The organism is Streptomyces sp. NPDC006458, assembly GCF_040612135.1.
Taxonomy (GTDB): domain Bacteria; phylum Actinomycetota; class Actinomycetes; order Streptomycetales; family Streptomycetaceae; genus Streptomyces.
In genome coordinates, this window is the sequence record NZ_JBEXPR010000003.1 from 230,687 (window position 1) to 288,357 (window position 57,671).

Here is a 57,671-nt window from a genome sequence, read left to right on the forward strand (position 1 = left end):
AGCGTCGAAGCGGGCTTCCAACTGGCCAATCTGGCTTTGGCGTACGTGACGTGGCGCTCCACCCGGAGCAGACCGCCGACGGTGACCGTCGAGCACGAAGGCATGAGGGTGGAACTGAACACCGCCGACCCCGAAGAGATCGTCCGGCTTCTCGCCCGACTGCGCCGGGAGGGGTGACGGGGCGGTTGGTCGGCCCACTGCCGGACCCTGAACGGTCCAGGGCGGTACTCATCGGAACCGCTCAGTACCGGCACATGCCTGATCTGCCCGCAGTGGCGAACAACCTCTACGCCCTTCAGCGGATCATCACCGATACCGCACTGTTCGGCCTCCCTTCCGATCACTGCGCCGTCATCCTCGACGCCGTCACGCCGGGAGAAGTGCTCGCCCCGGTCCGACAGGCGGCACGGGACGCCGAGGACACCCTGATCGTGTACTTCGCGGGCCACGGGCACCAGGAGGAGGAAGACTTCCACCTCTACCTCGGGCTGCACGAGTCCCATCCCGACTCGCCCGAGAACTCCCTCGCCTACCCGATGCTGCGCTCGGCCGTGGCCCGCACCCGCGCCCGACGCCGGGTCATCATCCTCGACAGCTGCTTCAGCGGACTGGCCATGGGAGCCATGGCGGGTGCGGACGCCGTCGACCCCGCCGCCGTCCTCGCCGGCCAGGCCGCCGTCGCGGGCGCGTATCTGATGTGCTCCGCCTCCCGCACCGCGCTGGCGCTCGCCGAGCCGGGAGAAACCTACACGGCGTTCACCGGCGAGCTCGTCGACGTGCTCAACTGGGGGGTCGACGACGGCCCCGAGTACATCACCCTCGACGACGCCTTTCGTCACGTGCGCAGCCGGCTCGTGGCCAAGTCCCGCCCCCGGCCGAGGAAACAAGCACTCGACGACATCGGCGGACTTGCGCTGGTACGCAACCAGCGTATGGCGCGCCACCGCCGTGCGGAGCCGCGCCGGTACGAGGAGGACCCCCGGCCGCTGCGGCTGAGTGAGCGCTACGAACTGGGCACGGTGCTCGGCCGCGGCGGTACCGCGGAGGTGTACGTGGCCAGAGACATCCGCCTCGGCCGCGCCGTCGCCGTGAAGGCGCTCCGTTCCGACCTCGCCCGCGATCCGTTCTTCCAGAACCGGTTCCGCCGCGAGGCCCAGTCCGCCGCCGCGCTCAACCACCCGGCGATCGTCGCGATCCACGACACCGGGGAGGACCTCGTCGACGGGGTGTCCGTGCCGTACATCGTGATGGAGTACGTCGACGGCCGGACCCTGCGCGACGTGCTGGACGCGGAACACATGCTGCCGCCCGAACGCGCGCTGAAACTCACCCGTGGCATCCTGCGCGCGTTGGAGCACGCCCATGCCTCCGGCATCGTGCACTGTGACATCAAGCCGAGGAACATCCTGGTGACGCGCGACGACCAGATCAAGGTCATGGACTTCGGCATCGCGCGCGGGGTGACGGATCCGGCCTCGGCCTCGGCACAGGGCGCCACGGTCATCGGTACCGCCCAGTATCTCTCACCGGAGCAGGCTCTCGGTGAGCCCGTCGACGCCCGCTCGGACATCTACTCCACCGGCTGTCTGCTCTACGAACTGCTGACTGCCCGGCCCCCGTTCACAGGAGAGTCGCCTGTGGCGGTCGCCTACCGACGTGTCCAGGAGGAGCCCCAGCCGCCCAGCGCTCACGCTCCCGGACTCCCACCCGAGCTGGACTCCGTCGTCATGAGGGCATTGGCCAGGACCGTCGATCATCGCTACCCGTCGGCTGCGGACATGCGCGATGCCGTCCAGCGCACGCTCGAATCGCTTGCCCGGCGCCGGCAAGGGGGCGATGTCGGCGCGACGGTGAGCCAGGAGCGGGAACAGAGCCGTACGCGCAGGACATCCGCCACCAGGACGTCCAGCCCGGGACGACCTCCCAGTGGGACACGGCGTGCGTCCGCCGCAGGCCGGACCGAGCAGGTCGTCGTGGGCGACCTGTTACTCACGGTCAACTGGGAGGACAACAGCGCTGTCGCGCCGTACCGGCCGGGTGAACACTTCACCCCTCCCGCCAAACGCACCGCCGCTGAGCGCGTGGAGACGGAAGCCGGCGCCAGACCACCCGCCCTCGCGGGGCCTCCGCCGCCCACACTGCCGTTGCTGGGGCGCGACATCGAGCGCGAGCGGCTGGTGCGACTGCTCGCCCGGGGCCGCACGGTGTGGATGACCGCCGGAGCGGGATCCGGCCGGACTACGCTCCTGGACCGCGTGGCCGAGGACTGTGCCGGCCTCGCCCCGGACGGCGTGGTCCGCCTCACCGGCTTCCGCCGCACCGCCGACGATCTGCTGTACGACCTCTACCACGCCGTCCACAACGCCCCTCGCTACCAGCCGAGCCGTAGCGACCTGCTCGCCCGGGTAGCGGAGATCGGTGCGGTCGTCGTCCTCGACGACCTCGGATTCGGCGGTGCCGCGCTCGACGAACTGCTGCGCGCGACCCCGGAGTGCGCCTTCCTGATCGCCGCCTCGCCTGAGGTGCAGCAATCGTCCGGCTTCCACCTCGATGAGTCCGTTCTCAGCGGTCTCGACCGGGGCGACAGCCTGCACCTGCTCCAGGTGGTCGTCGGCCGGGCCCTCGCCGCGGAGGAGGTGAGCTGGGCCGAGGACATCCTGTCCGCGTCCCGGGGCCTGCCGCTGCCCCTCGTCCAGGCCGGCGCCCTGCTGCGCCAAGGCGGCCTGGCCGGTGCCGCCTTCGGCACCTCGGAGGAAGCTGTGTCCGAGGCCGGCCGGTCCTGCGGGCCGACGCCGCTGCTCGTCTCCCGTCTGAGCGACGTGGCGCGGGCGACCCTGCGGCTTGCGCTCCTCCTCGACGGAGAGGTGCCGCACCAGGCCCATCTGCCCGCACTGGTCGGTGAAACCCATGCCGACGCCGCGACGGGCGAGCTGGTGGCCTGCGGGCTCATCTCACCGGTCGGCTCCCGCTACCGGCTCGCGGCCGGCGTCCTGGACCAGCTGGAGGACTCCGGGTACGCCGCCGACGCGCAGGCCGACGCTTCGAACATCGTTCAGCACTACGTCTGGTGGGCACGTCATCCGTCGGTGAGCCCGGACCGCGTGTGCCACGAAGCCGACTCCGTTCTCGCCGCACTCGACCTCGCGATGCGGCTGCCCGGGCATCCCGGCGAAGGCGAGAACAACGCTGCCGTCCAACTGGCCCGCGCGACCGCACCGGCGTTCGCCTCGGGGCTGCACTGGAGCGCCTGGCAGCGGGCCCTGCTGGGAGGCGTCCGCGCCAGCGCGACGGCCGGTGCGGATGCCCTACAGGCCTACTTCCGCCACGAGCTGGTCATCCTGGCCTGCTGCTTCGGCCAGCCCGACCTGGCGCGAACCGAGTGGGACGCCGCCACAGCCCTGCGCCGCACGCCCAGCGACGGCGGCGGCGACGTCGCGGACCACCGTGCTTTTGTCCCGACGACACCGATGCCGACGGAATGACGCCGCGCTGACACCGGGTCCCTACCTCCGGCGGTACAGGCGCGCCGGATCCGGCGGCACTCCCGAGCCGGTGCCCACGCTCCACGGCAGGAGCGTTCCAGCGCTCCCCGGCTTTGACCTCGTGCTCCCTGGGCACGGCAGCCCCTCGCACCTGGAGACCGGCTAAAAAGTGGATCTGCGAGCTCACGTTGGCGTTGTCGGAGGCACACGTCTCGGTGAGATGGTCGCCGGTCGTGTCCGCAGGGTTCACACCATCGAGTGAAGGAGGGTCCGCGTCAGGACAGGGCGAGGACGCAGAACTCGTGGCCCTCCGGGTCGGCCAGGCACGTCCAGGGGACGTCGCCCTGGCCGACGTCGAGGTCGGTGGCGCCGAGGGTCCGCAGCCGGGCCACCTCCGCCGCCTTGTCGTCACCGGGGTAGGGCAGCAGGTCAAGGTGGACGCGGTCCGGCACGGTCTTCACGTCGGGGGTGCGGAGGAATTCGAGATACGGGCCGACGCCCTTTGCGGAGCGCAGCGCGGCATGATCGTCGGTCACCTCGTGCAGGGTCCAGTCCACCGCCTCACCCCAGAACCGGGCCATGGCCCGCGGATCCGCGCAGTCGACCACCACCGCGGCGATCGGCCCGGTGTCCCGGTAGACCTCCCGGGGCTCCAGCACGCAGAACTCGTTGCCCTCCGGGTCGGCGAGGACCGTCCACGGCACGTCGCCCTGGCCCACGTGGGCGGGCGTCGCGCCGAGAGCCTTCAGGCGTGCGACCAACTCCGTCTGATGGGCTGCAGAGGTGGTGGCGAGATCGAGGTGCACACGGTTCTTCGTCGCCGACTTGGGTCGCGGGACGGGAACGACGTCGATGCCGACGGCGACCGGGTCCGGCCAGACGAGGCCGCCGACGGGTCCGACGTAGGTGGTCACGCCGGGGCTGTAGGCACTCCAGCCCAGCGCCTGCGCCCAGAACCGGCCGACTGCCGGGCCGTCAACAGCCTTGATGTTCAAGTGAACAGGTCGCAGTGCCATGCCGGCGATCCTATTCGCCCACTACGCGACGGTGGGGCCCGCACGGTGCGGCGGGCCGAGCCCATCGAACGTACCGAGGCAGGTGCCCCGGGGCGCGGTACCGGTCCTGCGACCTGCCCGTGTCCCCGGGGCGCCCCGGCCCTGTCTCGTCGGCCCGTCCGGCCGCCGCTGGGTCAGACGTTGCGGCGGTACTGGCCTCCGACCTCGAAGAAGGCGTCGGTCACCTGCTGCAGCGAGCAGACCCGGGCGGCGTCCATGAGGACCGCGAAGACGTTGCGGCCTTCCATGGCCGCGGTCTTGAGGGCCTCCAGGGCCGCGTGCGCGGGCTCCAGGTGGGAGGACTGGTAGCCGTGCACGCGGTCCAGCTGGGACTGCTTCTCCTCCTCGGTGGCGCGGGCCAGCTCGATGACGCCCGGCTCCGCGGTGTCGGCGTTCGGGTTGCGGAAGGTGTTGACGCCGATCAGCGGCAGGGTGCCGTCGTGCTTGCGCTGCTCGTACAGCATCGACTCGTCCTGGATCCGGCCGCGCTGGTAGCCGGTCTCCATGGCGCCGAGCACGCCGCCGCGCTCGCTGATCCGCTCGAACTCGGTGAGCACGGCCTGCTCGACCAGGTCGGTGAGCTCGTCGATGATGAACGACCCCTGGAGGGGGTTCTCGTTCATCGCCAGGCCCCACTCCCGGTTGATGATCAGCTGGATGGCCAGGGCGCGGCGGACGGACTCCTCCGTGGGGGTCGTGACCGCCTCGTCGTAGGCGTTGGTGTGCAGGCTGTTGCAGTTGTCGTAGATGGCGATCAGGGCCTGCAGCGTGGTGCGGATGTCGTTGAAGTCCATCTCCTGGGCGTGCAGGGAGCGGCCCGAGGTCTGGACGTGGTACTTGAGCTTCTGGGAGCGCTCGTTGGCGCCGTACTTCTCCTTCATGGCGACGGACCAGATGCGCCGGGCGACGCGGCCGAGGACGGAGTACTCGGGGTCCATGCCGTTGGAGAAGAAGAACGAGAGGTTCGGCGCGAAGTCGTCGATGTCCATGCCGCGTGCCAGGTACGCCTCGACGTAGGTGAAGCCGTTGGCGAGGGTGAAGGCGAGCTGGCTGATGGGGTTCGCGCCGGCCTCGGCGATGTGGTAGCCGGAGATGGACACCGAGTAGAAGTTGCGGACCTGGTTCTGGATGAACCACTCCTGGACGTCGGCCATCATGCGCAGCGAGAACTCGGTGGAGAACAGGCAGGTGTTCTGGCCCTGGTCCTCCTTGAGGATGTCGGCCTGCACGGTGCCGCGCACGTTGGCGAGCGCCTTGGCGCGCAGTCCGGCGGCCTCGTCGGCGGACGGCTCGCGGTCGTTGGCGCTGCGGAAGGCGTCGAGCTGCTGGTCGATCGCGGTGTTGAGGAAGAACGCCAGGATGGTCGGGGCGGGTCCGTTGATGGTCATGGAGACCGAGGTGGTCGGCGCGACGAGGTCGAAGCCGTCGAAGAGGGCCTTCATGTCGTCGAGGGTGGCGACCGAGACGCCGGAGGTGCCGACCTTGCCGTAGATGTCGGGGCGCTCGTCGGGGTCGCGGCCGTAGAGGGTGACGGAGTCGAAGGCGGTGGACAGGCGGGTCGCCGGCTGGCCCTCGGACAGCAGCCTGAAGCGGCGGTTGGTGCGGAACGGGTCGCCCTCGCCGGCGAACATGCGCGCCGGGTCCTCGCCGTCGCGCTTGAACGGGAAGACGCCCGCGGTGAAGGGGAAGTGGCCGGGCAGGTTCTCGCTCCGCCAGAACCGCACCAGTTCGCCGTGGTCGGCGTAGCGGGGCAGGGCGACGCGTGGGATCTTGTTGCCGGAGAGGGACTCGCGCACCAGCTTGGTGCGGATCTCCTTGTCCCGGACCTTCACGACCAGCTCGTCCTTGGCGTACTGCGCGACGACGGCGGGCCAGCCCGCGATCTGCTCGGTGACGTCGTGCGGGAGGGCCCGGCGGGCGCCGTCGAGCAGCGCCCGGACGCCGGTGTCGTCGGAGCCGGCCTCGACGAGTTCGTCGCGGACCGCAGCGAGCCGCTGGACGCGGCGGGCGGCCTCGGCGAGGACGAGGGTCTCGGAGTGGTACTTGCGGACGGTCTCGGTGATCTCGGCGAGATAGCGGACCCGGTCGGAGGGCACGACCTGGCGGATCCCGGAGGAGTGCCGGACGTCGACCGCCGGCAGGCTGCCCTCGGACAACGGCAGGCCCTTCCCGCCGAGCAGGGACCTGAGGTGCTGGTAGAGCGCGGTGACACCGTCGTCGTTGAAGGTGGCCGCCGAGGTGCCGTAGACCGGCATCTGCTCGGGGCGCAGGCCGAACGCCTCGCGGTTGCGGATGAGCTGGCGGGCGACGTCGCGCATGGCGTCGAGGGCGCCGCGCCGCTCGAACTTGTTGATCGCCACCACGTCGGCGAAGTCGAGCATGTCGATCTTCTCGAGCTGGGAGGCGGCGCCGAACTCGGGCGTCATCACGTACAGGCTGGTGTCGACGAACGGCACGATGGCCGCGTCGCCCTGGCCGATGCCGGGGGTCTCGACGACGACCAGGTCGAAGCCGGCGGCCTTCACGACGTCGATCACGTCGGAGAGGTGCTCGGGCAGCTCGCGGCTGCCGCGGGTGGCCAGGCTGCGGAAGAACACCTGGCCGCCGTCGAGGGAGTTCATGCGGATGCGGTCGCCGAGCAGCGCGCCGCCGCCGCGGCGGCGCGTCGGGTCGACGGCGATCACGGCGATGCGGAGCTTGTCCTGCTGGTCGACGCGGAGCCGGCGGACGAGTTCGTCGGTGAGCGAGGACTTGCCGGAGCCGCCGGTGCCGGTGATGCCCAGGACGGGGACCTGCCGCGTCGCGGTGGCGGTGCGCAGCTCGTCGAGGAAGGCGGCGGGCAGCTTGCCCAGCTCGGCGCCGGTGACGGCGCGGGCGATGGCGAACCGGTCGCCGGCGAGGACGGCCGCCGCCTCGGCGGGCTTGGTGTCCCACAGGTCGAAGTCGCAGTCGGCGACCACAGAGTTGACCATGCCTGCGAGGCCCATGCGCTGGCCGTCCTCGGGCGAGAAGATCGTCACCCCGCTCGCCCGCAGCCGGGAGATCTCCTCGGGCACGATGACGCCTCCGCCGCCGCCCACGACGCGGACGTGGTCCGCGCCCTGGGCGCGCAGCGACTCCACCAGGTATTCGAAGTACTCCACGTGTCCGCCCTGGTAGGACGAGACCGCGACGCCGTGCGCGTCCTCTTCGAGCGCCGCGTCGACGACCTCCTTCACCGACCGGTTGTGCCCGAGGTGGATCACCTCGACGCCCTGGGACTGGAAGATCCGCCGCATGATGTTGATCGAGGCGTCATGGCCGTCGAACAGGGCTGACGCGGTGACCAGGCGAACGGGATGCACGGGTCGGTGCAGATCACTCATGGGGCCCTCCGGACCGGACGCTGGAACGTAGCGCTCGCAGAGATACTAGGACGTCCTACTAAATCACAGGCAGGCATCCCTGTGTGACCAGGAGCACGGCGATTTCGTAGGTTGCGGGAGGCCGTCGGGCCGTGCGTTTCCGAGCCGCACGACCGGGGTGGGGCCCGGGCCGGACCCCGGTCTGCTGGCGCCCTGGTGCCTTGGCGCCTTGGCCCCCCTGGTGCCCTGGACCCGCGGTCCGCCGACTCCCGGTCCCTGTCCCACGCCTCCCGGTCCCGGTCTCCCGGTCCCACGCCCCCGATCCGCCGGTCTCCCGGTCCCACGGCCTCCGGCCCCCGGCCCCCCGAGCCCCTGGCCCCGCGTACCCGCACCCGGTCCGGCGGGCGGCCGGGCCGTAGGGCGAGTCCGGGCGGAGGGAGGGCCTGCCGTACGGGCCGGTGCGGCGGAACCGGAGCAGGGCGGCGAAGCGGGCGGACGGGTCCTGGAGGCCGATCCCGCCCACCTCCGTCACCCTGCCAAGCCGACAGCGGAGCGTGCTCGGGTGGACGAGGACGCGCGCGGACGCCGGGCACAGGCGGCGGCATGGGGCACGGGCGGCGGCGCCCGGCCGTATCCGAAGTCAGTCCGCCCCTGCCCGGCTTCACGGTCCCGACCCGACGGCCCCACCGGGCGGGGCCGGGACCTCGAAAACCCTTCGCACCTGCTCACTTCGCCGGGTACGGTCTCGTGCGAACTGCCACTGCGGGGAGCCCGGGAGCTCCCCGTCCGGCCATCCGGGCAGTTCCCCACGCCACGCTGAGAGCAGGTTTCGTCAATGGCATGTCGTATCAGTGAACTCGTGCTCGGTTGCCGCGACCCCGAGGTGCTGGCGCGGTTCTGGTGCGAGGTCCTGGACTTCGTGGTGCTCGGGCGCGAAGAGGACGGCAGCATGGAGATCGGGCCGCGCGAAGGGTTCGGCGGCGCGCAGCCGACGCTCTTCCTCAGCCGCAGGGACGAGCCGGAGCCGGGCAAGCCCCGGCTGCACATCGACGTCAACGCCACCGACCGCGACCAGGACGCCGAGCTCGAACGCCTGCTCAAGCTCGGGGCGCGCCCGGCCGACATCGGCCAGACCGGCGAGGAGTCCTGGCACGTTCTCGCCGACCCCGAGGGCAATGAGTTCTGCCTGCTCAAGACCCGCCTCAACCCGCTCTGACGGTTCGCGGTCCCGGTAAGGCCCGAGGGCCTGTCGTCGAAATCCCCCTGGCCGCTCTCGGGACAGACGGGAATTCGGCGACGGCCCACCCGTTCGAAGGCGGCCGCCTCGGTCGTGAGACGGCCCCACACCCCTGCCGACGGCCGGTGTGGTCGAAACGCCGCCAGCCCCAACTCGGCCAGATGGGCGGTGATATGGCCAGGCCCACACCCCAGGTCCGCGACCCGGGTGCCGCCGTCGGCGGTCACGACCTCGGCGAAGGCACTCAACATCGCGGGGTCCAGGGGTCTGTCACGCAGTTCGCCCCGAAACAGCTGCGCGCGTAGGTGGGGGCGACGGCGTCGTAGGCCTCGCGGGTGGCGCTGAGGGCATCGTGCTCGACCATGCTCGCGACAGTAGCTCCAGGCGCTGGGACCAGTCGAGGCAATCGCGGTCTTCACGCCCGCTCGTTCGCCTCGCTTTCGCCGCCTCCGGTCCTGCTCCGGACCTCCCTGCCCCGCCGACCATGACCTGAGCATGCTCACGTACCCTCGCCGACTGTGAATCTTCCTCGGCCGGCCTCTCTCCGCAGGCGGCGGCTCGCCGCCGTCCTCAAGTACGTCCTGCAGCTCACGAAGGAGGGCAGGTACGAGGAGGCCGAGGCGGAGGCCAGAGCGTGTGAGGCCGGAGCCCGGCGCCTGCGGCGACGCGCGAGTCGTCTCGCGGTGACGTGGCACGCGAAGGCGATGGCCACGACCCTGGCCTGTGCCCACGGGCGCGGGACGGAGGTGCTGGCCGAGATGGAAGCCCTCATACAAGAGTTGAGCGGCAGGACCGGTTCCGGGCGGACCCTCCCGCTGCTGGTCCGGTGCAACCGCACGTCGGTCCTCAACTCGCAGGGGCGGCATGCCGAGGTCGAGGTGGAGGCGCGGGACCTGTTGCGCGAAGTGGCCCGGCTCAAGCATCTGACCTCGGTGTGGAAGCTGGAACTGTGCGTGCTGGACAACCTGGTGGATGCGCTGTGCGGGCTGGGCCGCCACGAGGAGGCCGAGGCGATCGCCCGGGGGAACCTGCCCCGCGCCGAAGGCCCCACGGCCGCCGCGCTGCACTGCGGTCTGGTGCGCAGCCTCAACGGGCAGGGCCGCCACGGCGAGGCCCTCACCGAGGCACGCCGGTTCACCCCGGAGTGGGACCGGGCGCTGAGCGGGAACCTGGACCTGGTGACGGCCACTGCCCTGCTCGGGCTGGGGCACCGGAGCGAGGCGGAGGCGGCGGCCCGCCGGGCTCTGGCCGACTGTGAAGGACATCTGCACCCGGCCCACCCTCGCCTGGGCGAGGTGCGCACTCTCCTGGAGCGCATCAGCGCCGACGTTCCCGGTGGCGGCACCCCACAGTGAGGGAAGGCCGATCCACACCGGGCCCTCGCCCGCCGCTCCGCGCTCTACGGCTCTCCCCACTCGGGGACGCATGACATGCTGTGCGCCGGTACGACGGGGTCGCCCGGGAGCGGGTCGATCCCGCGGACCCGTACGGCCACGATGTCGACGGGGACGAGGGATGATCGCGCCGGCAGTCTCACCAGACGCCAGCTGAAGGGCCTGGGGACGTCCTTGGCGGGCAGTTCCAGTGCGTCGAGGCTGACCCAGCGGTCGTAGGCGGTGGGGTACACGCGAATCGACGTCCCGCAGTCGGGACAGACCGGCGGCTCTACCCATGTCACGTCGTCGGCGTCGAATTCCGGTCTCGGGGCGGCTGTGGCCCCGTCGGCTTCCGCCATGTGGTTGGCGTATTCGTTCCAGCAGGCCTCGCAGAGCCTCGTCATGAAGTCGATGCGCCCACGGCCGCGCACGGTGGGACCGGCCACACCGCAGTGATCACATATGCGCTCATCCCACTCGAATAATCCCCCCATGTACTTGAGTGTGAGCGAATCGGACCTGATTCCAGTAGGTTGCGATCTGGCCTAATTGAACGTTTGACGCAAACCGCCCCATGGGGCGCGAGTGACGTACACGTGCGACTGGTCCAGGAGAACGCGGAGGCCCGCCACCTGACGGTGACGGGCCTCGCAACGGCCGAACTGCTCCACCCCGCGTCAGTGATGCCGCTCTGGACGGTCGCTCTCACACGGGGCGGGGCGCATTACCTGGTCAGCCGCGCACGATGTTCTCGGCCTGGGGGCCCTTCTGGCCCTGGGTCACGTCGAAGGTGACCTGCTCGCCCTCGACCAGCTCCCGGTAGCCGTTGCCGCTGATGTTGGAGTAGTGAGCGAAGACGTCCGGGCCGCCGCCGTCCTGGGCGATGAATCCGAAGCCCTTTTCGGCGTTGAACCACTTCACGGTGCCGCTGGCCATGCTGCTTGTCCTTCGATATCGCCGAGAGGTCCCGGCTGTGTCTGTGGGCAGGGCCGTCCGTCGCCGGAAGGCCCCGGCGTCCGTTCTACCCTGTCGGAGCCCAGTTATCCGACTCATTTTCGTACGGGCCTGAAAACGCCACGAAGTCGGGGGGTGGGAAACGGCCGCATCGGAGGCATACGTCGGCTGCGGCCACCTCCGAAAGGTCGATCTGAGCGGGCGGTCGGTCGGGCCCCGGAGGTGGTCGGATGGGCGTGGACGGCGCGCAGGACCTCGGCGGCGCCACGGACCGCCGCGGTGTGCGAGGCGGGGACGACGCCGAGCGCCGCGGTGTGCGGAGCGGGGGCGGCGCGGTGTGCGGCGCGGGGGCGGCGCGGGCAGCCGGGCGGTGAGCCGGCCGCCTGAGCCGAGACGGGCGGGGCCCTGGTACCGGTACTTCGGCCGACGGGCGTCAGTCGGTGGCGGTGCCGCTGGTCACGGCGGTCCACCGGCCGGAGGCCACCGAGTACACCGTCAGGCCCCGGTTGCGGATGTCGCCGTACTCGTCGAAGGCGACGTGACCCGTGACCCCGTCGAAGGCGAGCCGGGACACGGCCTGCGGCATCTTCGCGCGGGCGTCCCGCGGGAGGGTGCCGCCGTTGGCCTCCACGAGGGACTTCACGGCCTCGATGAGGCTCCAGGTCGCGTCGTAGGCGTACGGCCCGTACCAGCCGGCCTCCTGCGGGTACCCCGCCTCGCGGTACCGCGCGAGGAAGTCCGCCCCGCCCGCCTGGTGTTCGGCGGGCACGCCGATGTTGAGGGCGAGGTCGCCGTCCGCCTCCGGGCCAAACGTGAGGAACTCCTGGTCGAAGATGCCGTCGCCGCCCATCAGGGGGATGTCGACCCCGTCCTGCTTGAGCTGCTTGGAGAGCGCCCCGGCGGTGTCGTAGTAGCCGCCGAACCAGACGGCGTCGGCGCCAGAGGCCCGGACCTTCGCGGCGAGGCCGGGGTAGTCGCTCAGCGAGGGATCGACGTGCTCCGCGCCGACCACCGTCCCGCCGAGCTTCTCGAACTCGGCCGTGAAACCGGAGGTGAGGCTGCTGCCATAGGCGCTCTTGTCGTCGATGACGAACAGCTTGCTCTTCCCGGCCTCGGTGTAGAGGTACCGGGCGGCGTACGGCCCCTGGTCCGCGTCCGTGGCCACGGTGCGGAAGTAGGTGTCGTACTGACGGGACTTGGTGCCGGCGGCCCAGTCGGGGCCCAGGGTCAGCACGGGGTCGGTGTTGCCCGGGGAGACGTTGACCAGGTCCGCCTGGGCCAGGGGTGCCACCAGGGTCCGGGCCACACTGGAGTTCAGCGGTCCGACGACGCCGAGCACCTTCGCGTCGGACACGAAGCCGGCGGCGTTCGGCGCGCCCTTGGTGGGGTCGGCCGCGTCGTCCAGGGCCTTGATCTCGAACTTGACGCCGGGGACGTGCCCCTTCTCGTTCGCGGTCCTGACCGCCAGGTCGGCGGAGTTGCGGATGCCGACGCCCATCGAGGACAGACCGCCGCTGAGCGGCGCGTCCACCCCGATCACCACCGTGACGGCGGGGGCCTTGGCGCCGCCGCCGGACGCTCCGCCGCCGTGGGGTGTCTCGTCCTGATGGGAGAGGGTCCAGGTCAGGACGGAACCGGCCGTGAGCGTGGCCAGCGCCGTGCCAAGGATCACGGAACGCCGGGTGAGGGCGCGCGTCCGTACCGACTTCTGCTCGCCCGTCTCCACCTTGGCCGTGGTCCCCAGCGAGACCAGGTCCTCGGTCGGGGGGACGGGTTCGGGCGCGGGTGTGGGGACCGGCGGCGGGCTGGTCGGCCGGTCCGGGACGGGGCGCCGGGGGTCGGCCGGGGCCGCTCCGGAATCGCGCACCGTGGGTGTCTGCGGTGGCGTGGGCACAGGGGGCACAGGCGGTGTTGCCTGCTCCGTCGCGGCGTCCGGAACCGGCGTCGGTGTCGGTGTCGGTGTCGGTGTCGCTACGGGATCGCGCTCGGACTCCGGCCCCGGCTCCGGCTTGTGTGCTGCGTCCGCGTCGTCCCCGGCGGGGAGGGAACGCAGCACCGAAGCCAGCATCCGGGCGGCCTCGGTGGCGCCCACCCGCTGCTCCGGGTCCTTGGTGAGCAGCGCCTCCAGTACGGGCGCGAGGGGTCCGGCGTGGACCGGTGCCCGGTGCGGGCGGGTGAAGACGGCCACGGCCAGGGCGTGGAGCCCTTCCGCCTCGAACGGCGGCTGCCCCTCGACCGCGTGGTACAGGGTGGCGCCGAGTGCCCACAGGTCGTTGGCGGGGGTCGGGCGCTTGCCCTCCAGCTGCTCCGGGGCCATGTACTGCGGCGTGCCGATGACGATCCCGCTGTGGCTCAACTTGGTCGTGGCGTCCGCGAGGTGTGCGATGCCGAAGTCGGTGAGGACGACCCGGTCCTTGGTCAGGAGCACATTGTCCGGCTTGATGTCGCGGTGGACGATCCGCGCCTCGTGCGCCTCCGCGAGCGCGTCGAGCATGGCGGCGCCGATCTCGGCCACCCGCCGTACGGGCAACCGGCCCTGTCGGCCGATGGTGGCGGCCAGGGACTCGCCGCGGATGAACTCCATGACGATCACGGGGGCGCCGTGGTGCTCCACGACGTCATGGATAGTGATGATCCCGGGGTGGCTGAGAGTGACCGCCGCGCGGGCCTCACCGGTGAAGCGCCTGAGCAGCGTGGCGCGGTCGGCCTCCTCCATCCCCGGCGGGAAGAGGATCTCCTTGATGGCGACCTCGCGCCCGAAGAGCTGCTGGTCCACGCCACGCCAGACGCGGCCCATACCGCCCTGGCCGATGCGTTCGACCAGCTGGTACCGGTGGGCGATGAGTTCGGGGTTCTGCTCCGTCACGCGCATACTCTAGGTCTTGCCGAGCTGTTCAGGTGAGGGAACGGTGGCTTGATCACATCCTCGTGAGTGGGGGCGGAGGCGCGGCTCGGAGCAGGCCCGCGCCGACCCGGCTCGCGCTCCAGATCGTCACCGCCCTCGGTGAAGTGGCCCTGCTGTCGCGGTGGACCGCCAACCGCGCGGCGGGCCCCGAGGATCCGGGCGGGCTGGGCGCTGTCCAGAACGACGCACCGGGCGTCGAAGACGACGGACATGCGGGGCGCGCCGGCGAAGAGGACGGCGGTGTCCAACGGACGGAGGCGGTCGGCCGTCTCCTTGACCGCGTCGAGCGAGGCGTCGCCGCCGCTGACGTAGCCGGTGGGCAGGCCCTCACCGGTGAAGGCGAAGCCCGCCGCCTGGCCGAGGACCGGCTCGACCTGCTCGCGGGCGCCGGGTCGGTGGATCGCGGGGACGCCGGTCAGGGTGAGAGTGCGGCTGCCGGGACGCTCCAGCTCGACGGGCTCCCCGTCGGAACAGACCCCTGGTCTACCCCCGGTCTACCTCCGGTCTCTGCCCGCCGCCCTGCGTGGTGCGGTTGAGCGGGGCGTCGGCGAGCAGGGCCCGGCCGCACCCCACGTAGTGCCGGGCCCGGGGCCCGTTCCCGGGCCGGTGTGGCTATGATCGTCCGCAGCAAGGCCGTAGCGCAGAGGTCGTCGCGCCCACGCATCGAGCTGGAGGACGTCGGTTCGAATCCGACCGGTCTTGCGTCTACTTGATGTCGACGCGGACGCCGGGCACCGGCGCAGGACCGGTGGAGTGGTCATGACCCAGCCGACAACGCCCGTACGCTGCCCCGCGATCGAGCATCCGGACCTGCCGCTCGCCGACCCGGCGGCACTCGGCCCCCTGACGGCCCGCCTCGCCGACGCCCGGCCCGTCACCGAGGACGAGGTCTTCCCGCTCGGCACCCTGCGCGCCGACGGCCGCGTGGACCTGTGCAAGCAGGGCCTCGGCCCCGACGGCGCCGCCCGGCTGCTGCCCGCGGCCACCGTCTCCCCGCACGCCGCCCATCTGCTCCTGGGTACCAACTCCCTCGGCGACGACGGAGTCCGGTCGGTGGCCGCCGCGCTGGTGACGGCCCGTGACACCGGAGCCTCCCACGGGATCCACACCCTCTACCTCGGCTGCAACCGCATCGGCCCGGACGGCGTGAGCGCCCTCGCCGGCGCGCTCACCGACGACACCGCGGTGCGTGCCCTGTGGCTCAAGCGCAACCCCGTGGGAGAAGCCGGTGCCCGCACCCTTGCCGGGCTGCTGCGCCGCAACACCGCCCTGCGCACCCTCGACCTCGTCAACTCCGGCCTCGGCGCCACGGGCGTACGCCTCCTGCTCGACGCCCTCCTCGACCGGGACGCCCCCCTGGAGCGACTCTTCCTCGGCGGCAACGGCCTCGGCCCCGCCGACGCGCCGCTGCTCGCCGCCCTCGTCCGGGACGCCGGTGTCCGCGAGCTGTACCTGACGGCCAACCACCTCGGCGACGAGGGCACCGCCGTCCTGGCCGCCGCGACCGACGCGACCCGGCCCGTCCGCCTCGGCCTCGGCGGCAACGGCATCGGCCCCGCCGGAGCGCGCGCCCTCGCCGGAGCGCTCGACGGAATCGAGACCCTCGACCTCGGCCGGGCCATGTCCGAGCGCAGCCTCGGCGCCCCCGGCAACGCCACCGGCGACGAGGGCGCCCACGCCCTGGCCACGGCGCTGCCGGGCAGCCCGCTGCGCCGCCTCGAACTGCGCCACACCGGCATCACCGGCCGCGGCGCCAAGAGCCTGCTCGCCGCCCTGCCCGACGGGCACCGCCTCGAATACGTCGGTCTCGGCCCCGGCCTGCCCCGCCGCGTCAAACGGTCCTTCGCCGAACGGCTGTGCCCCGCCCGGCCCACCCACCTCGACCTGCGCGCGATAGGCAGCCTGTACCGATGAACCCGCAGCCGGTGTCACCCGCGGCCCTCTCGCCCGCCGACGCCTCCGCCTGGGCCCGCGTCCGTCGCTACGCCGTCCCGCGCCGGATGATCGAGGCCGCCACGCAGGCCCGCCTGGCCGGTGACTGGCGCGCCGCCTGCGCCGCGGCCGCGTTGGACGTCCCCTCCGACCTCGACCCGGAACGCGTCGCCGACCAGTACGGCCCCGAGGTGGCCGCCCAGGTGGCCGACGACCTGCTCCATCTGGCCCCGGACCTGCTGCGCTGGCACCTGCCGCGCGTCCTCGGCGGCCACACCACGGTCACCCCCGCCCGGCGGATCGTCCTCGCCTCCTACGGCACCGCGGGCCCGGTGCTCTCGCTGACGACCTCTCCGATGCTGGAAGGGCCCCAGCGGCTGACCTTGCGCTTCGGACCCGCCGTCCCGCCCGCCGAGGACCAGCTCCACGGTCTCCGGTACACCACCGAGGACTGGACGGCCGCCCGCCGCTTCTGGGACGCCCGCAGCACCGGCGAACTCCGGTACAGCGCGGGCCCGGTGGGCTGCGACCGGCTGCCGTTCCTGCGCCCGGACGGCACCCCGCTGACCCCGGAGGAACTGCCGGCCGAGGACCCGGGCACCGCCGACCCGGCCGCGCACGCCGAATGGGTCGCCGTCCTTCAGTCCCGCGGCGCCCACATCGAGGCGTACGCGGCCGCCGGGCTCGACCTCGACCTCACCACCCCGCCCCGGGGCCCGCGCTCCTACCGGGATCTCGACGTGGCCGAGCTCGTCACGCTCGTCGCCCCCGACCTCACCCGCGTATCCCCCGAGATCCGGCTGCTGGAGCGCGCCGGACGCGGTCCGGTCTTCCGCCTCCCCGTCGACTGGCACGGCCATCTGCGGATCGAACCCGGCCCCGCCGAGGGCGCGCGGGCGCGCGTCACCGGACGGGACCGGGGCCAGGAGGACGGCGTCCCCATGCTGCCCTCGTACGCCTGGCAGCCACTGCCCGACATCGGCCTGCTGCGCGCCGGCCGCAGCCGGCCCGAGGACCTCCACCCGCTGGTGAGCGCCGCCCTGTTCCCGCAGGCCGCACCCGCCGTCGGCCCGCCCGGCCCGGCGACGACACCCGCACCGGTCCGGGTCCGCTGCGGACGCGACTGGCACGAGGTCGTCGCCCGTGACGGCGTACTGGACATCCCGCACACCCGGCAGGAGCAGCAGCGCGAGCTCGCCCTGCGGGCCTTCGGCGGGGCCGTGTCCGGCTGCTTCGCCGTCCGGCACACCTGGGCCACCGGAGAGGGACGGCTGCCCCGCGGCCTCGAAGACCAGCGGCGCGAGCTGTTCCAGCACGTCCAGCACGGGGACACCGCCGCCGTGCTGGACCTGCTCGACGCCGGTACGGACCCGTACGTGCGCGACGGCCGGGGGCGCGGCCTGCTGCACCTTCTGCACCTGCTCGACCACCGGGAGCTGCTGCCACGGCTGCTGGCCGCAGGGCTCGACCTGGAGGCGCGGGACAAGACGGACCGCACACCGCTGCAGAACGCCGTTCACTGGGGCGGATCGGTCCTGCTGGTCACCGAGTTGCTCGACGCCGGTGCCCGGATCGACGTCATCGACGAGATGGAGCTCTCCCTGGCCCAGGTCGTCCGCCGCTACGAGCGCACCGACCTGATGTTCCTGCGCCGCCGCGTGCTCAGGGAACATCCCGGCATCGGCTCCGAGTGGTACGACGAGTACATGAGCGAGCGGGACGACGAACCCGGCTGGGACGACGAGGACGAGGACGCATGACCGGTCACGCTGGCGTGCCCGCCGCCCTCGCGGCCGCCGACGCCCTCAACGCCCGGCTGCGCGTCACCCGCAGCGAACCGGCGGGCAACCCTCAACTGGAGGCGCTCGCAATCGCGGTGACGGCCAATCAGCCGGTGCTGCTGTGGGGTGAGCCGGGTATCGGCAAGTCCGCCGGCATGGAACAGCTGGCCGCCGCTCTCGGGGTCCGCCTGGAAACGGTCGTCGCCAGCGTTCACGAACCGTCCGACTTCGCCGGGCTGCCGATCGTCGGCGACGACCCGGCCGTCTCGGGTGTGCCGATGGCCCCGCCGGACTGGGCCGTCCGGCTCGCCCGCACCGGGCACGGGCTGCTGTTCTTCGACGAGTTGTCCTCGGCGCCGCCCGCGGTGCAGGCCGCCCTGCTGCGGGTGGTCCTCGAACGCCGGGTCGGCAGCCTGGTCCTGCCCGAGTCGGTACGGATCGTCGCCGCCGCCAACCCGCCCTCCAGCGCCGCCGACGGCTGGCACCTCACCCCGCCGCTCGCCAACCGCTTCGTCCATCTCGACTGGACGCACGACCCGCGCACCGTGGCCCGCGGCATGGCCGGCACCTGGCCCGAGACCATGCTGCCCACGGTGGACCCCGCGCGAGTGCCCGGCGCGGTGGCCCGAGCGCGCGGTGTGATCTCCGGTTTCCTCACCGCCCGCCCCGGGCTGGTGCACCACATGCCGAAGGAGGCCGAGGGCCGCGGCCGCGCCTGGCCCTCCCCGCGCACCTGGGAGATGGCGCTGCGGCTCCTCGCCGCCGGGTACGCGTCCGGCGCCGGACGCGAGGCGCAGGCCGCCGCCGTGACGGGTGCCGTCGGTGACGCCGCCGGGATCGAGCTGCTGTCGTACCTGGAGAACCTCGACCTGCCCGATCCCGACCGGGTGCTCGCCGACCCGTCCGCCTTCGCGCTGCCCGAACGCGGCGACCGCCAACTGGCGTTCCTCATCGCCGTGGTGGCCGCCGTGCAGAGCGAGCCCACCCGGCCTCGCTGGGAGGCGGGCTGGGAGGTCCTCGCCAAGGCCGTGGACGCCGGGGTGCCCGACGTGGCCGCGCGGGCCGCCCGGGATCTCGCCGTGATGCGCGAGCCGGACTGGCCGATCCCGCCGGGCATCGACGCCTTCCTGGAACTGCTCCAGCTCGCCGGCGCCCTGCCGGGCGCGCGCTGACCGGCCGACCCGTGACCGCCGTCGGGGGTCCGGCCGGGGAACTGGACCGCGCCAAGCTGCTGGCCGCGCGCTACAGGGCGGCCGAGGCGCGCCCGTACCTGGCCTCCGCCCTGTACGCGCTCACCGTCGTGCCCTCGCGGCAGGTGCGCACCATGGCCGTCGACCGGTACTGGCGCTGCTACGTCGCGCCCTCCTTCGTCGAGGCGACCGACGTCGAGGACCTGGCCGGGGTGTGGATCCATGAGGCGGCGCACCTGCTGCGCGACCACCACGGCCGCGCCGACCGGCTGCCGGCGGCCGACCAGCGCGACCGGCTGCGTGTCAACATCGCCCAGGACTGCGAGATCAACGACGACCTGCTCTCCGACGGGCTGCGACTGCCCGAAGGACGCATGGAGCCACGCCTGTTCGGGCTGCCCGAGGGCGGGCTCTTCGAGACCTACCTGCCCGGCGTGCCGGCCACACCCGAGCATTCCGTGGACTGCGGGTCCGGCGCGCACGGTGTCCCCGCACCCTGGGACCTGGGCGAGAGCAGCGGCGAGGGGGTGGCCGGGATCGGCCCGGTGGAGGCCGAGGCGCTGCGCCGGCAGACCGCCCAGGCCGTTCGCGCCCACCAGCGTTCCCGGGGATCGGTACCGGCGGGCTGGCGGCGCTGGGCGGAGGAGGTTCTGGAGCCCACCGTCGACTGGCGCAAGGCGCTGACCGGAGCCGTTCGCGAGGCCGCCGCCTGGGCGGGCGGTGCCGTCGACTACACCTACCGCCGTCCGTCGCGCCGCACGCCCGCCCTCGGCGGCCGGGTGGTGCTGCCCAGTCTGCGCCGGCCGCTGCCGCGCGTGGCGATCGTCGTCGACACCTCCGGCTCGATGGGCGACGACGACCTCGCCGCCGCGCTCGCCGAGGTGTCCGGTGTGCTGCGCGAGGTGGGCATCGGCGGCAACCGGGTCGCCGTCCTCGCCTGTGACGCCGACGTGCAGGCCGTCGCCCGGGTGACGGCCGTGTCCCAGGTGGAACTCGCGGGCGGCGGCGGGACGGACATGACCGTGGGCATCCGTGCGGCGCTCGCCGCGCCCGAGCCCCCGCAGATCGTCGTCGTCCTCACCGACGGGTACACGCCCTGGCCCGCGGAGCCTGTGTCCTGCCGGCTCGTCGTCGCCCTGATCGGCGAGGACGCCCCTGAGCCGCCCGCCTGGGCGGAGACCGTACGGATCACCGCGCCCCGCTGATCGAACGTCCGGTGGACGCCGCTCGGCCTCGGGGCCGAGACACCCGATCGCCCAGGTCATGGTCCTGAATCGCCCGGACGCCCGACGCGGCGGCGGAAGCCGCAGGGACGAAGTCCAGTCGACCCTGGTCGGTGAAAAGGTGCTCCCCGCCGGGGACGCGCTCATCGTGTCGTACGGCGCGATCGGCCGCGACGAGCAGGCGCACGACGCGTGTTGAGCGGCGTCCTGGTGTTGAGCGGCACCCTCGCACTCGGACGACTTCGACGTCGAAACCCGCACCAGGCGTTCGCCCCATCGCGACAGGCACCCCACGCAATGCGTAATAGGCCAAGGATTTCCAGGGGAAGGCGCGCGGAAACCAGGCATAACAGCGGCCTGCGGCAAGATGGTTCAATATTCGATGAACCGGGTGGCCGGATCTGCATCTTGACGGTGGGGCAGTTGGCTGGGGAGTCTACTTTCGCCGCGCACTCGCGGCAGGTTGCATGCAGCACAAGAGGCCACCCCAGGTACCGATCGGGGGGCAGTGGCCTCTACATCTGTCCACACGACAGTAGGGAGTGCAGCGATGTCGAAATACACCCTGGAAAAGAAGCCCGCCTTCTTCCGCGCCACGAACGCGGAGGTCTTCTTCGAGGCGGAGGCCATGGAGACCGAGGCAGTGATCAGCAGCCTCGGCGAGGAGATCGAGGTCGACACGGAGCTCGACGCGATCCTCGGCGAGCGCTGAGCCGACTCCAGGGGGAGCGGTCGCACCGCTCCCCCGTTTCGGAACTCAGCATTCCCCGTTGCGGAACTCAGCATTCCCCGTTCGGAACCCGCCGCTCCCCCGTTCGGACCTGCCGCTCCCTCGTTCGCGAACTCCTCTCGCGCCGCCTTAAGGAAAATTGCCGACGTGCCAAGACTGCGGACACATACCGCATTCGCCGGACTGAGAACTGTCGCACCCGACGCCGTGCCACCCGACACAGCCGCAGCGGTTATCGGCTCCGGATATTCACTCGGAACCGCTCACGAGGGAGCCGAGAACGGCCCCTTCTTTCTCCGGACCCTTTCCAAGGCACACCTGTGGGGAGCCGAGCGCCCCGGTATCGTCGAATTACGCCGGGGACGTGTTCCCCTGGAACGCGCCGTGGACATCGGTGACGTGGTTTTCGACGGCATGACGCTCGACGACGCTCAGGAGGCACTGTCCCAGGTGGTCGCGGCGCTGCCCGCCACAGCCGTTCCGGCGGTCATCGGCGGCGACCACAGCGTCACCCTGCCGGTGGTCCGGGCGCTGTGGAAACGGCGACAGCGTCCCTTCACCGTCGTGCAGTTCGACCACCACCTGGATCTGCAACTCTGGGACGGCGCCCCGACCCGGGACCTGCCACGAGAGCGGATCTTCAACACGAACGTGATGTCGCACGTGTCCGACCTGGTCGGCCCCGAGCGTCTCCTCCAGATCGGCATGGCCCCGTACACGACGGTGGAAGCCGACAGCGCCGACGGTCTGGACGGCCATCTGAAAGGCGTCGGAAGGCAATTGCCCCTGCTGGCACCGGAACTCGACGATCCCGATGCCTTCCGGGCCTTGGTCGGGTCGGGATCGGACGTCTATCTGACGGTGGACATCGACGTCCTGGACCGGTCGGTGATGTCCTCCACCGGGTATCCGGCGGAGGTCGGCCTGGGCACCCGGGACCTGCTCCGCCTCATCGACTGGGTGCTCCGGGACAACCGTCTCGTCGGCTTCGATCTGGTCGAGTTCGCGGCCCCCAAGGACGCCCGCGACGCCACCACGCTCGGGGACGCGGGACGCGCCGTTCTGGTGTTCCTCCATCTTCTCAACCGGGCATGCCGCCAGTCGGCAGGGAGGGCGTGACGATGAGCCGACCGACGTTCCAGGCGAACGCGTTCCAGGACACGCTGCTGGGGCTGGAGTTCACACCGGATCCCGACCGGCCGGCGGACCTCTTCTCGCGGGCATGCGCCGAGGAGTTCGCCCACATGCGGCTCGACCGCTTCGGCTATCTGCTCGCCCAGGTCTTCGAGCCGAACGTCCTGCTGGAAGCGGCCCTTCTCACCGACCTGCCCTACGAGTCCGTCGCCGACCTGAGCCACCGGCCGACGGAATCGATGACGCGGCTGGCCGAACTGGCCGACCAGGCCGCAGATCTGCCGGTCGTCGCAGTGGTCAACGTCGCCTCGGCCCTGATCAGCGTCTCCCGCTTCGACATCGCCGCGCGGCTGCTCGTCGACGCCTACTCGCGGGCCACCACCCCCCGGGAGGCGTTCGAGGCCGCCATGCTCTCCTTCGTCGTCACCAACCGGCGCGACGACGGGACCGACTCCCCCCGTCAGTTCCACAGGATGCGCACGGCCGCCGAGACCCGCGAGGTTCCCGACAACCGCGTGCTCGACGCGTGCTCCCAAGCGGTCGTCTGGTACCTCAAACGCAAGGAACTGCCCGAGAGCGAGTACCGGTGGTTCCTGGACACGGGCACCCGGCTGGCCGAGGCCAGGGACCGGCTGGATCCGGGCGCGGTCTCCTCGTGGTACCGGGCCCTCGCCATGGTCCCGGCCGCCGAGGGCTCGGCGGCCACGACCCGCCGCTACATGGAGTACGCCCGCGAGGCGGCCGAGGACACCATGGCCCGGCGTCCCCGGGCCTACGAGACGCACTTCCTGAAGACGTACCACGAGTCGTCGCTCAAGGAGCACATGTACCTCACCCGTGACCTGGACCGGGCCGAGGAGGCCGGTCGGGCCCTCATCGCGCTCGACCCCTCCTGGGCCCCCAGCTACGGCGAACTGGCCGAGGCCTACGTGGTCTTCGGCCGTACGGAGCAGGCCGCGGAACTGTACGAGCAGGCCGTCGCCGCCGGGCCCCCCTACGTCGGGCACCACATGCTGCGCGCGGCGCGCTGCCACCAGCGGGCGGGGAACACGCACCGCGCGCTCACCCTCCACCGGGACCTGTCACACCTCGCGCCGCACGACGAAGACGTGCTGCGTACCGGTCTGGACCTGGCCCGCGACCTGGCCGACGGCGACTCCCGCGCTCATTTCGAGGCGGCGCTGGAACGGATCAAGACCGGATCCGCGCGGCACCGGGGCATGGACGGGGAGGACCGGTAACCGCCATGGAGCACACCCGGTTCACCGTGCGGAACTTCACCGGTTACTCCGCGGTCGTCCTCGGTCTGGGTGTGGTCTCGGTGGGTTTCGGCGCGGTGGACCTCATCATGATCGCGCCGAAGGGCCTGGAGCAGGCGGCGGCCGTGGGGCAGGCGGAGGTGCTGATCTCCGCCATCTACGCCGTCTTCATCGGTGTGGTGGACGTGTTCAGCGGCCGGCTCGCCATCGCCGAGGGAGAGGAACTGACCTGGCGCCGGCTGCCGGTCCTCGCCACGTCTCTCCTACTGCTACTGGTCCCCTGCCAGTTCATCGGCATCGGGCTCGGCCTGGGCATCGAGCCGCTGCTCAGGGCCACCGGGCAGAAGGCCGAACTGATCCCTCTCGTCGGCGACTACGTCCAGGTCCGGACGTATGCGATCGCCCTCGTGCTGGGCTACATGATTCTCAGCGAGTCGTTGAAGATCTGCGGCCTGAAGAACTTCTCCGCCCTCAACCTGCTCTTCGGGCTCGCCATGAACGTCCTGTTCAACTGGGTGTTCCTGGACACGGGCGCGTCACGTCTGTTCGCCTCGCCGACCGCAGCCGTCGCGACGGCCACCCTCGTCGCCCAGGCGTTGATGACGCTGTCCGGCTCCATCGTCCTGGTCCGGCAGTTGCGGAGACGTCCGGATCGCTTCGAACGCCCCGGACGCAAGGCCGTCCTCACCGAGTTCCGTTCGATGGCACGCACCGCTCCGGGCGTCGGCCTGCGCCACTTCAACGACTACCTGGGCACCACCATCCCGCTGCTGTTCATCGGCACCCTCGGTGTGGCGCAACTGGCCGCCGCGACGGTGGCGACCAAGATCTACACGCTTTTCTGCCGCGTCCCTCAGGCCTGCTTCGCCGGTTCCTTCGTCTTTTACGGCTACGCCCTCGGGCGCCGTCCTTCGGACCTCGCCCGGACCGTCCGCAAGATGCGCCTGTACTCCGCGGTGCCCACCGCGGCCGCGACCGCCGTCACGGTGCTCGCCGCGCCCTGGCTGGTCGTGGTCTTCGCCGGCCCCGGCCTGGACCGGGACCTCGCGCAGAGCCTGCTCTACGCCTATCTGCTGTACGTCCCGGCCTATTTCTTCGAGCAGATCCTCGGCGAGATGCTCACGGCGCGCCAACGCGCCGGCCTGCTGTTCCTCTCCTCGACGGCGGTGACGTACGCGCTGACGATTCCGCTGGCCTGGTGCGCGGTCTTCCTCCTGGACTCGACCTTCCTGGCCATCGCCTGCAAGGGCATCCCGACGGCTGTCCTGGCCCTGGTCTTCTGGCGTGCGCTGCGCCGCGTCGAACGGTCCGGCACGGCCCCGGCCGAGAGCGAGATGAGCCTTGCCTAGCATCCCGGCGTTCCGTCACGACCCGGTCAAGTCGGTGCTGGGCGGCCACGGCGGCGGAGCCTTCCACTGGGACCGCGAGCCCGCTGTCTGCGGGTACCGCAGGCTGACCCACGACAGTGCCCACCTGGACCGGACGGTTCCCGTGCCGGTCAGTTCCAGCCCGGCGGTCGTCTCCGGAGTGGGAGTGGTGGTGGCCAGTGACGACGGCAGGCTGAGGTTCTTCGACCCCTCCCTCGCCAGGGTGTACTGGGAGCGCCGCCTCGACCGCTCGGTGTACGCGTCACTCGTCGTCGACCCCGAGCGCCGGCACGTCGTCGTCGCGACGACCAGCGGGCTCATCGCCTGCTTCGACCTGCGGGGCCGGATGGTGTGGTCGACGCGCGCCGAGTTCCCCGTCTTCGCCACGCCGACCGTACTGCCCGAGTCCGATCTGCTCGTGGTGGCCACCTTCCACAGCCGCTGTCTGGGGCTGGCGCTCGGCACCGGCGAGGTGGTGTTCGACAGGGAGCTGCCCAGGCCCTGGGCGGCGTCCCACGGAGGCGTCGCCGCCTACCGGGACCCGTACGCCAGCCCTGTCGCCGCCGCCCACGACATCGCCGTCATCTGCTGCGCCGAACACGTGGTCGCCCTCGCCCCGGACGGCACCGAGCTGTGGACGCAGGAGATCGGACACGCGATCAAGGCATCGCCCGCGGCGCTGCACGGCGCCGGCCGACTGGCCGTCTGCCCCGTCGACGGCCGCTGCCTACTTCTCGACGCCAAGACCGGCCACCTGGAGCAGGAGGTCTTCCTCGGCGACAAGGTCACCGGCAGTCCGGCCGTCTCCGGTGACGTCCTCGCCGTCGGAACCCGACGGGGCACGGTCACCGCGCTGGCTCCCTCGGGTGAGGTGCTGTGGACCTCACCGCGGGGCGCGCCCCGCTCGTACACCTCGTTCACCGTGCTGCCAGACGGCAACTTCGCGGCCACGGCCGAACGCGGCGACATCGTGTGCCTCGCGCGCGACGACGGGCGGTTCCTCTGGGAGAGCAGCCAGGTCCTCGGCCTGCCCGACCACGAACCGGCCATGGACATCACGCCGGTCGCCTCGGCCGCGGGGAGCATGTACGCCGCGTCCTACAGGGGGGACCTCTACCAGTTCCTGTTCCAGCCCTGCGACGAGGAGTGATCTGATGTCGGTGGACCCCGTTCTGGCGCCGGACCGGCAAAGCCTCTCCGTCATGGAGGAGGCCCTGGAGTCGATGATGAAGCGGCTTCGGGACGTCGTGGCGGAGCCGCGCCTCACCCAGGAGACGCTGATCGAGGTCACCTCGATCTACAACAACGTCGCGTACATCTTCCTCTATCTGGAAGCCAACGACGAGTTCGTCAACTTCGAGCGCCTGCTGCCCTGGCGCGACGGCTTCCACAAGGACCCGGACCTCGACCGGCGGATCCTTGAGATGCTGCTGGACCTGCGCTGCCCCGATCCCGAGGCGGAGGAGTCACGCCAGGCGTACGTCGCGCAGCTGCGCGCCAAGACGGAGACGAAGGACACCGCCGTCGAGGAGGAACTGGAATCCCTGCTGCAGCAGGCCAAGGAAGTCCTAGACCATGTCCAGCGCGACCAGGCCGGGCTGCTGCAACGGCTGGGCACGAACACGGCCTCCGGCAGCCCCTCGGTCGTGTTCTACAAACTCTCCAGCCAGGTGAGCAGCGCCGGCACCCGCCGCAAGCTGGCGCGGGCCTGGCAGTCCGCGCGCGACACGCACCTGCCGCCCATGCTGGACCTGGTCGACCGGATGATCGCGGCGCGGCGACGGGCCCGCGCCGCCGAGGGCCACCGCAGCGTCCTCGCCGAGACGTTCACCAAGTGCGGCGTGCGGGAAGCCGACGTGGCCGTCTTCCTGGAACGCTACGTGGAACGGGCAGTGGTGGCCCAGGGGGCACTGGAGGCGGAGATACGGCAGCTGTGCCCGGACGCGGGGGACGCGCCGCTCGACCACTTCGCGCACTGCGTCCGGACGGCGACGAGCGCGGCCAAGCCGCCGATGTTCGCCCTCGACGACTGTCTGGACTACATCTTCACCGTCGCCCGGCGGGTCTTCGGCCTCACGCTGACCCGGGGCACGCCGAACGCCTCGCAGGTCCTCACCGTCGCGGTCAGCTCCGAGCACGGCGAGGTCGGCCACATCAACTTCGACCTGTGGGACACCGGCAACAAGACGGTCGGCGCCAACCACACCAAGGGCATCCGCAACCGCACCGACTGGAGCGGCGTGGTCCAGCGGCCCGTCGCCTATGTCTCCTGCCGGTTCCGCAGAGGAGCGGACGGCGCGGGCCTGATCACCTTCCAGAACATGCACAGCCTGTTCCACGAGTTCGGGCACGCCGTGAACCACCTGCTGATCCGCAAGCGGATCTCCAACAGGTCAGGTCTTGAGTACCTGCCGCTGGAACGGCTCGAATACCTCAGCATGTGGTTCGAGAAGTGGGCGTACCACCCGGACCTGGCCCAGTACCTCTCCCTCACCCCCGCCGCGGAGGAGGGGCTGGCGCTGTGCCGGCGGATCAAGATGGTCGAGTACCGCCGCACGTATCTGGAGCGGGCGGTCCTGGCCGCGCTGGACTTCGACGTCCACCGGCGGGGCGAAGGTGGCCTGGAGGCGTCGTTCCGGCAGCTCGACGAACGGTTCGGGGTCGGGCGTCACTGCGCGCTCGGGGACTTCCCCGGCTACTTCACCTGGCCGATGTTCGTCGCCAACCCCGGCGCCAACTTCGCCTATCTCTTCGGCGCGGCGGACAGCGCCCAGAAGTTCGGCTCCTTCCACCGCACACCTCTTGCGGAGCTGACGGTGCGGCAGGTACCGCCGGAGATGTTCACACCGTGCTTCGACTTCGACGCACCCACACCCCTGCCGGACAGCGAGGCCCTGTTCGCGTTCTACGACACGGCGCGACTGTACGACGGCACAGCGACCGGTGCGGCTCGACAGGCCCGCGACACGGACGCCGGCGCCGACAACGACGCCGACGCGGCGAACGGGGTCCGCACATGACGACGACTCCCCAGGGCTACATCCGAGCCGTTCTCGGCCCACGCGATCCGGTACTGGACGAGATCCTGCGGCGGTCCCTGCTGGACGACCGGCTCCCCACCATCCAGGTCGACGACAACGCGGGCCGTGTCCTGCAACTGCTGACCCGGCTGCGTCGGCCCCGGCACGTGCTGGAGATCGGGACGCTGTTCGGCTACTCGACCATCCATCTGGCGCGGGGTCTGCCGGAGGGGGGCCGGGTGACCACGCTGGAGATCGACCCGCGGGCCGCGGAGGTCGCCCGGCGCAATCTGCGTGCTGCCGGTGTCGACGACCGGGTGGACGTGGTGGTCGGCGACGCGTTCGCGTACCTGGCCTCGCTCCCGCCGGAGAGTGTCGGTCTGGTGTTCATCGACGCGGACAAGAAGGCGTACCCGGACTATCTCGGACACTGCTATCCCCTGCTCGAGCCCGGCGGTCTGCTGATCGCCGACGACGCCTTCGCGCAGGGCGATTTCACGGCCGAACGGGCGGAGGGGTCCGACGAGGACCGCGAGGCGAGGGCGATCCACCGGTACAACCGCGCCGTCGGCCGCAGCGCACGGCTGTTCTCCGCATTCGTCGGGACCGAGAACGGTCTCCTGGTGAGCGTGAAGGAATAGACAATGGCAAAACGTGCGTTCGTCACCGGGAGCAGCCACGGCCTGGGCGCCCACCTGGCGTCCCGCCTCGCCGGCGACGGCTGGAAGGTCACCGGCCTCGGGCGCCGCCCCGAGGCCGAGACACCGGGCACCGCGGGCGTCGACTACATCCAGGCCGACCTGTCCCGCCCGGAAACGGTCGAACGTCTCCCCGCCCTGCTCGGCGAGACACCCGACCTGATCGTCCACAACGCCGTCAGCTACCCGCCCCGCGGCGCACAGGAGTTGTCGCTCGCGGACCTCGACAGCGTGTTCCGCGTGAACGCCCTCGCGCCCTACCGGCTGACCCTCGATCTGCTGGCCGCCAAGCCCGACACGCGGTTCACCTCGGTGGTCGTCGTGAACTCGGAGTCGATGTACCACGCCGACCGCGACTCCGGCGTGTACGCCGCGAGCAAGGCCGCCCTGCGCGTCCTGACCACGGCGCTCGCCGACGTCTGCCGCTCACGCAACGCCGGTGTGGCGACGCTGCTGCTGGGGCCCCTGGCCGATCCGGACAAGGTGGAGCAGCTGCGCCGCGTCGCCGCCGGCCGAGGGGTCGACGAGGCCGAGATCACCCGGATCTTCCTGCGCAAGTCCAACCCGGACCTGGTCATCGAGGAGCTGATCGACTTCGAGTCCTGCTACCGCAGCGTCCAGTACATCGCCGATCTCGGCAGGGCGGCGAACGGCATGGTGTGCCGGCTCGACGGCGGCTCCGCCGGATCGCTGATCTGAGCCGGGATGGCGAGGAGGACCGCATGGCCGGAGTGACCTACCGTCTGCTGGGCCGGACCGGACTGAAGGTGTCGAACATCGCCCTCGGGGCGGCCACTTTCGGGTCGCAGTGGGGTCCCCGCTGGACCATGCCGGCATCGGACGCCGACGCACTGCTGGGTGTCGCCCTCGACCACGGGATCAACTTCTTCGACACGGCGAACGTGTACAACCGAGGGGAGAGCGAGGCCTGGCTCGGCAAGGCGCTGAACACCCGGTCCGCGCGCGACCGGGTCGTGATCGCCACCAAGTGCGGCTACCGCACGGATCCCCGGGACGTGAACTCCGGCGGATGCAGCCGCAGGAACCTGGTCGCGTCGGTCGAACGATCGCTGCGCCGTCTGGGCACGGACTACATCGACCTCGTCTATCTGCACCTGTGGGACGGGGTGACACCGGTCGAGGAGAGTCTGGCCGCGGCGGCGGACCTGGTCGCCGCCGGAAAGATCCGGTACTTCGGGCTGAGCAACGTACCCGGGTGGTACGCCGGTCAGGCCGAAGTCACCGGCCGTTGGCGGGGCTGGCCGGTGCCCGCGGCGGTCCAGCTCAACTACAACGTGCTGGAGCGTTCGATCGAGCACGAGTTCTTCCCCTTCGCCGAGATGACGGGCGTGGGGCTGGTGGCGTGGGGGCCGCTCGCCAACGGGCTGCTGACCGGCCGGTACCGCATCGACGTCGAGGAGCGGCGGATCGTCGGCGAGGGGCGGGTGACCGAGACCTTCACCACCGGCGACGTCGATCCGTTCCGCCCGGCCGTGCCCCTGGTGATCCGGTGCCTGACCGAGCTCGCGGCGGACATGGGCAGATCACCGGGGCAGCTGGCCCTGGCGTGGATCCTGAGCAGATCCCACATCACGAGTGCCGTCGTGGGCGTGTCGTCCCGCGAGCAACTGCTGGAGAACCTGGCCGCGTTGGAGATCTGCCTGCCACCGGAGGCCGTCGCCCGTATCGATCAGGCGAGTCATCAGCCGATCCCGTATCCGTACACCTTCATGTCCGAGGACATCCAGGCACTGGTCCATGGCACCGAACCCATGAAGCCCGAGCACCGCCCGGTGGCCCAGTAGCGACGGAGGACGTCGGGTCCTGGAAGACCATCTGGACGTCGCGACGGACGCGGACGCCCGTGTCGCCGCGACGACTCCCAGGTCGTGGGTGACGAGTACCAGCCCCAGCCCGTCCTCCGTCCGGAGCTCGGGCAGGAGGTCCAGGAACTGCGCCTGCACCGTGACGTCCAGGGCGGTCGTCGGCTCGTCGGCGACGAACAGCCGCGGCTCGCGGGCCAGGGCCATCACGATGAGCGCCCGCTGCCGCAGTCCGCCGCTGAACTCGTGCGGCCGGGACCGGGCCCGCCGGCGGGCGTCGGGGATGCCCACCCGGTCTGTGAACACTTCATTGCGTCCGCTCCGCCGCACCAGGGCTTTCCCTCCGCCTGCCGCTACGGTGTCCCGTATCTCCCCCACGCCACCGCGAGGACAGCCGTGACCGTTCAGCCCGCCGAGATCGGCGTCAGCAGCCTGCAGCACCGCATCGTCATCGATGTCCGCACGCCCAGGGAGTACGCCTCCGGTCACATCCCCGGCTCGTACAACATTCCCCTCGACCGCCTCGGCACGGCCCTGTCGGCTCTGCGCGAGGCCACGGAGCGGCACGAGTTCGCGCTGGTCTGCGCGACCGGCAGCCGTTCGCTCAGCGCTTCGGCGCAGCTCGCGAAGGCAGGCATCGCGGTGCCTTCGCTGATCGGCGGCACTGCGGTGTGGAGCGGGGAACTGGAGCGCCGCGAGGGGGGGCGGGTCCGTTCGGTGTGGCCGATGGAGCGGCAGGTGCGGCTGGCGGCGGGCTCGCTCGTCCTGCTCGGACTGGCGCTGAACCTCGCGGTGCCCGGCGCCTGGCTGGTGTCCGCCGCGATCGGTGCCGGGCTCGTGTTCTCGGCGGTGACCAACACCTGCGGGATGGCAGCGGTCCTCTCCAGGCTCCCGTACAACCGCCCGCGGGGTGAGGACGGGGAGCTGGAACGGACCCTGCGACAGCTGCGGACGGCGCCGTCCTCGGCATCGGCTTCGGCATCGGCCTCGAGTGAGGCCGGTTGACGGTGTCGGCGTCCATCTCGTCCGCCCGCGCGGCGGCCAGCTCGGCTAGGACTTCCGGCAGTGCCGGATCGTCGATCGCCGTGACGGGGAAGACGGGCGGCTTCGCGCCTCGGCGGGCGGGTCCGGTCGGCGCCGGTTCGCCGGCGAGCATCCATCCCCACGTCGTCAGCGAGATCCGGTAGATCCGTGCGGAGGACTTCGCGATGCCCGCGCCGGTGAGGTAGTGCTCGACCGCCGCGGTGTACGACGCGGGCGGGGCGGACAGAGGTACGACCCGAGCGCTCGGCAACCGAAGCGCGCCCCCGCTCCCGAGCTCGGTCACCGGTTCGATCGTCACGCCGTCCCACCCTTCCGGTACTGCCGCAGTAAATGCGTACACCTCGCCCCGGTGGCCGGGTAGGCCCGCCGCAGGTCGCGATGATCACGGCAGGGGATCCGCCGCAGTAAATCCGGCATTTACTGCGGTAGTTCTTCCGGTCTCCGCTGGGCGGCTGCGGTGAGCTGGGCGGCCAGATTCTTGAGCGCCTGCCGTAGTTCGTCGGGATGGTGGATGGTGAAGGGCCACTCCAGGGAGGCGAGCATGTGGGCAATGCCGTCCAGCCGTTCTGCCCGTGCGTGCATCAGGACGCCGGTGGGCTGGGCGGTGAGGGTCACCGCTGAGCGGGGCAGCCGGCGGGTGATCTCATCGAGGGGGCCATGGACCGTCACCTCGACCTGCCAGCGGTAGGGCCCCTGAGCGAGGGTCGAGGTCAGGTGGGCGACGGGGTCGAAGCCGTCGGGTGCGGTGAAGCTGTCGGCTCGGGAGGTGACGGAGGCGATGCGGTCGATGCGGAAGGTACGCAGGCTGTCGCGGAGGTGGTCGTGGCCGACGACGTACCAGCGGCCGGTGTGGAAGACCACGCCGTATGGGTCAATGTCGCGTTCGGTGTGTTCCTGGCGCCAGGACCGGTGGCTGATACCGACGGTCGTGCGGGCGCGGGAGGCCTGGGCCAGTGCCAGCAGGACGCCGGTTCCGGGTGCCTGCCCGATCACGGCGTTGGCGGTGAAGGACAGGGTTTCCCGCATGGCGGCGAGCGGTTCGCGCAGGGCGTGCGGAAGCACCCGCTCGATCTTGGCCAGAGCACCGGCACTGGCCGGCGCGGCAGTCCCCATGCCCAGACGCTCTGCCGCGAGCAGGCCAAGAACGACGGCGAGAGCCTCGTCGTTGGTGAGGACCAGAGGGGGCATGCGGTAGCCGCGGGCCAGCCGGTAGCCGCCGTAGCGGCCACGTTCGGCCTCTACGGGGATGCCCAAGTCGCGTAGGTGGGCCGTGTAGCGGCGCACGGTGCGGACGTCGGTGTCCAGGCGGTCTGCCAGCTCCGCCCCGCTGAGCCGGGCGTTCGACTGGAGGAGCTCCAGCAGGGTCAGCACACGGGTCAGGGGATGCGACATGGATCACTCGGCATTTCAGGGCGGATTCTGTCCTGTATCAACTTTACGCTCCCCACAGCACCTACTTCTGGGAGACCACATGACCACCTTCGTACTCGTTCCCGGCGCCTGGCTCGGGGCATGGGCCTGGGAAGACACCGCCCGCGCTCTGCAGGAGCGTGGTCACACGGCGCTGCCGCTGACACTGACGGGCCTGGCCGAGCACGCAGACCAGAGCGGACCCGAGACAGATCTGGACACGCACATCGCGGACATCACCGGCTTCGTCGAGCGGAACGATCTGCGCGACGTCACACTGGTCGCCCACAGCTACGCGGCTGCTCCGGTGACCGGGGCAGCCGGACGTCTCAGTGACCGGCTGCATCGCGTGGTCTATGTGGACAGCGCCCCATTTGCCGTGGGCATGAGCATGCTCGACCTCATGCCACCGCAGGCAGCGGACCAGCTGCGCCAGCAGGTCGACGCGTCTGGCGACGGGTGGCGGCTGCCGATGCCGCCGTTTGAGGTCCTGGGCTTGTCCAGCAGCCTCGACGGGCTCGATGAGGGCCAGCTGGACGCTCTGCGCACGGGTGCCACCCCTCAGCCGTTCGGAACCTTCACCCGGCGCCTCGCCGGCCCGGCCGAGCCCGGTCCCGGTGTGGACCGTGTCCTGGTGGCGTGCCATGACTTCACGGGGCTGCTGGATGCCGGGGTGCCGATGCTGGCCTACCTGAACCAGCCGCCGTGGCGGCGCTTCGACCTGCCCACCGGGCATTGGCCGATGCTGTCCGCGCCCGCCGAACTTGCCGACATCCTCGACAAGGCCGTCTCCTGACCGCGCTGGCTGAGAGGCACAGCCCGATGCTTGACCACGAGAGCGTCCGCCGGCTGCGGGCCTGTGCGCAGGCCCTGGCCGATGGAACACGGGAGGACTCTGCCGAGACGGTCGTCCGACGGGTATTCGCTATCCAGGCCCAGGACGCCACGGCCGCCGACCTGGGCATCCGGGTACGCGGCCGGGACATCACCGCCCGGGCCATCCGCATAGCGTATGAGGACGAGCGGAGCATCGTCCGCGGCTGGTACATGCGCGGCACCCTGCACACCATTCCCAGCGACGACGCCCGCTGGGTGTTGCGGTTGCTGTCCCCGCGGATTCTTGCCGCAACCAGCCGCCGCTACCAGCAGCTGGGCCTGGACGATGATCTGCGCCAGCGCGCCGACCATCTCATCCGGCGCGCTCTTGCCGCGCACGGCCCGCTTACCCGGGCCGAGTTGACCGAGCGCCTTACCACCCTCGGTATTCCGCCGGATGGGCAGGCGCCGTTCTACCTGATCCGCCACGCGGCACTCACTGGCGTCCTCTGTCACGGTCCGCAGCGCGCCGGTGAGGCCACGTATGTACTGCTCGACGACTGGCTGCCCTCCACCGGGCGCTTCCGGTGGGAGGGAGACTCTGCCCTCACCGAGGTGGCCCGCCGCTACCTTGCCGCGCACGCCCCCGCCACCTTGGAGGACTTCGCCGCCTGGTCCGGGCTGCCGGTCACCTGGGCCCGCAGGGCCTGGAAACTGCTGGCGGAATCCGGCGTGATCACCGAGTACGGCGGCTTGACCATGCTCGCCGGACGGGTGGAGGAACTCCCGGGCCCGTCTGACACTCCAGACGTTCGCATGCTGCCCGCCTACGACAACTACCTGATCGGCTACCGCACTCGCGAGATGTCCGTCCCCGCTCTCCACCAGGCCCGCGTCTGGCCAGGAGGCGGCCTCATCCGGCCGACCGTCATCGCCGACGGCCTGGCCATCGCCACCTGGAGCCGTGGCTCCGGCGCGCGCTCCATCAAGGTGCGTGCGTTCGGACCTGTCCCCCCTCAGATCCAGCGGGAAGTCGACATGGAGAAAGACGCCGTCGTCCGCTTCCTGCGGCCCACCACATAGCCGACCCGCATCCCGATCCAACAAACAGGGCGGCCGCGTAGGCGAGAACGTTGGGTCTAGCGACCTGACCGAGCCGGCGGCGATCAGACTCTGCTCACGGAGCGGGGTGAAGTCGACGTCAAGCTTCGGGTCGTACGCTTCCGGCTGGATACCGAGTTCGTGCGTGCTGTATTCGCCGAACCGGTTGACGTGCTCGGTCAGGTACGGCGAGATGTGGGCCAGGTCCTCGGGGTCGATCTCCCAGCCTTCTTCCAGCAGCTGGCGGATGATCTCGGCGATGTCCAGGACTCATCCCGTTGCCCCTTTGACGCGTATCTCGGTCACACCCCATGACCCCCGCGAGTTCACGAAAACTGAAGGGGCTTCAGAGGAAACCCACGGGCCTGTTGTCCCAATATTAGGGGTTTCACCCGTGGGTTCGCGGTGAAGTCGCGGGGCCGACCGGCTCGCCGAGGACGGCCAACTCCTCCTCGGTCAGGCACAGGCTTCCGGCGGCGATGTTCTCTGCCAGGTGTACCGGGTTCGCGGTGCCGGGAATGGCCAGCACGTGCGGACCGCGGTGGAGGGTCCAGGCGAGCCGTACCTGAGCCGGCGTCGCATCGTGGGCGCGGGCAACGGACTGGACGCGCGCGTCCTGTTCAGCGGGCGGGAGTCGGCCGGGCGGCACGCATCGCCCACCACTGCGCCCTCACCACGAGACGACGGTCGAGCCGGAAGGACCGGCTCCCGCACCTGGCCGGCGTCGAAGCGGGCGACGACGTGGGCAGGGCCCCCGCGCTGACCGGAGACATCCCAGACGCCGGCTACCCGCGCCGCCACGGGGCACGGTGTGCCTTCGGCGACGGCTGCCAGAGAAGCCGTTCACCTGTCGCGCGGGCGATGACCCGCAGATGGGGGCCGGTATTGCCGACGTACCAGAGGGATCTCTCCGCCGGACGCCAGACATAGGCTGGAACGCCTTCGTCCAGGAGAGTGGGCAGACGCGGCTCGTCGAGTGCCACGGCCGAGAACTCGTACAGCGCCGGCAGACGTGGGGCGATCACGCCGTAGTCGAGCATCCTGGCAATGGCGTGCTCGTCGAGAATGGTGTCCTCGGTGGGCGTGGTGACCGGGTATTCGGACGGGAACGACCGGCCGAGGTCGAGGAACAGCTTCACCGTCCGGGAGCGCGGGTCCACCAGCCGTGGCCCGAACCTGGCCAGTCGACCCAGCGCCAGCCGCGGTTCCACGAGCATGGCGTGGGTGAACAGGACACGCAGCAGGGCGACGTTGATCATGAATCGCTCCACCTGCGACTCGGACACCGCCAAGTCCTCGTGCCGTAGATAGCCGGACACGATGCTGGCGTTGTGGGCGTGGTACCAGGAGGCAGGCGACGGGGACCGGATGCACTGCATCCAGTACTCGACGCTCCTTGAGCGTGGTGCCCCTCTCACGCCGCCGCACAGAAGGCTCGCCTCCACCTTGTCCCGGAGCAGACCTTCGTTCACGGAACGCCACCACGCGCTGCCCGGGCGATCCGAGGACTCCGGTGCGAGCACTCCCCGGGCGGCGGACCAGCGCATGAAGCTCAGCTCAGCGTGACCGTACCGACGCAGGGGCCCGGCGGAACCCTCATAGAACTCCTGCGCCAGCGCCACGCGTCCATGCACGTCATCCCGCACCAGCGCGACACGGGCCTCCGCGCGAGACGCTGCATCAGACACGACTATCCCATCGGACCGCGGGCATGTGAGGACCTCGACACTCTCAGGACCAGCTCCCTCGCGGGCTGCCCGCATCGGGTGCCCGGCACGAAGGTATCGCGATCGCGACCAATCCGAAGAAGTCGACCTGGCTCGCAACACGTCGAGTTCGTCCGCCGTACGTTCGCGGCACTCCTGGAAGCCGCACAACCCGGCCCCTCGCTCTCGTCCGCCGCCAGTACCGGCGGCCACCCCTGAGCCGTAGCCGCTCGGAGTCCAACGAGCCGCATGTGCACATGAGTTGAAGGGCAAGCCCGCGCGGGACACTGAGGCTAGCCTGGGTCTGCCGACGGGGAGAGTTCGTCGGCATATGGTCAAGAAGCACGCTCAGGGCGTGTTTCTTCTGCTTCGCATGGAGGTTGGGTGATTCACGCTCAGCACGGCCGACGCGCATGGGCACGCCGCTTACGCCGGTCCCTCGCCGGCGCCGCGCTCACGCTCGGGCTCGTCGGCACCGGCATGACCGCCGCCCCGGCGTCCGCCAGCGGAGGAGGTGCCGCGGTGGACACGCGCATCCGCGAGTCCACCGCGTCAGACGGCGCCAGGTCGTCCACCACCGCCGTCGATCCCAGGATCGTAGGCGGCTCCGAGACCACGATCGGCAACGCCCCGTACATGGTCCAGCTCTTCTACCTGGACAGCGCCGAGCAGTTGTGGTTCTGCAACGGCGCGCTGATCGCGCCCAACAAGGTACTGACCGCGGCGCAGTGCGTTCACGGCCGTGATCTCACCGACAGGGACCGTGCCGTGGTGCTCGGCGGCACGACGTACCGCGGCGACCTGGACGGCAGCACCCGGATCGGCATCAAGCGCCAATGGGCGCACCCCTCCTACCGGCCGTCGGGCGTCACCCACGACATCGCCGTTCTCACTCTGAACGGAACACTGCCCTACTCCCCCGCCAGGACGGCCTTCGGCAGCGACAGCGCGCTGTACGCGGCCGGCGCCGAGGCCGCGGTCTACGGCTGGGGAGTCACCGGCACGGCCGCGGGCGAGTCGGGCGAGTCGGACGCCCTGAAGACGGCGACCCTTCCGATGCAGGCGGACTCCACCTGCGACTCCGCCCTGCGGGCCGCACTCGGCGGGCAGGACGCCTTCGCGGAGTCGGTGATGACCTGTGCCGGCCGGCCGGCCACCGGCGACGACAGCACCACCACAACGCCCTGCATGAGCGACGCGGGCGCCCCGCTGGTCGTCAAGGGACGCATCGTGGGCGTCTTCTCCTGGGGCGTCGGCAACAGCGAGAAGTGGTGCGGTGTGCAGGGCACCTACCCGGTGTTCACACAGACCGGCGCCTACGCCGGCCTGACGCAGGCACGGACGTTCGACACGGACATCTCCGGAGACGGCAGGGCGGACCTGTTCGCCAGGAAGTCGAGCGGTGGCGCCGCGTACACGTACAAGGGCACGACGCTGACGACCCGAAGCTCGGCGGGAACCGGCTGGGGCGGTTACAACAAGGTCCTGCAGAGCGACCTGAACCGCGACGGGGTACATGACTACGTCGTACGCACCACGGCGGGTGTCGTGTACTGGAGGCACCTCTCCTCGGGCCGGTGGGTGAACACCCGGATCGCCACCGGGTGGCGGAGCGTCCGCCAGATCCTGACTCCCGGTGATGTCAGCGGTGACGCCCGCCCGGATCTGGTGACGGTGGACTCGGCCGGCACACTGTGGCGCTACCCCGGCAACGGCAAGGGCGGGTTCGGCAACCGGGCAAAGATCGGTGCGGGGTGGCAGACGTACGCTCAGGTCGTCGCCCACGGCGACTTCACCGGCGACGGCCGTCCGGACCTGGTGGGCCGCACCGCCGCGGGCGCGCTCCACATCCATCCGAGCAGCACCACGGGCACCTACTCGTTCGGCACGCGCAAACTGGTGAGCGGCACGACGTTCAGGTCGGTCACGGCGCTGGCAGCCGTCGGCGACGTCAACGGCGACGGCAGGGCCGATCTGGTCACCCGGACCGGCTCCGGGACCCTGTGGCTCCACAAGGGCAAGGGGAACGGCACCTTCCTGGCGGCGGTGAAGGGCGCGGCCGGTCTCAACTCCTTCAACCTGTTCGGCTGATCCGGCCGCATCCGGCCGAAGGCCGTGCGGGCGCGCCTGCCGGGACGTTCTCCGCGACGGGCGCGCCTACGGGCCGTTGGAAGGCCGTGACGCGGATCTGAGGAGTCCCGCAGTTCGTCCCTGTCCTGGTGTGCGGACGGCGGTACGGGTGCTTCAGGGCGTACGGGTCCTTCGGGGCTCCTCACGGGTTCCTGGAACGAGGCAGCAGCTCTCCCGCGTAGGGATGTGCGGGTGGGCCCGGGCCGGCCACAGGCCGCCCGGTGACGGAGACCGAGGCAGTGGGGACGGGCGCGGACGCGGCCGGAGCCGGCGAGGCCCAGGAGGGAGCCTGAACGGCGGGCGCGAGGACGACGCCGGGCGCCGGCAGGGCCGCCGGGCCGCGGACGAAGACCGCCTCCTGATGATAGTTGGGCTCCTGATGCACGAGGTTGGTCGCGTTCGAGAAGAAGGCGACCGTTCGCCCGTCTCCACTGAGCGCGGGCCGGCTGCCGGCTGTGTAGTCGGTGCGAGTGGTCCACGGCACGGGGTCGCCGTACCGCAGGCTGACGCTGGCGCGCACTGTGACGCCCCGGGCGAGGTCTCGTACGTAGGCGTCCACGGCGTCGTTCCTGTCCCCGTCGACCAGCGCGGCACGGGAACTGAACGCGACCGTCCCGCCGTCCGCGGCGATGCTGGGTTCGCTGCCGTCGGCCACCGTGCCGTCGGGGGTCAGGCTGACGGTCTCGTCCTGCCCCGTGACGAGATCGCGCCGTCGCACGGGGGTGTGTCCCTCCGGGTCGGGGAGCGCTGTGTAGGCGAGGTACTGTCCGTTCGCGCTGAGCGCGGGCGCGGTGGCGGCCGGAATGGTCGTCGTCGTCCCGGCGGCCAGGTCACGGACGATGACTCCGGTGCCGGACTGGTAGGCCACCTTGCCCGCGTCCCCCGAGATCGTGGGGTGATAGCCCTCTCCCAGGGGCCGCAGAGTCCCTGGGCCGAGGTCGCGGAGGTAGATCGTGACGGTGTGCCGGGAGGGATCCCAAGGGGACGGTCCGTGGACCTCGAACACCAGGTGCCCGCCGTCGGCGCTGAGGGCCGGGTGACGAGCGAAGCCGTTGAGTTCGCCGCCCGCGGGGTCAACGCTGGCGCGCGTGGTGGTTGCCGTCCCTGTGTCATGGACGAAGATGTCCGAGCGTCCGTTCGCGTCCCCGCTCACCAGGTTGGTGGCGCCGGACTCGAAGGCGACGCGGTCGCCCGACGCGTCGATCGAGGCGTGCTCGCTGTGTCCGTCGGCCGTCTGCGCGTTCGCGCCAAGGCTGATCTGGCGGGCTGCGACGTCGTTGAATTCGTCGAAGCGGCCGTCGCCGCGGGCATCCCGGTCGATCAGCCAGACCGTGTAGAGGGTGCCGAGGTAGACGTACGGGTTGCCGTCGGTCACCGCGACGAACCGGCCGGTGGCACTGACGCTGGGGTCGTGGGACGTGTCACGGACGTCCCGGTACGCCTTCACCAGGCTGTTCTCCACCAGACCTACGGTCCGCCCCGGAAGTGCCAGGCGCTGGCAGGCGTCTCCCACGCCGTCGCCGTCGCTGTCCTGCTGGGCGGCGTTGGCGAGGTCGGGGCAGTTGTCGCCTTCGTCGTCGACACCGTCGTCGTCGTCATCGGCGTCGCAGACGTCTCCGGTGTGGTCGCCGTCCCGGTCGTGCTGATTGGTGTTGCGCATCGTCAGGCAGTTGTCGGTGCTGTCGCGGACGCCGTCCCCGTCGGTGTCGACGGCGTCCGGATCGCAGGCGTCCCCGACGCCGTCGCTGTCGGAGTCCCTCTGGCCGGGGTTGGCCGTGGAGGGGCAGTTGTCGAGGAAGTCCCGCACCCCGTCGCGGTCGGTGTCCCAGTCGAGGTCGCAGGCGTCCCCCTGCCCGTCGTGGTCGCTGTCGCGCTGTCCCGGGTTGGGGAACGCGGGGCAGTTGTCGAAGAGGTCGAAGACCCCGTCGTCGTCCGGGTCCTGTGCCTGGCAGGCGTTCCCGATGCCGTTGCCGTCGTCGTCCGCCTGGCCGGGGTTGGCGGCGTCGACGCAGTTGTCGGCGTTGTTGGTGATGCCGTCGCTGTCGCTGTCGGAGCCGGCGGCCGCGCGCACGATGCCCGCGGCCGTGAAATCGGCGGTCTCTTCGGCCGGAGTCGCATCGGAAGGGCGGTGGTCGACCAGATAATCGAGGTTCTTCCAGTCGTTGCTGCTCAGCAGAGTCTGCGCCGGGGTCGTTGCGGGGGTGCAGTCCTCCAGTTCGTTGATGCGGCCCTCGACCGGCTCGGTGTCCTGGACGCCATCGCCGTCCCAGTCGAAGTACGGCGTTGCCGCCGTGGACAAGTCGGTCTCGTGTGGCAAGGCGACGCACCCCGTGCCCTTCCTGACGGTGTACCAGGTGTGTGTCCACCCCTGCCGGCCTCCGGGCGGAGTCGGCCCCACACCGGCCCCCTCGTCGAGCTTCGACTCATCGAGCAGAATGGGCGTGAGGTCAGCCAGACTGAATCGGGAGTAGTCCAAAGGCGCCTCCGCGAAACGGCTGAGGTCCGTGAACCAGTAGTTCATGATGCTGAAGTAGTTGGGCTTGAAGTTCACGTCGTCGCGGCCGCCGTGGTCCAGGCCGAGCGTGTGGCCGAGTTCATGCATGAAGACCCGCTGCTCGATGTTCCGCCGGCAACCGCCACCGCATCCGTAGCCGCCGGCCTTCTCCAGCGCGTCGTCGGACATGGAGCCGACTGCCACCGCAAAGCCGGAACCAGGTGTTCCATCAGCGACGCCGAGCGTCCCGTTCGGCACGTCCGCTTCCTCTGCCAGCGCGCCCGTGAACAGGGCGTAGCGGAAGAACTGCGACTTGGCCCGAAGGACCGCGGCACAGTTCACCGCCCCGCGTTCCTGGTTCGTGCCGAACCAACCGTCGCAGACGTCTTCGGCCTTTCCGAACTGCAGTTCCGGGTACGTTCCGTCGACGGCATCATGAGAGGGGTTGGTGCCGCCGAAACTCAGCAGACCCACGGTAGGCAGTTCCTCGTCGACGCCGTGGGCGGAGCCGGGACTCAGGTGCAGTCCCACCCCTCTGCCCGCCGGAGGAGCGGAGTCGAAGGCGCGCACGACCGGCTGCAGGTCGGTGGGAGTGTGACTCTTCGTCGCGTCGACTTCGACGAACACGTCGGGCCGTTGGGGACTGGCACCGTAGGCCGGGTCGCCGAGGGGATACTCGTAACCGCCGTTGCCGTCGTAGTCGAGGCCGTACGCCGGTCGTGACGGGTCGCCGGCTCTCACGCCGGGTGTCTCCCAGTCCTCGCACAATCCGTCTCCGTCCGCGTCCGGACTGCGGTCCCCGTCGACGTCCGCGCAGAACGCCGAGAACTCGGACGTGTTGCCCTCACGGTCGGTGGCGGTGGCGGTGAAGAACTCGGTGAGTCCGGAGGCCGTCACCGTCAGCCGGAAGGTCCCGCCCTTGTCCGGACGGACAGAGCCGACCCAGCGACGCCCCTCCCCGAAGGACGCCCCCAAGGTGGGTATCCTCCACTTCACCGTGCCGTCGGCCGGGTCACTGACGACCGTCGAGCCGGGGCGCAGGACACTGGTTCCCGTTGTGTCGGCGTGCCCCAGGTTGTAGACGTCGATGGTGATGTCCTCCGGTGCGCGATCGCCGAGATCGTAGGTGCCGATCACCCTGCGGGTTCCATCGGGGCGGTGCACGAGCCGGACCATGGCCGGGAAGTTCAACTGCTGGTTGGCGCCGACGTCGGCGTCGATCTGTGCGGATTCGCCCGCCAGGTCGTTGGCGGTGACACCGAGTTCGGCGAGGTCGATGCCAGGGCCCGCGTTCTGGGCGATGCCGTTTCCGCGAATCGTGTTCCGCGCCGCGGTGCCGAGGACCTGAACACCCGCCATCCAGTTGTTCGCGATGCGGTTGCACCGGGCGACACAGCTGTCGGACGGGGTCTCCTGCACCCCGTACCCGACGGTGTTCGAGGTGGCACCGTCCTCGATCAGCACTCCCCAGTGATTGCCGAGTCTCACTTTTCCGTCCGCGCTGGTACCGATGGCGTTTCCGGACACCCTGCTGCCGATGGTTCCCGGGCCGCTGAGATGGACACCGGCCGCTTTGTTGGAGGCGATCACGTTGTCGATGACCCTGGTGCCCTCGGTGGCGACCGCATCGGTCGCGTCCGACACGACGGCCACTCCCGCTCTGCCGTTGGACAGAGCAGCCGCGCCACTGGCGTCCACCCCGATGTGGTTGCCCCTTATCTCGCTCCGCCGACTGCCCTCGTTGATGTACACGCCCCCGCCGGTGTTGCCCGAGATGACGTTCCGGTGCCGGGGCAGAATGCCGCCGACGATCGTGTCGGACGGTGGACCGAGTCCCGCGGAGGGAGTTCCGTCCCCGATGGCCACGCCATGGCCGGTGACGCCGGTCCGCCCGGCCAACGGCCCGGATCCGCCGACGGCGGCTCCTATGACGTTGCCGGATATCCGGTTTCGGACACTCGCGGATCCGGTGACGGCGATACCTGTTTCGTCATTGCCCGACACGATGTTGCCGATGCCGTTTCCAGCGGCATTCACACCCACCGTGTTGGATGCCGAATTCTGCAGCTGTATGCCGCTGTAGCGGTTGCCGAGGTCGATCTTGCCGGACCGGTCAGTTCCTACGAGGTTCGCGGCGATGGTGTTCTTCGATCCGTTGCGCAGGAGGATGCCGTGACCGCGGAATCGGTTGACGGCGACACCCTTCACCACGCTCCCCGAACCGTTGATCACCAGCCCGTTCGGGTATCCGGAGGCGAGTCGGGAGCCGCTGATCTCGACGCCCGCGGTCAGCGGCGCGGTGCGAAAGCCTGACTGGGTCGTGGCGTCGATCGTCACCGGCCCGGTCACAGGGGGCAGCGGACCGCTCGCCGGCCTGATCGTCACCGGCCCGCTTCCGACGGCGAAAGTGATGCGCTCGGCACCGGCGTGACGGTTGGCTTCCATGAGCGCCGCCCTCAAGGTGCATTCTCTGCGGGCGCTCGTGGTGGAGAGGCATTTCCCGTCGCCCGGCGACCGGTCGGGGGCGTCCCCTGCTGAATCGACCACCAGGCGGATGGGCGCGGCGGCGGCCGGTGAATGGGTGGCGGGAATTCCTACCGCGGCCATGGCCGCGCCGGCCGACACGACCGCGGCGACCGATCGATACCCCATTGCGCCCACCCCCGACGGTGCCGCCCCTCGCCCGTGTCAGGACTCCGGGGCGGCGTGGGGCATCGTATCGATGCCGGGGGCCGCGCCCCAGCGAATTCTCATATCCGATACGAGAGGGCATTTTCGTTTCCTGCGGGACGGGCGAGCCAGGTGTTCTCCGAATGCGCTGGGGTCTCCTCGTGCGGTTCTTCGAAATTACGCCAGGCCGTTGCGCTGGGAAGTGGCTGGTGATGAATCGGTTATGACCGCCACATGCCCGGGGCGCCACGGGCTGGGGCTCGCTCTGGTCTTCAACGCCCTGTCAGCGGCCTCCACCAGCAGCCAGATCGAGGTCACCCGCCAGGGACAGGTGACCGGACATGCGCCGCACGGATGCCCAGAACGCCCGCCGCAGAGCCGCCCGCGCACGCGAACCTGACCGGGCCGGCCTGACCCTCGCCGACCTTCGCGGCGCGACGATGTGGGGAGCGGACCTCACCGACGCCAACCTGGACGGCGCGCACCTGGAGAAGGCGCGGTTCGTCGATCTCGGGGGAGCGCATGTCACCGACTTGACGACCGGCGTGCGCTGACGGGTCCGGCAAGAGGGACCCTGCGCTCTCGTCAGCGACAAGGAAGCCGTACGGCGGCGGCTGCGACACCACGGTCGACGGCAGAGGCTCGCGATCCCCCCGCACCAGCATCCCGCGAGGTCGCACTGGTGAAATCGCTGGTCAGCCGTGGCGCGGCGACACGTGCGCTGAGGCTGCGCCGCACCACGGCAGCTGGCTGGGAGCCCGCCAGTCAGTAGTAGTGCCGACGGCCGGCGACCGCATGACCCATGGCGCCCATGATCCACAGGATCGCGCCGATGACCGCCAGGATGAGGCCGATCGTCCACAGGATCGCCACGCCCGTGACGAATCCGATGACGAGCAGGATAACGCCGATGAGGATCATGACCGCCTGACCTTTCTGCCAGTCGGCCGCTGCCGGACAGTCCTCTCAACAGCGGCCAAAGGTGCACCAGCACCTGTGCGACCGACTTCCCCGATCCGCTGGAATAACGCGCGACGCGCCCGAAATATCGACGGAGCCCTCTGCCCGCCCATTACAGGGCACGCCGAGCGCGCCGCGGCGGTTTCGATCCTGGCACCCGGAGCCCGGGCTCCCGTCAGCGTGGAGCATCGTCTGAAACGTGCGCTGGTGGCGCAGCCGCCCGGCGGTGCTTGATGTTCGCGTCACGGCGGTGCCACCGGGGGCCGGAGTTGACTGACCGCCACGGCCGGCTCGTCCAGGATCTCGGCCGCCTGCTCGACGGCGACCAGACACGTCAGCCCGAACCTGTTGCACGCCTGCCCCAGGCCGGCCACGTGCTACGGCTCCTCGCTCGCCCCGGCCTCACGGTCGGGGACCCGCACGGCGCCCCCGGCTGTCACCGACGGCGGCCGCCACGGGCGCGTTGACGCCGGGCTGCTCTCACACACCTTTCCGCGCCCCGGCGGCATACCGGCGGGCCCGGTCGCTCGCGGAGTCGATCGGGCCTCGCGCCTACGCCGTCCGGCGTATACCTCCTTCCCCGCCCGGGGGCTCATCGCCCGCAGTGTCGCGCCGACCCCGCGTCGATCAGCAGATAAGCGGCGCGCAGTTGTCACACTCGCCGCGCGTCCTCACAGCCATCGTGATCAGGAGAGAGGTACATGAGAAACGCAGCACGCGCAGTCATGGTCGTGGCGCTGGGAGCGCTGGCCGTGCAGTCCGCTCTCGCAGCGCCGGCACACAGCCTCAAGGGCACCGGGACACCGGCTTCGACCGGTGTGCGGAGCCTGGTGCGCACCGTAGCGCTCACACCCGGCCGCACCACCGTCGTCCGCGCCGCCGCGCCGTTCAGGATGCTCGGGGTCACCTGGGACGATCCGGAAGCGCCGCTGACCGGCGCCGCGGAGGTCCGCACCCGGGCCTCCGGCGGCATCGACTGGTCCGAATGGAAGCGGCTGGACAGCGGCGACAGCCACGGGGACGACACCGCCCTCCGGGGCGGCACCGACCCGCTGTGGGTGGGAACCGCCGACGAGGCAGAAGTCCGGATCATCGCGGACGGCGACGAACTGTCCGACCTGCCCGATGGCTTGCGCCTGGACCTCGTCGACCCCGGTCCGGGCAGCGCGGTACGCCCGCTGCCCACCGTGCCCGTCCCTGCCTCGGGTCCCAACGCGCCCGGGGCCACGAGCGCCCCCAGGCCGACGATCGTCTCGCGCGCCGGCTGGGGCGCGGACGAGTCCCTCAGCCCCGCCGCCGCCACCTATGTGGCGAGCGGGAAGATCAAGGCCGTCGTCGTCCACCACACGGCCGACTCCAACAGCTACTCCTGCGCCGAAGCGCCGGCGGTCATCCGCGCGATCCACGCCTACCACGTCAATCAGCTGGGCTGGCGGGACATCGGGTACAACTTCCTCGTCGACAAGTGCGGCACCGTCTACGAGGGCCGCAAAGGCGGTGTGGACCGTGCCGTACAGGGCGCCCACGCCTACGGCTTCAACTCCCAGACCACCGGCATCGCCGTCCTCGGCACCTTCACCACCGCCTCACCGCCCCAGGTGGTACTGAACTCCCTCGCATCGCTCGCGGCCTGGAAGCTCGGCCAGTACGGCGTCGACCCGGCCGGAACCACCACCCTCACCGCGGGCGCCGACGGCACGAACTACTTCCACAACTCATGGCTCCTGGGTGCCCAGTTGACCCTGCCGACCCTCCACGGCCATCGCGACGGCTACAACACCGAGTGTCCCGGCGAAAAGCTTTACGCCGAACTGCCCGCCATCCGGGCCATCGCCACCGGGAAGACTCCCGCCGGGCGCTGACCACACCCCGCCACAGCCCGCCATCCGGTGCACCCGTGCGCCAAATGGCGGGCGCCTTCATGTGCGTTGAGCCTCTGCTCACACCACAGCCCAGCGATCCGCGGCCCGCCACGCCTCGTCAGGCACCCGTGTGGATGTGGGCCGCCCAGAGCGAGGGCCTCGCGGCGGCTTCCGCGCGGAGGGCGCGCACGGCCTCGTGGAGTGCGGCGGCGGCGTGGGCAGGGCCGAGGCGGGCGTACGTGGCGTAGAACCTGTGGGCGGTGCTGGTGGCGATGCGGTCGTCGACGGGCCAGAGCGTGCCCACCACATGGGGGTAGCCCGCCAGTTGGAAGGCGGACGCCAGGTGGATGGACTCGTCGGCGAGGTCGGCGTCGTCGGAGCGGGCCGTCGCGCATGCGGACAGGTAGGCCAGGTGCGCGTGGTCCAGCCGGACCGACGCGAGTGCGGCGACGGTCAACGGGCGGGTGGCGTGGTCGTGCAACAGCAGCCGGCTGTGGGACGGATCCGCGGGATCGCTGACCCCGTGGCAGGCGAAGTGGGCGACGGCGTGCCGGGGCAGCAGTCCGAGGACGTCGGAGGTGGTGGGGTCGGGCGGTGTGAGGGAACCGGGCAGGGACCGGGCGACGAGGGCGGCCTCGGCGCGGACGAAGGTGAGGTGTCCCGGGACATCGGGCGTGGTGGGCATGGCGACGATGAGGGCCGAGCCGGCGCGGCTGGGCAGCGGTCGTCGTCGCGCGTGACGGAGTGCACCGATGGTGGGTGTGTAGGAGGAGACGACCCGGTCGAGGACGGAGTCGCCCGACCCGTCGTGCCGCCCGGATGCGTGCAGCGGGAACATGCCGAGCAGCCCGCCGGGCGCCCACCAGACCCGGGGCCAGGCCTCGGGCGGGGTGCCCGGCGGCACCGGCCGGTCGTGTCCCAGCGCGGCGAGTACGGGGCCGGTCGCGTTGTCCCACAGCCAGGCCAGCGTTTCGGTGATCTCCCGCTGGGCGGCGCGGCGGGTGTCCGGGGCGGGGGCCCTCGCCGTGCGGTGCAGGGCACCGAGGAAGGCGTCGATGCGGGTGAGGACCTCGTCGTGGCCGAGTCCGGGGAGGGGCACATGGGTGACGCCGTCCGCGGTGAGCAGCAGCGCGTCGGAGCCGAACGCACTGACGTTGAGGGCCGCGACGGGGCCGGCCCCGGTCTGTGCGAGCAGGTCGGCCGGGGCGGGCGGCAGGGCGAAGGAGGAATGGCCCGGCAGGGAACGGATCTCGGCGAGCAACGCCTCCCAGACGTCGGCCAGTTCGCGGCGCTCGGCCGGTCCGAGCGGCTGGTCGAGCAGGTCTCGCAGCTCGGTGAAGCGGCGGGCGGTGGCCGGGTGGGTTTCGCCCAGGACGGTGAGGTCGTCCCGGGTCTCCAGGGCGCGGGCGAACAGGACGGCACGCCCCGCTTCGAGGAGTTGCAGGGCGTCCTCGCGGCGCCGGGAGGCGGACCGTTCGGGATCGCGCAGGACCAGCGCGGCGGCGTCGGCGGCGATACCGCCGTGCAGTCCCAGGCCGTACAGCTGGTCGGAGCGCTCCAGTCTGCGTGAGGCAGCCGTGTGCGGCAGCAGTCGTACCGCCGATTCCAGAAAGCCCGCAGCCTCGGACGGGCGGCGACGGCCGAGCAGCGTGCCCGCGACGTTGGCCACCTCCAGCCGTCTCGTAGGTGAGGCCGCGAGATGGTCGGCCGCTTCCCGGAACCGTGCGATCGCCTCCTGGTCGTCGTCGGTGGCGGACGGCCCGCCCAGCTCCGCCCGCATCGTGAGAGCGCCGCCGAGTGCGGCGGCGTAACGGCTGCGCTGCGTGTGGCCGACCGGCGTCGACGCGACCGCCTGGCGGTACGTCGTGACGGCTTCGTCCACGTACGCGGGCCGGCCCGACGCCTGGAAGTGCTGGAGGAGCAGGCCGCCCAGGCTGGCCAGCATCGACGCGCGGTCGGGATGGTCCGCGGCGAGGGCGACGCCCTCGCGCAGCGCGGCCTCCGCGGCGTCCAGGTCGGCAGTGTCGCCGAAGGCCAGGTACCGGACGCCCAGCAGAAGCCCGATGTTCGACAGGCAGCGCACCTGCTGGAGCCGGTCGTCCACGGCGAGTTCCATGCCGCGGCGGAGCCACATGACGGCCTCGTCGGCCGTCGCGGCGTCGCGTGTGCGCTCGAAGAGACCCGCGAGCGCGGAGCCCAGGTTGGCCATGTAGATGGGCCGGTGGCGGTGGTCGGGCGGGGCGATGTCCACGGCTTCGCGGGACAGCCGGACCGACTCGGCGAGGTCGGCCGAGTCGCCCGACCATTCGAACCGGTCGTCCAGGGCGGAGCCGAGGTTGGTCAGGAAGCTCGCGCGGACCGCCGGGGCCAGGTCGTACTCCAGCGCCGTACGGTGGTGACCTATCGCCAGGTCGAGGTCGGCGGTCTCACCCGTGGTGTTGAACCTGTGGTGCATGGCGACGGCGAGGTTGGACTGGAAGCCGGGCCGGTCGTGATGGTCCGCGGGTACGACGGCGAGGATCCGCTCCCAGAGCGTGACGAGTTCGTCGTGGTCGTCGGGGTCGTCGGACTCGGTGAGTTCCAGTGCCCGCGCGGTGACGAAGTCCGAGGCCTCGTCGGTCAGCCGGGGCAGGATCTCCTCGGGGAAGTCGGCGAGTTCGAAGTCGGCGGAGAGCAGGCAGGGCAGGAACATCTCCAGGGCCGCTTCCAGATCACCCTCGTCGTCCGTTCCGCCGTACCGGTACAGATAGAACCAGCCCAGCATGAACACCGACTCCGCGTCCTCGGAGTCTTCCCCGAGCAGCGCGGCCTCGGCGAGCGCGCCGTCCTCCAGTGCCGGGGCGAAGGTCCCCGACTCCTCGATGCGGCGGATCCGCTCGACGACCGCGTCCTGGCGTCGCTGGCGCTCCCGTTCGTCCATGCTCGCGCACGCCCCCCTTCGCACCGACAGTAGCGGCGCGCCCGCGCGGCAACCAGCGGAATCACAGGCTTCGTTGCCGGCCGGGTACGCGGGGCGGGACGTCCACGCCGGACTTCCACGCCGGACCTGACGCCGGACTTCCCCGCGCCGGACTTCTACAGCGGTCTGCTACAGCGGTCTGCCAAGCCCGACTTCAAGGTCCCCGTCTACGCCCCGTCCACCAGGAACCCCTTCGCCTGGAGCGTCGCCGACAGTGCCACGAGGGTGTCCCCCGCGCACTGGCCGTCCTCGGGCAGACCCTGGTCCCGCTGGAAGGCACGGACCGCGGCCTGCGTGTGCGGGCCGTCCATGCCGTCGACGGTGCCGGGCTCGTAGCCGAGAACGGCCAGGGCTTCCTGGATGCCTCTGAGGCTCGCCAGGTTGTACACCTTGGGGCCCGCGTCAGCGCCGGGGGCCGGGGGTGAACCGTCCTGGAAGAAGGTGACGGAGGTGACCGCGTCCGTGCCGGTGATGCCGAGGAAGAACTGGTTGAGATCGACCCCCCGGTACTGGCCGTCGGGGGCCCCGCCGATGATCTCGACCAGGGCCCAGTGGAGATGGGTGGTGGTACCGCCGCTGCGGCACACGGTTCCCAGCGGGTCGCCCCTGCTGACGGTGGCGCCGAGGGTCAGTCCGGCCGGCACCCCGGTGATGTGGGTGTAGTAGCCGCCCATCATGTTGTTGCGGGCCCGCATGAAGAGCTGGGCGCCGTACACCTTGGGTGTGTCCGTGGCCGGATCGTGCGGGTTGTGGCGGGTGATGTGCGCGTCGAAGGCCGCGCGGACGGGTGTCCCCTCGGGGGCGCCGAAGTCCATGCCGAACTGCTCGTACCAGTTGGGCGGCTGATGCCCGCCGACGTTCGGACCGCCGAGGTCGGTGGCACCGAATCCGGGCTGGAACGGGCCGGACATGTCGATGGTGAATGCGGACATGATGCCGTCCTTGTCTGTCTGATCGCCGGTCAGGCTCCGCCTACGCCCCCGGGCTGCCCGACAACCCCCACCCCGACCATTCTCGGCCGCTCGTTCACCGTCTGCAACCGTGCGAGGCACGCCCGCCCACCGCCTGCCGCCCCCGCCCGCCGCCCGATGACAGCGGAATGACGACACGCTGACACCGCTTCCGTACCGTCGAAGTGACCGGACGGCCTCGCCATGGTCGCCCCGCCCCCACCCGCGGTTCGGCAAGCGCGACGACGAGACGAGGAGTCGGCCATGACACGGCGCAACCCCTACCCAGTCCCCCAGGAGCCCGGCGTTATCGTGCCGGTCGAGGTCAGGGGCTGGCATCACGGCTACGAAGCGGGGATCAGCTCTCCGCCGGACGTGCCCCCCACTCCGTCTCGCCGCCACCCCGGCTACATGACGGCCTGGCAGGAGGGCGCGCACGCGGGGAACGCCGACGGACGCGCCGAGGGCTGGCGGTGGGCCTACTTCGACGAGGGCGCACTCCCGCAGCCCGGGGACGCGGGCGTCTACGGACCGCGGGACAGCGGTGAACCGGACGCGGAGCGCGGGGACTTCCCGCAGAGCTGGCCGTGCGTGGGCGAGCGCCCGCTGCGGGTGATGCTGGCGGAGTTCGCGCCGGGCGAGGGGGCCGAGGACGGACTCACCGGCCGTAGCCTGGCGCGGGCCTGCGCGGACAAGGGCGTCGCCCGGCTGTACCTGCCCGTCCTCACCAGTTCCTCCGGGCCCGCGCCGGAGCCCACCGGCGACGCGCTGGGTGACGCGGGCTACCGGCACGGCCCCGTGTGCGAGTCACTGGCCGAGGCCGCTCCCCACGCGCGCCCCGAGGTCCTGACGCGTGTGCCTCACTTCGGTGCCGTCATACGGTACGAGCCCGCGAGAGAGCACCACTTCTTCGACCTTCTCCCCCTGGACGGGAGACTGGCCCGGCGGCACTGACAGCGAGGCGCGCCATGGGCGGCATCTTCGGACTCGATCTGGAACGGCTGGCCGACGACCAACTCCCCGCGAAGGTGGAGATCGACAGCCCGCTGCCTCCGGTACGGCTGCGGGGGCGGCTGGAGCGTCAGCAGTTCCGCTCGTTCTCGGGCGTACTGAGCGCGACCGTGCCGGCCACGACGGTGACCGCCTTCGGCCAACTGGATCTGGCGGCGCCGGGCGGACCGGCGTTCATCGCGCTGCTCGGCGCCACCTTCCCCGAGCCCGGAATCCAGCTCGGCCTGGGTTTCGCGCTCAGCGGCGTCGGCGGGATCGTCGGCGTCAACAAGGCGGTGAACCGGGACGCCCTGATCTCCTCCATCGCCGACGGCACGGCCGGGGAGCTGCTGTTTCCCCCCGACCCGGTGGCGGCGGCGAAGCAGGTCATCCCCCGGCTGCCGGTGCTGTTCCCGACCGCGCCGGGGCGCACGGTCGTGGGGCCGATGTTCCGTATCTCGTGGGGCGGCCGCATGGTCTCCCTGTCCGCGGCACTGGTCGCCGAGGTCCCCGAGCCCGTGCGGCTGACCCTGCTCGGCATTCTGCGGGTCTCCGTGCCGGATCCAGCGGTGCCGCTGATCCACATCAAGGCCACCTTCGCCGGACAGTACGACACCGCCGAGCCCAGCGCGTTCCTGATGGCGAGCCTCTCCGGCTCGCATCTGGCGGGGGTGCCGATGGACGGGGACGTGCTGGTGCTGAGCCGGGGTGGCGCCGACCCCACGTTCGTCCTCAGCGCGGGCGGCTTCCACCCGGCGTTCGCGATCCCGCGTGGAGTGCCCGCCCTGCACCGGCTGTCGATGAACCTCTCCCCGGTGCCCTGGATCCAGCTGCGCTGCCAGGCGTACTTCGCGATCACCACCAACACCCTGCAGTTCGGGGCTCAGCTCTCCCTGGTCGCGGAGATAGCGGGCTGCGGACTGCGGGGCATGTTCGCACTCGACGTCATCGTGCACCGTGAACCGAACCTGTCGTTCAGCGCCCGCATGCGGGGTTCGCTGTCCGTCGAGGTGTTCGGCGAGTCACTGCTGGGCGTCTCCTTCGACCTCACCCTGGAAGGGCCCGCGCCCTGGCACGCGGTCGGGCGCGGGAGCATCGACCTGTTCCTGTTCAGCGCCTCCTTCGACTTCGACGAGCGCTGGGGCAACCCGCCGCCCGCCCTGCCGACACCGCCGGCGGACCTGCGCAGAAGACTCGAAGAGGCCTTCGCCCGGCCGGAAGCCTGGAGCGCGCTGCCGCCCTCCGGCGGCGAGCGGCTCCCGGTGGTGCTCTCCCCGGCCGCCAACCGGCAGATCGGTGAGGGCCGTAGGGTCCATCCGCACGGCGGTGTCGTCGCCCGTCAGCGGGTCCTGCCCTTCGGAGTGGACATCCAGCGCCTCGGTCCGTCGGTCGTCGAGCCGGCCGAGCAGTGGGACGTCGCCTCGGCCACGCTCGGCGGCACGGAGGCCGACGCGGGACCGACCACGGACAGCTTCGCCCCCGGCCAGTTCCGCAGGCTCAGCGACGACGAGCAGCTCGCCGCCGCCGCGTACGACACATACCGGTCGGGCGTCCGCTTCGTGGCGGACACCTCCCCACCGGACGACGGCGCGTTCGTCACCGCGACGCTCGACTGGGAGACGAAGGTCGTGCCGGACCCGAACCCGCTGCGGGCGCTGGACCTGCTGCGCTTCACGCAGATCGGGGCGCTCGTGAACGCCGGGAGGGTGGCCGCCCTGATCTCCCTGCGGGATCCGAGCTGGTGGCAGATCGGCGCACCCCTGCTGGTGGCGGCCGAACCCCCCGTCGTGGCGGCGTCCACCTGGTCGATGTCCCCGGCCGGCCTGCCCGAGACGCCGATGGCCACGAACGCGGAGCGGCGCCTGCTGTACGCCGGCCTGGCCGGGGTGCGGGCGGTCGAGGCGTGGGAGGTGTGACACCGATGCCCGAGGATCTGCAGTTCGCCCCTTACATGCAGAGTTCCGTAGGCGCGGCGGTCAGCAACACCACGCCGTTCGCGCCCGCGCTTCTCAGGCCCGCGCTGACCCTGACCGGGCCGGTGGGGGAGATACCGATCACGCCGCCCGGCGACGCCCTGCGCATGCTCGGTCCGGAGGCCGTGATCGGCATCGACATCAAGCATGTCCTGCGCGTCGATCCGCCGCCCGGCATCCAGGACGCGGAGCCGAACTACATGGCCTGCATCGAGTTCGACGCGCCCGAACTGCCCTGGCTGTTCACTCCAGCCGCCGCGGCCGACGGCCGACTGCGGCCCTGGCTGGTGCTGGCCGTCGTCGAGACCTCCGGGCATCCGCTGCAAGGCGGCGGGGGACTGCCCTTCATCGACGTGGACGCCGCGGCCCTGCCCTCCCTGGACCAGTCATGGCAGTGGGCGCATGTCCAGCGCCCGGCCGGCCGTCCCGGTCCGCTGACCTCGCGGCTGCTGTGTCCGCTGCATCCGAGGCCGGACACCGACTACACGGCCTGCGTCGTACCGGCCTTCCAGGGCGGGGTCACCGCGGGACTCTCCAGCGGCATGGGCGAGATCGACCAGCACGGCGACGCCTGGCGCAACGACCAAGGAGTCGTCCGGCTGCCGGTCTACCACAGTTGGCAGTTCCGCACCGGCGCCCCGGTCGACTTCGAGGAACTGGCAACCGCGATCGTCCCGTTGTCCCCCGCGGAACGCGGTCCGCTGTCGGGACGGACCGTCGACATCACCGAGCCGTGGCTGCACGGCCCCCCGCTCGCCTCCGACGCCCCGCCCGGCACCCGGGAGACCATCACCGTGCAGGGCGTGCTCCAACTGGTCGACAGCCCCGCCGAACAGGCCTTCGCCGCCCTCGCCGACTTCGCCACCCGTGTCGCCGAGCACATCGCCCGAGGCACCGAGGTCGCCGTCGCCCCGCCGCTGTACGGCGGCCACCCCGTCGTACGCGACCGGGTCGAGGCGGGCGAGCAGGGATGGCTCGCCCAGCTCAACCTCGATCCGGAGACCCGGATCGCGGCGTCCCTCGGCGCCGGCTGGGTGCGCGACAACCAGGAGTGGCTGATGGCCAGGGCCTGGGACCAGGCCGGTGCCGTCCGTGAGGCCAATCGTCTGCGCGACCGCACGGCGTTCTGCGCCACGGTCGCCGACTCCGTCTACCGGCGCAGCGTGCAGACCCTCAGCCCGGACGAGACCCTGGGCTTCACCGCGCCGGTGCGCGACCGGGTGCGCACCGAGAGCGAACTGCCGTTGCGGACCGAGGTCGTGGTCAGTCCGGCCCCCGACGAACTGGGCGCCCCGGCGCTGCGGCGGCTGTTGCGGCGTCGCGGCCCGCTCGCCCGTCGCGCCGGGCTCGACGGCGAGTCGTACGCGCGCCGCACCCTCGCCGGCGAACTGCTGCCGCCCGTGCCCGGCGCGCTGGTGTCCCGTCCGGTGGAGGCCGGGCAGTTGGAGGGCGAGGACACCGTCGGCCTCAACGCCGCGGTGGGCAACGCGCTGCGCGCCACCGTCGCCGCGCGGGACGCCCACACGGTCAGGCTGCTGTCGGCCATGGCGCCGTCGGCCATGGCCAACGGCTTCGTCGACCAGGCGAGTGCGATCACCTCGCTCCTGTCCCGCCCGGCGGAGGGCACGGTGCCGGCCGACGCGGCGCCGCCCGAGGAAGCGGGTGCGGAGGCGGGCACGGACGCGGTCCGGATGTTCCGGGCCATGTCCGGGACAGAGCCCTCCGGCCTGGTCGGCGACCTGGCCACCGCGTTCGCCGCGCAGCCCATGGACGGCGTCATGACGCTGACCGAGTCCGGCACCTCTCTCGCGCCGGACGTGTCGATGACCGACGATCCGGGGGCGCACATCCTGGAGTTCGGCGTGCCCGTCGACGCCGTCGCGGTGCGCGAACGGCTCGCCCAGGCCCTGGACCCGGGGCCCCTGCTGACGGCACGGCTGGACAGCACCGTCACCGTCCTGTCGGACGAGTCGCTCGCCCTGCCCGCCTCACCGGGCGATCCCGTCATGACCGCCCCCGAGTTCCCCGCACCCATGGCCCTGGCCCTTGAGGAGACGGCCCCCGACTGGTTCCTGCCGGGCTCCGCCACCATCCCCGACGACCGGGCCGTGCTGCTCCAGGCCAACGCGCCCTTCATCGCCTCCTTCATGGTCGGCGTCAACGACGAGATGAACCGCGAGATGCGCTGGCGCGAGTACCCCACCGACCTGCGCGGCAGCCCCTTCACCCACTTCTGGCCACGTCCCGACGGCGAGCCGGACGTGCCTCCCGTGCACAGCTGGCCATCGGACGCCGACCTGAGTGCCCAGCTGACACTGGGTGCGGGTGAGCTGGACGTGCTGCTCATCCGGGGCAGGCTCGTGCGCCGCTATCCTCAGATGGTCGTCGCCGCCGTGCCCGCGCAGTCCGTCAGCTCGTCCGATCTGGGGCAGAGCACCTGGGAGCACCCGAAGATGCTGCTCACCCTGGACGAGCGCACCTGCGCGTACGCCTTCGTGCTGCCCGGTGACATCCACGACTGGTGGTTCGTGCTCGCCGAGAACAGCTACCGGATGCGCTTCGGTTTCGACAACCCGGTGCCGCCTCCCCCGCCCCCGCAGCCCGCGCCGCCTCCCCCGCCTCTCCGTCACTGGTCGGACCTCACCTGGCAGGTCCCGGCAGGCGGCTTCGCCGACCTCTCGGCCATGCCCGCCGTACCGAGCGAGGAACCCCAGCCGGACCGTTGGAACGCGGCCACCGTGGCGATGGTGACCCTGCAACGGCCCTTCCGGGTCGTCCTGTCGGCCCGCGAACTGATCGGAGATCCGGCGTGACCGTCAACCTGGAGCTGGCGAAGGCCCACCGAGCCGTGAGCGACGCCCGGATCGCACTGGACTGGTCCCGCGCCGGACTCGCCATGTACGACAAGCGCATCGAGTCCGGGGAGGCCAACCTGGAGGCCGAGCATCTCGCCCAGGGGCAGGAGGCGGCCACCAACCAGACCCGCTACCAGGCCGCCCGCGACGCCTATCACGAACTGGCCTCCGGGGAACCCGAGCTGTGGTCGCACGACAGCCGTTCCGACCCGCTGCTGCTCCTGCCGCTGCGCCTGGAGACGGTGTACCGAAACGCCGGGGAGGCCGCGCTGGAGCTGTGGATCCGCGCCTACCCCGACGACATCCACATCGACTCCCACGAACCGGCCCTCACCCCGGCCGAACGGACCGCGGCCGAGGCGTACTGGGCCGAGGTGTGGGCGGCCGGTCCGAACGAGGAACGCCGCAAGGCCGCCTGGGCGCAGCTCGTCACCGCGCTCGGGCCGGGGCGCGCCGCCTGGGCGGTGAAGGCGCTGCGGCCCAGCCGCCAGCTACCGCCGGACACCGAAACCCCGGCCGGCGCACCCGCGCCCTCCCCGGCTCCCTGGGCGGTCGAACCGCAGACCCGTGACGGACGCTGGACCCGGCCGGCGCACACCTACGTGCTGCCCGACCGGTTGGTGTTCTCCGCCTTCGAGACCGTCGGCGACGGGCAGCTGGGGCTGGTCTGGCGGGAGGAGGGGGCGCAGATCCCGGAGGTGCTGGACGTGGGCCTCGGCCCGGACACACCGGTGCCGCCCGCCTGGCTCGGCGACTTCGAGGAGGCCGTCCGGGTGGGCATGGGCGTGAAGGTCCTCATCGAGGGCGAGATGCGGCCCGACTTCAGCCTGGTCACGGTGGCCGGTGTGCGGGGCGGGACCTCCGAGCACACCGCGGAGCTGATAGGCACCCTGCTGGACGCCCACCGATGCACCGACGGTCTGGGGGTGCTGCCCACCGGTACCCCCACCAACAACACCGAGTCCACCAGATCCGCCTGGCGCACCCGGATGCCGCCGCCGAGCCCGGAGACGGCCGACGCGCAGCGGGCGGTCCTCGACGGCCTCGCGCCCGGCAGTCCCCAGGCGGCGGCTCGCGCCGCGCGGGCGCTCGGCCCGGCCGCCGGGCGCGTACTCGCCGAGACGGCCGACGGGCTCGACGCCGACGACCACGAACTGCTGCTGCAACTGCACGCCGGGTTCGGCGCCATGGCCGCGGCGTCCACCAACTGGAAGAACTACGACTCCGGTTCCGGCTCCGAC

Annotated in this window: 41 protein-coding genes and 9 pseudogenes (2 of these 50 running past the window's edge); 31 read left to right on the forward strand and 19 right to left on the reverse strand. The window is 71.3% G+C overall.

All coding sequences use genetic code 11. From position 1 onward, the window contains the following. Positions 1-177, forward strand: the end of a protein-coding gene (locus tag ABZZ79_RS06345) for a hypothetical protein (protein WP_356687046.1). 210 nt of this gene lie to the left of the window's left edge; the window shows 177 of its 387 coding nt (coding positions 211-387); its start codon lies beyond the left edge, outside the window; it ends in the stop codon at positions 175-177. After that, entirely contained in the window at positions 174-3,482 is a 3,309-nt protein-coding gene (locus ABZZ79_RS06350) for a protein kinase (RefSeq protein ID WP_356687048.1), read from the forward strand. The genes ABZZ79_RS06345 and ABZZ79_RS06350 overlap by 4 nt, the downstream gene beginning before the upstream one ends. A gap of 275 nt (positions 3,483-3,757) precedes the next feature. Here the strand turns inward: ABZZ79_RS06350 and ABZZ79_RS06355 are convergent, their stop codons facing one another. Both ABZZ79_RS06355 and icmF read right to left on the reverse strand, forming a co-directional pair. After that, the gene (locus tag ABZZ79_RS06355) at positions 3,758-4,498 is read right to left on the reverse strand and encodes a VOC family protein (RefSeq protein ID WP_356687050.1); all 741 of its coding nucleotides are present in this window, start codon (positions 4,496-4,498) and stop codon (positions 3,758-3,760) included. Between the two features lie 173 nt (positions 4,499-4,671). Continuing rightward, complete coding sequence (gene icmF / locus ABZZ79_RS06360) at positions 4,672-7,902, reverse strand: fused isobutyryl-CoA mutase/GTPase IcmF (protein WP_356687052.1); 3,231 nt, start codon at positions 7,900-7,902, stop codon at positions 4,672-4,674. 814 nt (positions 7,903-8,716) lie between these two features. Here icmF and ABZZ79_RS06365 point away from each other — a divergent pair. Further along, positions 8,717-9,097, forward strand: coding sequence for a VOC family protein (locus ABZZ79_RS06365; RefSeq protein WP_356687054.1), 381 nt, complete (start codon positions 8,717-8,719; stop codon positions 9,095-9,097). Positions 9,098-9,252: 155 nt separating this feature from the next. Here the strand turns inward: ABZZ79_RS06365 and ABZZ79_RS06370 are convergent. Further along, positions 9,253-9,482 (reverse strand): annotated as a pseudogene (locus tag ABZZ79_RS06370) (SAM-dependent methyltransferase); the annotation flags it as partial. Between the two features lie 154 nt (positions 9,483-9,636). On the opposite strand from ABZZ79_RS06370, the gene ABZZ79_RS06375 reads away from it, so the two are divergent. Then, positions 9,637-10,473, forward strand: coding sequence for a hypothetical protein (locus ABZZ79_RS06375; RefSeq protein ID WP_356687056.1), 837 nt, complete (start codon positions 9,637-9,639; stop codon positions 10,471-10,473). Between the two features lie 44 nt (positions 10,474-10,517). Here the strand turns inward: ABZZ79_RS06375 and ABZZ79_RS06380 are convergent, their stop codons facing one another. Both ABZZ79_RS06380 and ABZZ79_RS06385 read right to left on the reverse strand, forming a co-directional pair. Next, positions 10,518-10,940, reverse strand: a complete 423-nt coding sequence (locus tag ABZZ79_RS06380; RefSeq protein WP_356687058.1) for a DUF6083 domain-containing protein — start codon at positions 10,938-10,940, stop codon at positions 10,518-10,520. A gap of 286 nt (positions 10,941-11,226) precedes the next feature. Beyond that, the gene (locus ABZZ79_RS06385) at positions 11,227-11,430 is read right to left on the reverse strand and encodes a cold-shock protein (RefSeq protein WP_356687060.1); all 204 of its coding nucleotides are present in this window, start codon (positions 11,428-11,430) and stop codon (positions 11,227-11,229) included. 248 nt (positions 11,431-11,678) lie between these two features. Between ABZZ79_RS06385 and ABZZ79_RS06390 the strand changes: the two genes are divergently transcribed. Continuing rightward, entirely contained in the window at positions 11,679-11,822 is a 144-nt protein-coding gene (locus tag ABZZ79_RS06390; RefSeq protein ID WP_356687062.1) for a hypothetical protein, read from the forward strand. Positions 11,823-11,881: 59 nt separating this feature from the next. Here ABZZ79_RS06390 and ABZZ79_RS06395 read toward each other — a convergent pair whose 3' ends face one another. After that, positions 11,882-14,314, reverse strand: a complete 2,433-nt coding sequence (locus tag ABZZ79_RS06395; protein WP_356687064.1) for a bifunctional serine/threonine-protein kinase/ABC transporter substrate-binding protein — start codon at positions 14,312-14,314, stop codon at positions 11,882-11,884. A 62-nt stretch (positions 14,315-14,376) separates the two neighbouring features. Between ABZZ79_RS06395 and ABZZ79_RS06400 the strand changes: the two genes are divergently transcribed. From ABZZ79_RS06400 to ABZZ79_RS06475, 16 genes and pseudogenes are all read left to right on the forward strand, one after another. Further along, on the forward strand, positions 14,377-14,889 hold the full coding sequence (locus ABZZ79_RS06400) for a hypothetical protein (protein ID WP_356687066.1): 513 nt from the start codon (positions 14,377-14,379) through the stop codon (positions 14,887-14,889). A 93-nt stretch (positions 14,890-14,982) separates the two neighbouring features. Then, positions 14,983-15,055 (forward strand): annotated as a pseudogene (locus ABZZ79_RS06405). 57 nt (positions 15,056-15,112) lie between these two features. Further along, positions 15,113-16,267 carry a gala protein gene (locus ABZZ79_RS06410; RefSeq protein WP_356687067.1) on the forward strand — a complete coding sequence of 385 codons (1,155 nt, stop codon included), beginning with the start codon at positions 15,113-15,115 and terminating at the stop codon, positions 16,265-16,267. Then, on the forward strand, positions 16,264-18,045 hold the full coding sequence (locus tag ABZZ79_RS06415; RefSeq protein WP_356687069.1) for an ankyrin repeat domain-containing protein: 1,782 nt from the start codon (positions 16,264-16,266) through the stop codon (positions 18,043-18,045). The genes ABZZ79_RS06410 and ABZZ79_RS06415 overlap by 4 nt, the downstream gene beginning before the upstream one ends. Further along, positions 18,042-19,238, forward strand: a complete 1,197-nt coding sequence (locus ABZZ79_RS06420) for an AAA family ATPase (protein ID WP_356687071.1) — start codon at positions 18,042-18,044, stop codon at positions 19,236-19,238. The genes ABZZ79_RS06415 and ABZZ79_RS06420 overlap by 4 nt, the downstream gene beginning before the upstream one ends. Positions 19,239-19,249: 11 nt before the next feature. Next, positions 19,250-20,461: a VWA-like domain-containing protein gene (locus ABZZ79_RS06425; protein ID WP_356687073.1), complete on the forward strand. Its 1,212-nt coding sequence runs from the start codon at positions 19,250-19,252 to the stop codon at positions 20,459-20,461. A 58-nt stretch (positions 20,462-20,519) separates the two neighbouring features. Further along, positions 20,520-20,678 carry a hypothetical protein gene (locus tag ABZZ79_RS06430; RefSeq protein WP_356687261.1) on the forward strand — a complete coding sequence of 53 codons (159 nt, stop codon included), beginning with the start codon at positions 20,520-20,522 and terminating at the stop codon, positions 20,676-20,678. A 351-nt stretch (positions 20,679-21,029) separates the two neighbouring features. Next, the gene (locus tag ABZZ79_RS06435; RefSeq protein ID WP_356687075.1) at positions 21,030-21,191 is read left to right on the forward strand and encodes a hypothetical protein; all 162 of its coding nucleotides are present in this window, start codon (positions 21,030-21,032) and stop codon (positions 21,189-21,191) included. 225 nt (positions 21,192-21,416) lie between these two features. Continuing rightward, entirely contained in the window at positions 21,417-22,328 is a 912-nt protein-coding gene (locus ABZZ79_RS06440) for an arginase family protein (RefSeq protein WP_356687077.1), read from the forward strand. A gap of 2 nt (positions 22,329-22,330) precedes the next feature. Then, the gene (locus ABZZ79_RS06445) at positions 22,331-23,584 is read left to right on the forward strand and encodes a tetratricopeptide repeat protein (RefSeq protein ID WP_356687079.1); all 1,254 of its coding nucleotides are present in this window, start codon (positions 22,331-22,333) and stop codon (positions 23,582-23,584) included. A 5-nt stretch (positions 23,585-23,589) separates the two neighbouring features. Beyond that, positions 23,590-24,951 (forward strand): MATE family efflux transporter, encoded by a 1,362-nt coding sequence (locus ABZZ79_RS06450; RefSeq protein ID WP_356687081.1) that lies wholly within the window; start codon positions 23,590-23,592, stop codon positions 24,949-24,951. After that, positions 24,944-26,119 (forward strand): PQQ-binding-like beta-propeller repeat protein, encoded by a 1,176-nt coding sequence (locus ABZZ79_RS06455; protein WP_356687083.1) that lies wholly within the window; start codon positions 24,944-24,946, stop codon positions 26,117-26,119. Before ABZZ79_RS06450 ends, ABZZ79_RS06455 begins: the two co-directional genes overlap by 8 nt. A gap of 4 nt (positions 26,120-26,123) precedes the next feature. Next, entirely contained in the window at positions 26,124-27,989 is a 1,866-nt protein-coding gene (locus ABZZ79_RS06460) for a M3 family metallopeptidase (RefSeq protein WP_356687085.1), read from the forward strand. After that, positions 27,986-28,630: an O-methyltransferase gene (locus ABZZ79_RS06465; protein WP_356687087.1), complete on the forward strand. Its 645-nt coding sequence runs from the start codon at positions 27,986-27,988 to the stop codon at positions 28,628-28,630. The genes ABZZ79_RS06460 and ABZZ79_RS06465 overlap by 4 nt, the downstream gene beginning before the upstream one ends. A 3-nt stretch (positions 28,631-28,633) precedes the next feature. Then, positions 28,634-29,386 (forward strand): SDR family oxidoreductase, encoded by a 753-nt coding sequence (locus ABZZ79_RS06470; protein WP_356687089.1) that lies wholly within the window; start codon positions 28,634-28,636, stop codon positions 29,384-29,386. Between the two features lie 23 nt (positions 29,387-29,409). Beyond that, positions 29,410-30,492, forward strand: a complete 1,083-nt coding sequence (locus ABZZ79_RS06475) for an aldo/keto reductase (RefSeq protein WP_356687091.1) — start codon at positions 29,410-29,412, stop codon at positions 30,490-30,492. Positions 30,493-30,564: 72 nt separating this feature from the next. Here ABZZ79_RS06475 and ABZZ79_RS06480 read toward each other — a convergent pair. Then, positions 30,565-30,807, reverse strand: a pseudogene (locus ABZZ79_RS06480) (ATP-binding cassette domain-containing protein); the annotation flags it as partial. A gap of 99 nt (positions 30,808-30,906) precedes the next feature. Between ABZZ79_RS06480 and ABZZ79_RS06485 the strand changes: the two are divergent. Continuing rightward, positions 30,907-31,515: a rhodanese-like domain-containing protein gene (locus ABZZ79_RS06485; protein ID WP_356687092.1), complete on the forward strand. Its 609-nt coding sequence runs from the start codon at positions 30,907-30,909 to the stop codon at positions 31,513-31,515. 456 nt (positions 31,516-31,971) lie between these two features. Here the strand turns inward: ABZZ79_RS06485 and ABZZ79_RS06490 are convergent, their stop codons facing one another. Then, positions 31,972-32,946: a YafY family protein gene (locus tag ABZZ79_RS06490; protein ID WP_356687094.1), complete on the reverse strand. Its 975-nt coding sequence runs from the start codon at positions 32,944-32,946 to the stop codon at positions 31,972-31,974. Positions 32,947-33,025: 79 nt separating this feature from the next. Between ABZZ79_RS06490 and ABZZ79_RS06495 the strand changes: the two genes are divergently transcribed. Continuing rightward, on the forward strand, positions 33,026-33,760 hold the full coding sequence (locus tag ABZZ79_RS06495) for an alpha/beta fold hydrolase (protein WP_356687096.1): 735 nt from the start codon (positions 33,026-33,028) through the stop codon (positions 33,758-33,760). A gap of 26 nt (positions 33,761-33,786) precedes the next feature. Further along, positions 33,787-34,863, forward strand: coding sequence for a winged helix DNA-binding domain-containing protein (locus ABZZ79_RS06500; RefSeq protein ID WP_356687098.1), 1,077 nt, complete (start codon positions 33,787-33,789; stop codon positions 34,861-34,863). Between the two features lie 180 nt (positions 34,864-35,043). Here ABZZ79_RS06500 and ABZZ79_RS06505 read toward each other — a convergent pair. The 3 genes and pseudogenes from ABZZ79_RS06505 to ABZZ79_RS06515 form a co-directional block, all read right to left on the reverse strand. After that, positions 35,044-35,148: pseudogene (locus ABZZ79_RS06505) on the reverse strand (Tn3 family transposase); the annotation flags it as partial. 121 nt (positions 35,149-35,269) lie between these two features. Beyond that, a pseudogene (locus ABZZ79_RS06510) lies at positions 35,270-35,488 on the reverse strand (aldo/keto reductase); the annotation flags it as partial. Between the two features lie 178 nt (positions 35,489-35,666). Then, complete coding sequence (locus ABZZ79_RS06515; protein WP_356687099.1) at positions 35,667-36,260, reverse strand: hypothetical protein; 594 nt, start codon at positions 36,258-36,260, stop codon at positions 35,667-35,669. Between the two features lie 849 nt (positions 36,261-37,109). Between ABZZ79_RS06515 and ABZZ79_RS06520 the strand changes: the two genes are divergently transcribed. Then, positions 37,110-38,678, forward strand: coding sequence for a trypsin-like serine protease (locus ABZZ79_RS06520; protein ID WP_356687101.1), 1,569 nt, complete (start codon positions 37,110-37,112; stop codon positions 38,676-38,678). Positions 38,679-40,215: 1,537 nt separating this feature from the next. Here the strand turns inward: ABZZ79_RS06520 and ABZZ79_RS06525 are convergent. The 4 pseudogenes from ABZZ79_RS06525 to ABZZ79_RS06540 form a co-directional block, all read right to left on the reverse strand. Next, positions 40,216-40,383 (reverse strand): annotated as a pseudogene (locus tag ABZZ79_RS06525) (thrombospondin type 3 repeat-containing protein); the annotation flags it as partial. After that, positions 40,372-40,578: pseudogene (locus tag ABZZ79_RS06530) on the reverse strand (thrombospondin type 3 repeat-containing protein); the annotation flags it as partial. The pseudogenes ABZZ79_RS06530 and ABZZ79_RS06525, both read right to left, overlap by 12 nt. Before the next feature lie 24 nt (positions 40,579-40,602). Then, a pseudogene (locus ABZZ79_RS06535) lies at positions 40,603-40,770 on the reverse strand (thrombospondin type 3 repeat-containing protein); the annotation flags it as partial. A 1,710-nt stretch (positions 40,771-42,480) separates the two neighbouring features. Beyond that, positions 42,481-43,863: pseudogene (locus ABZZ79_RS06540) on the reverse strand (right-handed parallel beta-helix repeat-containing protein); the annotation flags it as partial. Positions 43,864-44,222: 359 nt separating this feature from the next. On the opposite strand from ABZZ79_RS06540, the gene ABZZ79_RS06545 reads away from it, so the two are divergent. Next, positions 44,223-44,435, forward strand: coding sequence for a pentapeptide repeat-containing protein (locus tag ABZZ79_RS06545; RefSeq protein ID WP_356687103.1), 213 nt, complete (start codon positions 44,223-44,225; stop codon positions 44,433-44,435). Between the two features lie 211 nt (positions 44,436-44,646). Here ABZZ79_RS06545 and ABZZ79_RS06550 read toward each other — a convergent pair whose 3' ends face one another. Beyond that, positions 44,647-44,802 carry a DUF6131 family protein gene (locus ABZZ79_RS06550; RefSeq protein ID WP_356687105.1) on the reverse strand — a complete coding sequence of 52 codons (156 nt, stop codon included), beginning with the start codon at positions 44,800-44,802 and terminating at the stop codon, positions 44,647-44,649. Between the two features lie 281 nt (positions 44,803-45,083). Then, complete coding sequence (locus ABZZ79_RS06555) at positions 45,084-45,215, reverse strand: hypothetical protein (RefSeq protein ID WP_356687107.1); 132 nt, start codon at positions 45,213-45,215, stop codon at positions 45,084-45,086. A gap of 327 nt (positions 45,216-45,542) precedes the next feature. On the opposite strand from ABZZ79_RS06555, the gene ABZZ79_RS06560 reads away from it, so the two are divergent. Beyond that, positions 45,543-46,703 carry an N-acetylmuramoyl-L-alanine amidase gene (locus tag ABZZ79_RS06560; protein WP_356687109.1) on the forward strand — a complete coding sequence of 387 codons (1,161 nt, stop codon included), beginning with the start codon at positions 45,543-45,545 and terminating at the stop codon, positions 46,701-46,703. 118 nt (positions 46,704-46,821) lie between these two features. Here ABZZ79_RS06560 and ABZZ79_RS06565 read toward each other — a convergent pair whose 3' ends face one another. Then, positions 46,822-49,623, reverse strand: a complete 2,802-nt coding sequence (locus ABZZ79_RS06565) for a CHAT domain-containing protein (RefSeq protein ID WP_356687111.1) — start codon at positions 49,621-49,623, stop codon at positions 46,822-46,824. 206 nt (positions 49,624-49,829) lie between these two features. Further along, the gene (locus ABZZ79_RS06570; protein ID WP_356687113.1) at positions 49,830-50,594 is read right to left on the reverse strand and encodes a peptidoglycan-binding protein; all 765 of its coding nucleotides are present in this window, start codon (positions 50,592-50,594) and stop codon (positions 49,830-49,832) included. Positions 50,595-50,876: 282 nt separating this feature from the next. Between ABZZ79_RS06570 and ABZZ79_RS06575 the strand changes: the two genes are divergently transcribed. The 4 genes in view from ABZZ79_RS06575 to ABZZ79_RS06590 are tightly spaced (at most 14 nt apart) and all read left to right on the forward strand, a layout consistent with a single transcriptional unit that may run on beyond the window. Further along, a complete protein-coding gene (locus ABZZ79_RS06575; RefSeq protein WP_356687115.1) occupies positions 50,877-51,566 on the forward strand; it encodes a hypothetical protein in 690 nt (229 codons plus the stop codon). Between the two features lie 14 nt (positions 51,567-51,580). Next, the gene (locus ABZZ79_RS06580; protein WP_356687117.1) at positions 51,581-53,518 is read left to right on the forward strand and encodes a DUF6603 domain-containing protein; all 1,938 of its coding nucleotides are present in this window, start codon (positions 51,581-51,583) and stop codon (positions 53,516-53,518) included. A 5-nt stretch (positions 53,519-53,523) separates the two neighbouring features. Then, positions 53,524-56,388 carry a hypothetical protein gene (locus ABZZ79_RS06585; protein ID WP_356687119.1) on the forward strand — a complete coding sequence of 955 codons (2,865 nt, stop codon included), beginning with the start codon at positions 53,524-53,526 and terminating at the stop codon, positions 56,386-56,388. Next, on the forward strand, positions 56,385-57,671 hold the 5' end (the start) of the coding sequence (locus tag ABZZ79_RS06590) for a hypothetical protein (RefSeq protein ID WP_356687121.1). The gene runs 3,312 nt beyond the window's last position; only the first 1,287 of its 4,599 coding nucleotides appear in the window; its start codon is at positions 56,385-56,387; its stop codon lies beyond the right edge, outside the window. Before ABZZ79_RS06585 ends, ABZZ79_RS06590 begins: the two co-directional genes overlap by 4 nt.

Excerpts from the sequence above, each read along its gene's own strand:
- ABZZ79_RS06570 (WP_356687113.1), bottom strand. The coding sequence starts at position 50,594 with ATGTCCGCATTCACCATCGACATGTCCGGCCCGTTCCAGCCCGGATTC.
- ABZZ79_RS06560 (WP_356687109.1), top strand. The coding sequence starts at position 45,543 with ATGAGAAACGCAGCACGCGCAGTCATGGTCGTGGCGCTGGGAGCGCTG.
- ABZZ79_RS06385 (WP_356687060.1), bottom strand. The coding sequence starts at position 11,430 with ATGGCCAGCGGCACCGTGAAGTGGTTCAACGCCGAAAAGGGCTTCGGA.
- ABZZ79_RS06495 (WP_356687096.1), top strand. The coding sequence starts at position 33,026 with ATGACCACCTTCGTACTCGTTCCCGGCGCCTGGCTCGGGGCATGGGCC.
- ABZZ79_RS06355 (WP_356687050.1), bottom strand. The coding sequence starts at position 4,498 with ATGGCACTGCGACCTGTTCACTTGAACATCAAGGCTGTTGACGGCCCG.
- ABZZ79_RS06390 (WP_356687062.1), top strand. The coding sequence starts at position 11,679 with ATGGGCGTGGACGGCGCGCAGGACCTCGGCGGCGCCACGGACCGCCGC.
- ABZZ79_RS06575 (WP_356687115.1), top strand. The coding sequence starts at position 50,877 with ATGACACGGCGCAACCCCTACCCAGTCCCCCAGGAGCCCGGCGTTATC.
- ABZZ79_RS06465 (WP_356687087.1), top strand. The coding sequence starts at position 27,986 with ATGACGACGACTCCCCAGGGCTACATCCGAGCCGTTCTCGGCCCACGC.
- ABZZ79_RS06435 (WP_356687075.1), top strand. The coding sequence starts at position 21,030 with ATGTCGAAATACACCCTGGAAAAGAAGCCCGCCTTCTTCCGCGCCACG.
- ABZZ79_RS06545 (WP_356687103.1), top strand. The coding sequence starts at position 44,223 with ATGCGCCGCACGGATGCCCAGAACGCCCGCCGCAGAGCCGCCCGCGCA.
- ABZZ79_RS06585 (WP_356687119.1), top strand. The coding sequence starts at position 53,524 with ATGCCCGAGGATCTGCAGTTCGCCCCTTACATGCAGAGTTCCGTAGGC.
- ABZZ79_RS06550 (WP_356687105.1), bottom strand. The coding sequence starts at position 44,802 with ATGATCCTCATCGGCGTTATCCTGCTCGTCATCGGATTCGTCACGGGC.
- ABZZ79_RS06430 (WP_356687261.1), top strand. The coding sequence starts at position 20,520 with ATGGTCCTGAATCGCCCGGACGCCCGACGCGGCGGCGGAAGCCGCAGG.
- ABZZ79_RS06445 (WP_356687079.1), top strand. The coding sequence starts at position 22,331 with ATGAGCCGACCGACGTTCCAGGCGAACGCGTTCCAGGACACGCTGCTG.
- ABZZ79_RS06490 (WP_356687094.1), bottom strand. The coding sequence starts at position 32,946 with ATGTCGCATCCCCTGACCCGTGTGCTGACCCTGCTGGAGCTCCTCCAG.
- ABZZ79_RS06450 (WP_356687081.1), top strand. The coding sequence starts at position 23,590 with ATGGAGCACACCCGGTTCACCGTGCGGAACTTCACCGGTTACTCCGCG.
- ABZZ79_RS06565 (WP_356687111.1), bottom strand. The coding sequence starts at position 49,623 with ATGGACGAACGGGAGCGCCAGCGACGCCAGGACGCGGTCGTCGAGCGG.
- ABZZ79_RS06415 (WP_356687069.1), top strand. The coding sequence starts at position 16,264 with ATGAACCCGCAGCCGGTGTCACCCGCGGCCCTCTCGCCCGCCGACGCC.
- ABZZ79_RS06500 (WP_356687098.1), top strand. The coding sequence starts at position 33,787 with ATGCTTGACCACGAGAGCGTCCGCCGGCTGCGGGCCTGTGCGCAGGCC.
- ABZZ79_RS06420 (WP_356687071.1), top strand. The coding sequence starts at position 18,042 with ATGACCGGTCACGCTGGCGTGCCCGCCGCCCTCGCGGCCGCCGACGCC.
- ABZZ79_RS06460 (WP_356687085.1), top strand. The coding sequence starts at position 26,124 with ATGTCGGTGGACCCCGTTCTGGCGCCGGACCGGCAAAGCCTCTCCGTC.
- ABZZ79_RS06580 (WP_356687117.1), top strand. The coding sequence starts at position 51,581 with ATGGGCGGCATCTTCGGACTCGATCTGGAACGGCTGGCCGACGACCAA.
- ABZZ79_RS06475 (WP_356687091.1), top strand. The coding sequence starts at position 29,410 with ATGGCCGGAGTGACCTACCGTCTGCTGGGCCGGACCGGACTGAAGGTG.
- ABZZ79_RS06365 (WP_356687054.1), top strand. The coding sequence starts at position 8,717 with ATGGCATGTCGTATCAGTGAACTCGTGCTCGGTTGCCGCGACCCCGAG.
- ABZZ79_RS06515 (WP_356687099.1), bottom strand. The coding sequence starts at position 36,260 with ATGCAGTGCATCCGGTCCCCGTCGCCTGCCTCCTGGTACCACGCCCAC.
- icmF (WP_356687052.1), bottom strand. The coding sequence starts at position 7,902 with ATGAGTGATCTGCACCGACCCGTGCATCCCGTTCGCCTGGTCACCGCG.
- ABZZ79_RS06470 (WP_356687089.1), top strand. The coding sequence starts at position 28,634 with ATGGCAAAACGTGCGTTCGTCACCGGGAGCAGCCACGGCCTGGGCGCC.
- ABZZ79_RS06410 (WP_356687067.1), top strand. The coding sequence starts at position 15,113 with ATGACCCAGCCGACAACGCCCGTACGCTGCCCCGCGATCGAGCATCCG.